This is a genomic window from Oceanobacillus jordanicus (assembly GCF_022095695.1).
GTDB lineage: Bacteria > Bacillota > Bacilli > Bacillales > Amphibacillaceae > Oceanobacillus_B > Oceanobacillus_B jordanicus.
Map to the genome: position 1 here is coordinate 1 of NZ_JAIFZM010000013.1, position 57,671 is coordinate 57,671.

Sequence of the window (57,671 nt, forward strand, 5' to 3'; positions counted from 1 at the left end):
AAAGAAAAGCCCTCCTATAAGGAGAGCTTTGTACCTTCAAAAAAACTTTATTATCAGCTAAACTTTTGGTTTACCTGATCACACACTGTAGCTGCATTTGTACCCTGTGCATTTATGACAGGCCCAGAAATAGTCGTATCAGCCATTCCCATTACATCCTTATCCTGGCCAGAAATCACACAGCAATCACAATATGCTGCATCCTCTGCTGATTTTAAGTCAACAACTTCATGCCCCATTTCCATGAGGGCCGTTTTAACATCCGATAACGTACTTTCAACACCAATTCGAGCCATTGTACAGCCTCCTATATAGAAAATCTCCTATATAGTTTCTGCATTCAGATTAATGTTATGCATCATTCACTGTTAATTTTGCAATGGTTTGCACCACTGCCTTTACACCAACAGATAAGGCTTCTTCATTTGGATTAAGTTGCGCATGATGGAGCCCATAAGGTGAGGAAACCCCAAGCCAAAACATAAACCCAGGAATCTCTTTTAGCATGTAGCCAAAGTCCTCTCCCGTCATCGCTGCAGGCGCTGTATCAAATTTAATATCGTTTTCTTTCATTACTTTGGAAAAAAGATGTACATAGGAAGCATCATTATATACTTGGTAATAGTTTGCTCCATAATCGACATCTATCTCACACTCATAAGCAAGAGAAAAACCATCCATTAGTTTTTGTAGTTTGTCCTTAATAATTGGCATGGTTTCCGGACTAAGGGTTCGAATTGTACCTTCTAGTCGGGCCGTTTCTGCAATGGCGTTCTGTACATAGCCACTTTCCATTTTGCCTATCGTAATAAGGGCACTCTCCAATGGATCAATTCCTCTGGAAATAATCTGTTGGAGTTGCACAACAAATTGACTTGCCGCAACCGTCATATCCTTGGCTAAGTGGGGATATGCAGCATGGCCGCCTTTCCCTTTAAAATCAATGAACAATTCACTCGTATTAGCGAAAAGTAATCCTTCCTTGCTCGATACGGTTCCTACTGGTAGCTCAGGTGCAATGTGTAGCGCAAAAATGATATCTGGAAACCACGCTTGGAACACATCAGATTGGAGCATGGGCAAAGCGCCACCCGGTCCTTCCTCTGCTGGTTGAAAAACAAATAACAGATTATCTACTGGCGGGTTCTCAACAAAGTAATGGATAGAACCAAGTGCAATTGTCATATGGAAGTCATGTCCACATGCATGCATTCTTCCTGCGTGAGTGGAAGAAAAGGTAAGTCCAGTATCTTCTTTGATAGGAAGCGCATCAATATCAGACCGAAATCCTATTGTTTTTTTTGGATTGGTACCTGCTATACGAACTAGCAAACCAGTCTTCCATTTTTTTACTTGGACCCGTTCTGTCTGCCATTCTGTCAACTTATCCAATAAATACTGCTGGGTTTTTGTTTCCTGAAATCCTAGTTCGGGTATCTGGTGTAATTCTCGCCGTATCGAACGTAGTGTTTCATCACTCATTGTTTCACCCGCTTAATTATCAAGTTTACGAAGTTCTTGCTTGATTTCTGTCTTAGATTTGGTGCTTTCATCAATTTCTTTAAGTACTTTTGCCGGCGTACCAGCAACAAGTGTATTTGGCGCAACATCCTTTGTAACGATAGCTCCAGCAGCGACAATCGCCCCTTTGCCAACAGTTACTCCTTCCAGAACAACTACATTTGCACCTATCACTACATCATCTTCGATAACAACAGGTTTTGCTGAAGGTGGTTCAATAACTCCTGCAAGTACTGTTCCAGCCCCTATGTGGCAATTTTTACCGACTGTCGCTCTTCCACCAAGTACAGCATTCATATCAATCATCGTGCCTGCGCCTATCGCTGACCCAATGTTAATCATAGCCCCCATCATAATGACACAGCCGTCACCAATTTCTACTTGGTCTCTAATCACTGCTCCTGGTTCGATTCTAGCGTTAATTCCCTTTAGATCTAATAACGGGATTGCAGAGTTTCTTCTGTCATTTTCTACAACATAGTCTGATACAACGGCCTTATTTTGTTCCAAGACTGCCTTAATAGCATCCCACTCACCAAATAAAACGCCGCTTTTATTTTCAACAAAGGCCTGGATACTCTCACCAAATTCTAATGCATCCAGATTATCACCTTTTATGTAGACTTTCACTGGGGTACTCTTTTTACTGTTTGAGATAAAACTAATAATTTCATTTGCATCCATCATGTTCAATATCTTTTCCTCCTAATACTATACTATCTTTACTTTAGCAGACGCCTTTTCCTCAAGCAATTATAAACTATTCTGCATTAGAGAAACTCGCATTTGGGCGTCTTTTGTGAATGTGTATGTATTTCTTATACGGGGACTTCCAAATTTCAACCATATCGTTATTGCTTCCTAGCTAACATTTAAGCTTCTGCCCCCGTAAAAAACGGTGACTCATCTCTATGCATCTTGAGAGTCACCGCCTACTATATTATTATTCATATAATGATGTATAGATATCTTTCTTGAGCTTTTTAAGTATTGCTCTTCTCGTTAAGATTCCATCAAAGTACCCTTCCTCGTCTACTACGCAAACGAAAGGGTGATCAATAACTGCATTTAATCCATCCATTATATTATCTTCCTTTTTTAAGCAAGGCAGACCTTCATTCATAATATCTTTAACTTCCATGTGAGCAAGCTTCTCCATCTCAAATCGTTCCAGACCAAGAATTTCATTCAATATTTTCGTCTTACCGACCGTACCTTTTAGTCGATAGGAAGGATCCAAAACCGGGACAGCTGAGTAGCCAGATTTTACTAAGACGAGTAAAGCATGTTCCAACGGATTGTTTACTTGAACATGCGCTACCTTCTCTGAAGAAATCATTAAATCCCCTACTGTACCAGCAGTTAATTGATTAGCTTGAATCATACTCATAGCATGCGCTCCTTTTACATCTATCTTCACAGTTAACAATAATTTTCCGTTTACACGACAAGCGTAAAAATTTCCAGTTACATGTACAGTTTATCATAACTGAACAAATAGAAAAAATATCTTACCACGTGCCTTGATTATTAAAGCGCACTTATATTACAATATGAGCATATGATCATATTGTAAGGGGGAACTGATTTGAACTATACTCCAATTGATGAAGCATTAATAGATAATGTTTCTTTAACTTTTAAAGCCCTAGCTGATCCGACGCGAATAAAAATACTTCATTTATTATTTCAACGGGAATGTTCTGTTAGTGAAATTGCAGAAACATTAGATATGAATCAGTCAGCCATTTCACATCAACTAAAATACTTAAAACAACTACGTCTAGTAAAGAGCCGGCGAGATAAAACAAAGTATTATTATTCTCCAGATGATTACCATGTTATGAACTTGCTTGAACAATCGATTGAACATGCAAAACATATACGTTAAAGGGGGAGATAAAATGGGTCATAGCCATGAACATAATCATAGTCAAGGACATCACCATCATCATACCTCGAATAAGAGGGTACTATTTTGGAGCTTTGTAACCATCTTCACGTTTATGATTGTGGAAGCAATCGGAGGGTACCTAACAAATAGTCTTGCCTTGTTATCAGATGCGGGACATATGCTAAGTGATGCTGCAGCGCTGGGGCTAAGCTTACTTGCCTTTAAAATAGGTGAAAAGCAAGCCACCTCTGATAAAACATATGGGTACAAGAGATTTGAGATTATCGCAGCATTTATAAACGGATTAACTCTCATTGTCATTTCGCTCTATATTTTTTATGAAGCCTATCATCGTTTTCTTGAACCGCCTGAGGTGAGTGCAGGTATGATGTTTATAGCTATTATCGGCTTATTTGTAAATATTTTAGTGGCTTGGATGCTAATGCGTGGGGATTCTCATGATAACTTAAATATTAAAAGTGCACTTTTACATGTTTTCGGAGACCTATTAGGTTCTGTAGGAGCTATCATTGCCGGGATATTAATTATACTTTTCAATTGGAACATCGCTGATCCAATTGCTAGTGTCATCGTATCCGCTTTAATCCTTTTCTCCGGGGTTAGAATTGTAAGGGATTCTCTTCATATATTAATGGAAGGAAAGCCGGCAAACATCGATGTAACAGCTCTTAACGATTCTATTGGAAAACTTGATGGAATCGCTGATGTGCATGATTTACATGTTTGGTCCATTACATCAGAGTTTCCAGCATTAAGTTGCCATGTAGTTGTTAAGAACAACGTTGATAGGGACCAATTGTTAATTAATATAAATAACTTGGCGAAGAATACCTTCCATATTTCTCACTGTACGATCCAAGTTGAAGGAGAAAATACTTCCATTCATTCTAACTGTGATAATTGTGATTAGTTTTGGCTTTTTATTCCAGAACCTCCACGTTACTTTCCTGTGGAGGTTCTTTTGTTTCCCTCACAGCATAGGATAGGTTTTAGAAAGGAAACTTATTCAGCCATTGGCCCCCGTCTAACGTAATTACCTCTCCATTCATATACGCTGCTTTTTCGGACAGCATAAAATGTGCAAGGTCTGCAATTTCTTCTGGCTTACCTAATCTCCTCAGCGGAACAGATTGGATGGTACGCTTAGCCGCCTCCTCTGATTCGAATAATTTATCTGCCCCTCCTGTACGCTCAATTGGGCCTGGAGCAATCGCATTCACCCTTATTCCATATTTAGTCCCCCACTCGACAGCCAATGTTCGCGTCATATTTAACACTCCTGCTTTTGCAGCTGAAGAGTGAACTACACCAGCTCCCGCATTCCAAGCATAAGTTGCTACCATGTTAATAATCGAGCCTTTTATATTATGTTCTATCCAGTACTGCCCCACTTCTTTGCTACAATAAAACGTACCATTTAATACAATATTAATAACAGAATTCCACCCATTAACCGATAACTCTTCTGCTGGGACAATAAAGTTACCAGCTGCATTATTAATGAGATGATTGATAGCCCCAAAATGTTCTACTGATTCCGCTACCACTCTTCTTACAGAATCCGGATCTCTTACATCTAATTGGATAGCATGAATCGAGCCCCCGACTTGTTCAAGCAATTCTTGTTTAACCGCTTTCAATTTATCTTTGTCTCTTCCTGTTATGACTACGTTTAACCCCTCGGCTGCAAATTTCGCAGCCATATGCTTTCCCATACCACTTGTGCTCCCGGTTATGAGAACTGTTTGACCTCGCATTGTCATACCCTTCTCCCCTTCCTACTATTCATACTATTCGGAATCCGATTCAAAGTCAAAGAACAATTAATTTGGTGAAATTTTTTTAAAAACTGTTGTCTTAACATGTTATAATTTACTTTTAACGTATGAAATAGAAAGGTATGACCATATGAATCGACGTTCCTTTTTAAAAAGATCAATTGGCAGCTTACTGGCTCTGATAGGAATAGGTGGAGGTACTTACTATTACGCCAGGGATATCGAACCAAGGATGCTACAAGTTCAGAATGTGAAAATAATGGATGCTACAATCCCTGCATCATTTAATGATTTTAAAGTTGTACAATTCTCAGATACACATATTGGATTTCACTATAGTATAGAACAACTACAAAAGCTTGTTAATAGAATAAATGAAATAAACCCAGATCTAATCGTGTTTACTGGCGATTTGGTAGATGAACCCCATCTATATACATGGAATAATGATTTAATAAATGTTCTTCAATCTCTTGAAGCTCCTCGTGGGAAATTTTGGATTTATGGCAACCATGATCATGGAGGTTACGGAACAGAAAAAGTAAGAGACGTTATGGACGCTTCAGGCTTTACCCTCTTACAGAACGAGCATTCCGTAATCGAACAAAACAATGAGCGAATCATTCTTTCGGGTATTGATGATGTTATGCTTGGTAGCCCTAATCTAAGACAAGCCCTAGAAAATGTGAACCCTGACCTTTTCACGCTATTACTTGCACATGAGCCAGATTTTGTTGATGTAGCAGTAGACTACTCTGTTAACGTACAATTGTCAGGTCATAGCCATGGTGGACAGGTTCGTTTACCATTTATCGGGCATCTTTATACACCTAAGTATGCAGAGAAATATGTAGAAGGAAAATACTTACTAAACGACGGAAACCTACAACTTTTTGTTAATCGTGGTATTGGTACTACCCGTTTGCCATATCGTTTCTTATGTAAACCAGAGCTTCACGTGTACACCTTACACAAGGAATGATATTAACCCATCCTGCAATGCTTGCATAGACTATAAGGAATATAAGAATGAAAGGGAGATCATATTGTATAATCCCCATTATATGCCTTATCGCCAGCACCAGGACCAAGAAGATACACGTTTTTTCCCTGTCCTACCATTTTTGACGGGCCTTGCTTTCGGGCCATTACTATATGGTGCCTTCCAAGGTGGAGGATATCCTCCTTATCCTCCCGCACCTTACTATCACTATCCATATGGATATGGCTACAATCCTGGACCACCGTATTATCAGCCGTATTACAATCCATACTAACGAGCACGCAGTCGATCTATCTAGTCGACTGCTGTTTTCGTTTACATTTTCGACATGGTTTTTTATCCTCCTTCATGCTAAAATTAATGAGATCTTAAAAGAATGGGGGCCATACATATGTCTACAAGGTCTAAATTACTTTTGTTATTTCTAGGATTGATATTACTATTGGCAGCTTGTGGTGAAAAAGATTATAATGGAGACTTTTCATACGAAGTAAGTGATTTCTCATACACTAACCAGAATAATGAACAATTCGACAGTGGCGAATTGGAAGGAAAATTCTGGATTGCTGATTTTATTTTTACTAACTGTGAGACTGTCTGTCCCAACATGACATCTAATATGGTTGATTTGCAAAAAATGCTTAAAGACGAGGGTTTAGAAGATGTAGAGTTCGTATCATTTAGTGTAGATCCTGAACATGACACCCCGGAGAAACTAAAAGAATACGCTGCCTCAAGAGGAGCTTCCTTTGACAATTGGAACCTGTTGACAGGGTATGAATTCCAAGAAATCAAAGAACTCTCTATTAAATCTTTTAAAACAATGTTAGAAGAAGCCCCTGATTCAGACCAAATGATTCATGGAATCAACTTTTTCGTTGTAACTCCAGAAGGAAATGCGATCAAAAAGTTTAATGGGACACAACCAGCAGAGATGGAAAATATCGTACAATATCTAAAAGAAGTTTATTAGTAGATGCGTTATAAAGTATGCAGAAAAGACCTACAATAAATAAATTTCTTCTTTGCATAACGGTCAATTTGCAAAATAAATCTACATAAAAAAACTGAGCGGATTCGGAGTATTTTCGAAAAACCGTTCAGTTTTTGCGTTATATTTACTACAACTATCTCTTTTTAAAATCCCCTTCTTTAAGAATAAAACAGAAACCTCCTTATGCTGGTTGCGGTGTGAGAGACTTTGAGGTAGGATGTAGACAAGCTATATATTAGATCGTTTAACAATTTTGCAACAGAATCAATTTCAATTTAAAGTTCAAAGTAGTAGAAAGGAGAGAGAGCATGCATAACCAACAACTAAGAGATATTGCCAAAGCATTGTACACTGTAAATAGACATGCAAAAACTGCACCTGAACCACAACACCTATACTATATAAAGAAAGAAACTATAAATCGCCTTCTAAATGAAAAGAAAGCGAACAAAGTAGGATTACATTTTTCTGAACATCCAAAGTTTAGTAATCAGCATTCTACACTCCTTGTCAAAGTAGATGATTACTACTTTCATATTCCGCCATCAAAAAAGGATTTTCAACAGTTAAAACATTTGGGAGCACTCGATGAGAACTATCGAAATCCACAATGCAAAATGTCACTTTCTCAAGCTAAAAAAGTAATCTATGAATATATTGACTGGAAACCACAAGCTCCGTCAACTACCACACCCAAAAAATCATCCTACTATACTCCCTCTTCGCTGGGAAAAATGGAATGGCCACCAAGAAGGAAATCACACCGTTAAATAGGCTGTGATGTTTTAAACTTATATAGATAAGGTATACCTTTAGTAAAAGGAGGCCTTCCGTATGACTGAACTGAAAAATTTTATGTATGAACTGCACCGATACGCTGACCAAACCCATACTTTGAAAGATGCCTATGAAAAATTACCTGAAGCAGAAAAACAGAAGGTTATGAAAACAGCACCTGCATCTGTTCGCTCGCCTGAGGAATTCTTTCATCCGGTCTTTTCATGGTTGGAAACAATGCACAGTGAATATGGTGTTGAAAATGAAGAATAATCATCATCAAAGGGTGATAGGAATACAACAAATAAACTCCCAATATTCTGGTGAGCCAACTCATTATAGCCTATAAAAAAATCAATAAAGCCGAGCGATGACAAAATAACATTCGAAATCATATATGGTTTCGAATGTTATTTAATTACTTGGAGGAATTTTTAAGTGGTATACTTTCTAAATGAAGTTAGTTGACAAGTAAAAGGAGAAGCATTTTCCTTGCTAAATGGCTTTGTAACATTGCAAATTCTTGTTCCCTTCTAAATGTGCCTTACTACTCTCTGAGTTTACGAATTTATTTCGGAAAGTTTTCGCGTCACCTCGCAAGTTTAGCACCTCACTTTATACGTTTGCTTTTCTTTCGGTTTCTGTATTAACTATGTTTTATAAATAGTACCCTAATTAGATTCCATATAACTAATCCAGCCCCAAAGTATGCCAATAGCTGGAGTATTACTTTTAGAAAGAGACGGAACAATTCTGGTGAGAGTCCCAGCATAAAATAACTGGCAGATAGCATGATACAGAGAATTAAACTAACCATTATATAACTTAGGAGATCGAACACACGGTTCGTAATAAACCATTTCACAGCCGGTCTTACCAATAGATAGCCGATAGCTAAACCAATTGTTACTAAAATATATAGATAACTCGAATCCTCTAGTTTACTTTCCTGCACATTTGTAATTATATTTAAGAACAATGCTATACTTCCTTCCATACTCTTTTTAGCATTGTCCACTAGTTTACCTAACTTTATACTTCACTTTCTTTAACTCTAGAGGTGAAAAATCCCCATCTTTATTCAGATTGTAAAGTCTTATTCTGGGCTCGTTCCTTCTTCAACATGACACTGTCAGACTGTCTTTTTTCCAAGCGGACTTCGATTTGCGATAACTCCCTTTTATCTTCCATAAGCTCTTGCTTATTTTGTTGAAAAAGTTGTTCGAAATTTAACGTTTTTGGTCGCATATGATACACTCCTTCTAGTATTATATAAAAGTATACCCTATTTTAACTGAAGTAGATCTAAATTTTTTGAACATTTTATAACATTTGAAAAAATGACCATGCAGGAGGCTATAATGGAACATATGTTGAACCAAAAACTTAAACAAATCGAAATATCTGGCATTAGGAAATTTTTTAATATGGTGGCGGATGAAGAGGATGTTATTTCTCTAACAATTGGACAACCTGACTTTCATACACCTGAACATATAAAACAGGCAGCAGTAAACGCATTGTCCTTAAACAAAACAGGTTATACACATAATGCTGGAATCCTTGAATTACGAAAGGCTATCGCTGCATATAATGAAGAGAAATATCATATCAGCTATGATCCTGATAAGGAAATTATCGTTACTACTGGTGCTTCTCAAGCCATTGATATTACTTTTAGGGGGATTTTAAATAGTGGAGATGAAGTAATTTTACCAGGACCTATCTATCCGGGGTACGAGCCACTTATCACCCTAGCCGGGGCGAAAGCAGTTTATGCGGATACCACAAATGATGCATTTAAACTTACAAAAGAGAATCTGGTTCAACATATTACAGATAGAACGAAATGTGTTGTTCTTCCCTACCCTTCCAATCCAACTGGTGCTTCTTTTACCAAAGAGGAACTAAACGAATTGGTGTCCGTATTAAAGGACAAAGATATTTTCATCTTGGCAGATGAAATTTATAGTGAATTAGTGTATGAAAGGCCACATTACTCTATCGCTTCGTTTGAATCAATTAGAGATAAAACAATTGTTATAAACGGCTTATCCAAGTCCCATTCGATGACAGGCTTTCGGATTGGTTATTTACTTGCACCATCATGGCTAGCAAAAGAATTATTAAAAGTACATCAGTACAATGTGTCTTGCGCATCATCCATAAGTCAATATGCTGCTCTTGAAGCATTAACAAATGGTAAAAATGATACGCTAATTATGCAGGAAGCCTATAATGTAAGAAGAGAATATGTATATAAAAGGTTAGTGTCTATGGGGCTGTCTGTTAATAAACCTGAGGGTGCATTTTACTTCTTCCCTAAATTTCCCATGAAAGAAATGGACTCTTTTCAGCTCGGATTGGAGCTTGTTCGTAAAGGAAAGGTTGCTTTAGTGCCAGGTAGTAGCTTTTCAGTGGTTGGAGAAGGATATATGCGCTTATCTTACGCATATGATTTAGAAACAATTAAAAAAGCATTAGATCGATTAGAAGGATTTTTGCAAGTGTAAGGAAAGGGGCATCTAGTCGGCTTTACGAGAACTTTGCTTTTTCATATTGTCATAGAGATTCAGTAGGCGATCAAGTTCTTGACTGATTGCTACTGACTCTAAATTTGTGAAACCTTTTTCCAGAGCGACTTCGGTCATTTTTTTACGCAGAAATTCAATACGTTTTAAGAGTTTGTCTAATGCACACATTATCGTAGTTTGTCTGCCCCCTTCTATGTTAATTTACTTTACTTTAGCATAAATTTACAGATTGTGACAAGTTATTTTATACCACATTGTTTATAGGGTATAATATTTTTCCTTGTCATAAACTACAGCAGTTTTGAAACTCGATAACAATTGCTTACTATGCTACTATTATAGAGAAATGTATTTTGGAAAGGATGTCTTCGGTGACCGAACGAAAAAAGAAAAATGAATGGTTCGAATGGGCCAAAGCCATCATTATAGCTGTTTTAATAGCTCTTTTTTTACGTACTTTCTTATTTGCGACATCCATAGTCGATGGGGAAAGTATGGATCCTACTTTGAAGGATGGGGAAAGAGTAATCTTTAATAAGTTTGTTTACCTCGTTGGTGACCCAGAACGTGGAGATATTGTCATCATCGAAAGGCCCCTAAAAAACTATGTGAAACGAGTTATTGGATTGCCTGGAGATACAATTGAAATAAATGGTAGTAGCCTATATATAAATGGGGAAAAATACGAGCAAACATTTCTTAGTGAAGAAGCAGAAATGCAAACCGGAAGCTATGGACCAATCGAGGTCCCTGAGGACAATTACTTTGTAATGGGAGATAATCGTGCGATCAGTAAAGATAGTAGAAATGGCCTTGGCTTTATTGAGGAAGATAATATTATTGGCAGATCAGAATTAATCATCTTCCCATTCGATGAATGGTCGCTAACTAGGTAAAGCACTGTGGGTTCAGCTACAATAACTTCCCATATTTCTCTAAAAAGACAGACAAGCAGTCTGTCTTTTTTTATCTTTCATTGTCATATAAACAAAATCCAATATTCATTAATAGGATACCAAAACAAACAATCCCAAATACTGCTTCAAGCATGCTTATGCACCCCCTGCCCCAAATCTTCTTTCGATCATATCACCTATTTGTTACCCTTTCATCATATCAATATCTTCTCCCTAAATAAAGCAAAAATGTGATAAAATAAAGTAGTATATTTTCATTTGACAAACTTCGAGAGATTTTGGGAGGCACATAATGCTACACTGCCCTTATTGCGGATCATCTATAAAAAGCGACGAACATTACTGTATTACTTGTGGGGGAAAACTTCCTCTTGATATAAATGAGCGATTTATAACTTCAAAAAAATTCAACAAATTTTGGTTGCTTCCTCTTTCTGTTTTTTTCGTGATACTTCTTTTTTCTGGATTACTCTATCTAATCCTGGAAAATAAGACGAATGAAGCGCAGGCATTATACGCCGAGGGTGAAGAACTTGTATTAAAAGGGGATTACGCAAAAGCTAATGAAACATTTGAAACTGTCCTAGAGTACAAGCCACATTTCACGCAGGCAGAGATTTCACTGAGTTTCTTAAGTAAAGCGATTCAGGCAGAATCTTCCCTAGAAAAGGCTGAAAAGCTGTTAGAAGAAGATAAATACCAAGAGGCCCTTTCTCTTATTAATGATTCAGAGAGCGATCTAAATACCTTTAATGGTCCTGGAATAAATAAATTGATTTCTGACATAGGTGCAACAAGAAATAATATAAAGCTTGAACAAATAAAGAATGTACTGAACAAAGAATCTAACATTGATGAATTAAAAATATTACTGTGGGATGCTGAGGCAATAGATAGTACGGAAGCTAATACTATTACCACAAGCATTCGAGAGCAAATAGTAGATTATACGTATACGAAAGCGAATGAACAATTAAACAGCAAGCAATTTAATGATGCTCAGATTATCGTGGAAGACGGGCTGAAATATGCCCCCGACTCAGAGAAACTTCGGAGTCTTAAGACAACAATAGACAAGGAACAAGTGGCTTTCGAAACGGCCCAAGAGCAAAGAATTGAGCAGGCTATGACAACTGCTGAAGAGGAAAGGCAGTTGAATGAAACGGATGCAATTGAACTGGTTGAAGTTGACCTATCAAAGGACGAACAAGGTAAACTTGTTGTACAAGGTGAAGTAAAAAGCGTCGCAACCATTCCTGTAAATTCCGTTTTAATCAATTATTCTCTTGCAACAAAGGAAGGAAACGAAATACTAACAAACGAAGTGTTTGTCTTTCCGGATAAATTATACCCCGGTGAAACAGGTAAGTTTGAATATACTCATTTCGACATAGATGAAAAAGGAAAAGATCTGAATATTGAGGTTCAGAAAATTACTTGGTACACAGACTGACTTCCCCCAAAAGAGGTGTTTTTATTGCATAAAAAGAAATATCTTCCTATCATCCTTTCCGTGTTGTTACTCACGATAGGAATTGTACTTTGTGTTTTAATGTACAATAGTTGGAATGATGAAGAACTCTCTGTTAACAACCCTACTATTAACAAAGTTAACGTTAATGAAGAAACACTAGATCTTAAATCCATTATTCATGAGGCTGAAAAAAACGTTATTCAAATAGAAGCGCAAAATGACGAAAGTACGCTTACAGGTTCTGGATTCTTATTTAATGAAAAAGGAGATATAATAACGAATGCCCACGTAATTCGTGATGCAGATACCATATATGTTAGAACGGCTAACGCACAAATATATCCTGCTGCTGTTGTTGGCATTGGTGAAAGTCTTGACGTTGCTGTTATCCGGGTACCACAGCTCGCCGGCAAAAATTATTTAGAAGTGGAAAAAGATCTTAATGCGGAGATTGGTGATGAAATTATTGCCCTGGGTAGTCCTCATGGTTTTCAAAATACCGTGACACTTGGAATCATTTCCGGTGCAGAGCGCAATTTCTCAGTTGATGGCTTTGATTACTCTAATGTATATCAAATCTCTGCTCAAATCACCCACGGCAATAGTGGGGGCCCTTTAATTCATAGAAATACAGGAAAAGTAGTTGGAATTAATTCTGTAGGTACAGAGGATGGTACCATCGGATTTAGCATCCCGACAAATGAAGTAATCGGTGACATAGAAAAGTGGTCAAATGAGGCCCAGAATGAGAATTTAGAGTTTACAAGCACAACAGATATTATTGACACAAACACCCCTGAACAATTTATGGAGGATGCAGAGTACCTGATTGACTATTTCCTGGAAAGTATTGATATAAGAGATTATGTTAATGCATATACACTGCTGGGGAGTAATATGCAATCCCAAACCTCTTACCAAGACTTTCGTGAAGAGTACATTCATATCGTAAAGTTAGAGTATAGCGATCTAACTAGCAATGTAACCGAGACGAATACAGTCAAAACAACCGTAGAAGTTGAAATTGAGAGCAAACTAGAAAATAAAGAGAAGACGGAAATGAAGAAACATACTTTTGAATTTATTACGGATTATGAAAATGACCAATTAAAAATTGTAGAAATTATCGATAATACAGATTAATAATTCCTCTCACTAACCTGTTACCTTCCTGTGGTAGCAGGTTTATTTTTTGAACTGGGCATTCGTCTATACAATTCTAAACGATATACATATAGTAAACTGTAAGAACAAGGGGAGGTGAAAAGAATGGGTTACGGCTATGGCGGATTCGGCGGCGCTGGTTGTGGCGGCGGTAGTGGTTATGGAAATAACTTTGCACTAATTGTAGTGCTTTTTATTCTTTTAATCATTGTAGGTGCAGCTTTTTATTGCTAATTAAACAACAAGCTTGCGCTATTTCATTAATAGCGCAAGCTTGTTTTTCTTATCCTGCTGTTAACAATTGAATTAGCTTTGCTGGTGGTAAAGGTTTACTAAAATAATATCCTTGCATTTCATCACATTTTTCTTCCCTGAGAAATTCAATCTGTTCATGTGTTTCTACTCCCTCAGCAATTACTTTCATATTTAAGGAATGTGACATATGTATAATTGATTTTACGATGGCTTTATTTTGCTTTTGTGAAGCATCCATAAACGTCTTATCAATCTTTAACTTCGTAACTGGAAACACACTTAAATATCGTAATGATGAGTAACCTGTTCCAAAATCATCAATGGAGACAAGGACTCCAAGCTCCCTTAATTGCTGTAAAGTGTTAAGAATGTAGTGCTCGTTTGTCATTGCCATACTTTCTGTGATTTCTAGTTCTAAATATTTTGGATCCAGCCCCGTTTCCTTTAAGGTATTCTTTATTTTGGTAACGAGGTTTTTTTGGTGAAACTGTTTCGCTGACAAATTAACACTTACAATAACAGGGTCATACCCTTTTCCCTGTAAAAGTTTATTTTGCCTACAGGCTTCGTACATAACCCAGTCACCAATTTCTATTATCAGCCCTGTTCGTTCGGCAAGCGAAATAAAATCTAATGGTGGAATATACCCTTTTTCTGGATGATTCCAGCGAAGCAATGCTTCCATCCCGACTATTCCCCCTGTAAGCAAATTTTTCTGGGGCTGATAATGTAATTCAAACTGTTCTTTTTGTAGAGCTTTCCGTAAGTCACTTTCCATTGTAAGCATTGATTTAAAGTTCTCAGAAATAGATGTTTCAAACATTTTATAATTATTACGGTGTTTTTCCTTAATTACATGCATCGCAGATTGAGCGTGAGTCAGCAATGCCTCTGGTGATTTTCCGTTATTCGGATAGACGCTGATTCCAATACTAATAGACGTATAAATGTCATGTTCTCCAATTTTGACAGGACTCTCAAATTCCACAATTAGATCTTCAGCAAGTTTTACGGTATGCTCCTTTGCCTTTATCCCATTTTGAAGTAAAAGAAATTCATCCCCGCCTATTCTTGCAATGAACGTATCAGGCCCTAGAAAAGATTTCAATTTATCGCTTATTGCTTTTAATAACTTATCCCCAAAAGAATAACCAAGCGTTTCATTTATCTCTTTGAAATAATCAATATCAAGAAAATACACAGCAAGCTGCTCTTCTCCTAATTTCTTAGACTTATTGATTGCTTCATCAAGTATTTTCATAAAAAAGTTTCGGTTTGGAAGATCTGTCAGCTCATCATAATATGCCATGTATTCGATTCGCTTTTCATTTTTCACCTGGTCTGTAACGTTTTTAATAAGAAAGATCCGGGCGCCCTCTTTGCCGTGATAGCTAGAATAATCTAATACTTGAATATAAACCGGAGAGCCGTTGCTCTTTTTCCCTGCCAGAATCCCGCTCTCGGTTCCCTTCCACCACTCCGCGTCTATTGTTCCTTTATTAAGCTGTAAAAGTTCGCCAAGTCGAATCGATTTAAGTTGGATACGGGAATACTGAAAAATCGTTGCAAACGATTCATTACAATCTATAATTTTGTCGCCGTCGAGGATAAGTAATCCTTCGCTTTCTTTTACTGTATCTTTAATTTGGAACGTTCCTCCACCCGGTAGCTCGAGGGGCTTAAGAACAATTCCATAGGTGTCCTCTTTTAAGGAAACACACTTGGCTTCAAGAAAGGTTGCATGATCTCGTTTAAGTGGCAAAATACAGGTACAATTTACTGCCGCTTTCATTTTTTCGAAATCAAAGTAGTCATTTAGGTTAGCTAAAACGTTGTCTTTATTACAGCCTATTAACTTATATGCCGCGTTGGTCCCTGCCAAAAGCGTGCCACTATGATCAACAAACATTATGGGCTCGTTTAAACTGGATAGCAAATTTTGATTAAATGGAAAAAAAGTGTTTTCCATAGTAATGCTCCCTCCATCTTAGCCAATGATAATTTTCTCTTTAGGATAACGATACTTACCGCTTCTTTTTCTATTTTTAAAAGTAAATAATAATGTAATGATCCCTACGCGCCCTATGAACATTAACAACATCAGAATCACTTTGCTAATTGGCTGCAAATCGCTGGTGATACCTAAAGATAGCCCAACCGTACCAAATGCGGAAGTTACTTCATATAATATTTGGGATAGAGAGAACGGTTCAATGATTGACATGATCATCATGGAAAGGAACACAATAACGATAGCCATTAGTGCTACTGCAACAGCTTTAATTAGGTCTTCATCATACACTTCTCTTTTGAAAATGCGAATACTGCTTCCACCACGGGCGTATGTAATGATAAAAATGACCACAAGAGCAAAGGTTGTTGTCCTGATCCCGCCTCCCGCACTACTAGGAGAAGCACCGATAAACATGAGCAAGGACATAAATAGATGATTGGACTCTGTTAATTGTGTGACATCCATTGTCGCCAATCCCCCACTTCGCGTTGTGACCGACTGAAACAATGCGTAAAAGAAAGACTCGTGCCAAGATTTATCAGCAAAAAAGTGATTAAAATCAAGAATATAGATGAACAAAGCACCGACAACTACGAGTATTGAGAAGGTAAATGTTGTCAGCTTTGTATACAAACTAAACCGTATCCTTTTTCTATTTTCTTCTTTTTCGAACAGATATTCTTTTACCTCGATGAGGACAGGAAAACCAATCGCTCCAAAAATAATGAGAAGAATATTAATGAATTGAACAAAATAGTCATTACGATACGGGATTAGGGATTGACCTGTTATATCAAATCCACCATTGGTAATTGCACTAATTGTCCCAAAAAAGCCTTGTAGGTACGCTTCACTAGGGTTCGGGAAATAACGCAAGAAATATGTACCCAACACCACAAATCCAATTAGTTCAATGGTAAGCAGCACGAAAACAATTTGCTTAATTAAACGGACCATTCCTTCAAAAGTAGTTTGATTTTGATCCGCCATAATAAGCCGTCGCTCTTTCAATCCAATTTTTTTACCTAATAATAGCCAGATAAATGTACCAATAGCCATTACTCCTACTGCACCGAGCTGTAGAATAAAGGCTAAAACAAGAATACCTGGTGTACTCAGCGTGTCTGCTAAGGTAATAGTACTGAGCCCTGTAACACTTAAGGCACTAACTGCAGTAAATAGTATATCAATAAATTCTACTCGTACATTCTCCTGGTATACAAAAGGTAGTGACATGAGAATAGTTGACACAATTACTGCAAAGAAATAAAACACGAGCAACACCTGTACCGGTGATAATTTATTTATCCATTTAAAAAATGGACCCCAATAATTCATACTTCCTAACTCCTAACACTTAACTAATGCTTACTACGCCTTTAAAAGCTGTAATGTCACTAACATTATAACAGGCGGTGGTAAGAATTGCTTGCAATTTCGACAAATTCAGGCATCCACCTAAGTCGGCATCATAATATCCGCTGTTTAAACACTGGTAAAAGCGCATTTCCCCGATATCCTTCATCTATCAGGGTAGAGAGTAATAATTCCACTTTACTCGTTTTTTGATCGACCAGTTTCCCGATGAATAATACGTTCATATTATCACCAATATCATTTACCCCTGTAATGGTTGTAATAAAAATAGCAGGTTCATTGCTCTCTGTTGTTATCTTAGCACGAATAATAATCTCACTCTTTTCTTCATAAAGTCTATGTAAAAAGGATGAGTACGCACGGCTAACATACGCTTCTACAGTCCATCTTAGTTGATCATCTTCTCTGTTTATAATCAACCCGTCCATAAGGTCTAAGGAATGACGTTCTATACCATCGTCGTTTAGTTCTAGTATTTGTAAACTCTTTAATTTAAAAGTCTTCATTGCCTTCCTCCATTCGTCGATGAATTAAAAGGTTTTTCTATTATCATTAAAAGTGTATCAGAAATGCATACGATTGAATATATTTATATGAATTTCTTATTATGTTTGGTCAGCTAAGAGGTCGGGTAACTATTTAATAAATAATAGCTATGAGGAGAGATTAAGATGTCAGAACTGTCATCATATAAAATACAATTAAACCAAAATATCCACACCCAAGACATTGTAAAGATTCATCATTACGCTGTTAAGAACGATGTAAATATGTACCTTTATCGAGATCACCTTATTGCTGATACAAAAAACCTACCAAAACTACTATCCTTTTTCCTTCTTTGCAGAAAAAATCAATCATTGGTTCTTATTATTGATGGACAAGATGCAAAAGAAGTGTACCATACGATTTCACAATTACTTAATAAGTCAATAAAAGTCGAACTTAGAAAAGAAAACATAATGGAAAAAGATAAGACTGTTCTCATTTAAAGTACATTTTAGATTAGATAAAGTGAAACTAACAATCAGTGGGGGTTCTTCCCCCACTGATTGTTAGTTGAACGAATCGGGGTGTTAGCGTCCGTTTTCTCCCACTCAAAACTAGTTTCACCTCATGTTTTGAAGTGGGAGTCTTACGGACGGTTGCACCGAGATAACTTGCATTCGCTTGTCTTTTCTTATACTTGGGTCTACAAATTAAAACTATGTCGTCATTGCATCCTATCCTACAATATGTACTTTCCTTACTTAAAATTAAAAGGAGCCTTGCTATAAAAGCCTGGCTCCTTTTTAATTAAACTCTAACTCTTCAACATGCTCGATCATAATTCTTTCCTCGGTATCGGTAAATAACCTGGCGTTTACATATAATGAGCTACCCTCTATGTTGTCAATCTCCGTTATTACTACTGGGTCCTGTGGGTAGTAAACATTCCCTTTACTCAGTTTTTTTGTCACCATACTCCCTGTAAAAGTGGGTTTCTTATCTTTCAAGGAAACGGAAACCAATGGTGACTGATGTTTAATTTCAACAGGTTCCTCTCCCACATACTGAATGGACTGACGAACCTCTATTCCTTCTTCTACCTGAATTACACTCATATGTAAAATGAAATCTCCTTGCTGTTTTGAAAAAGATTTGTTTTCTGCAAGGATAGTATGTCCTCCAGCAAATTGCTGATAAATAAAAACGAATAAGCAAAGAATAAATAGTACCCCTATAAATATATACCTTCTTTTCATTGTATCTCTCTCCTACTTTTTATAAAGTGAACCTTCAATCAGTGAGGGGTTTTCGTTCTTCCCCCACTGATTGTTAGTTGAACGAATCGGGGTGTTAGCGTCCGTTTTCTCCCACTGAATACTTACGGTTTCACTCCATGTTCTGAAGTGGGAGTCCTACGGACGGTTGCACCGGGGTAAAAATAAGGTCGGCCGTTTTGTTCGCTTGTATTATAAGACGGATTTGGTAGTGGAAATGTTTCAACTTTTTCAATGTTTTTATAAAAAATGGGTATAAAAGGAAATTTATTAACTGTATAAATAATTCTCTTCTTTGTCATTATAAGTAGTGACATTCTTACGAAGGAGGATAAACATGACAGTTGGTAGCCAAGTAAAACAGACCATTGCCGGATTAAAGAGTGCACAGGCAAGCTTCGAGCAGTTTGCCCTACAAACAGAAAACAAACAGGCAAAGAAATTATACGAAGACGCAGCACAGCAAACAATGTCTATTCTGCAATCAGTAGAACCAAGAGTTCAACAAATGGAGAAAGAAGAGCCCCAGTATAAGGGTTTCTAAATATAGATAAGTCAAAGGATTGGTTAGCCAGTCCTTTGATTATTCTTTGAGAAAACGGGTGAGAAAATGTCCATGAAGAGATGGCTGCTTCTTATCGGCCTACTTTGTACACTAAGCAGTTGTGGAAACGAATCAGCACTTGAACCATCCAAAAATAAAAACGAGGCACTTGATTTAACTCATATTTCGACAAAAGATCAAAATACGAGTCAGCAACAGGCAAACCAGGCAAAAGCAGCCTTAAGTAATTATAAGGAAATCACGGCAATTAAAGCTGTTAATACATCGAAGCAATTAATTATAGCCGTACAAGTGGAACAAAACCAACGTTTAAAACTTGCTAAAATACGAAAACAACTTAGTAAAGAAATGAAAGAAATGTTTCCTGATTTAAAGGTGGAACTAACTACAGATAAAAAGATTGCGATTGAGTTAGAGAAACTGGAAGAAAAACTAAAATCAGGTTCGATGTCCAAGAAAAGTATGGAGAAACGTGTAAAGAAAATTGTAGACCTCTCCAAAGAACAGACTTAACGAAATGAGTGAAGCGAAATGGCAGATAAAAAGAAAAAAAAATTACCACCTGAAGCTCAGAACTACCAGGCATTTCAACAAGATCGCGAAGTAAAGCGTCCCGTATTATTAAATTGTCTTAAGGCGTTCCTTGTTGGAGGTTTCATATGCTTTATCGGCCAATTAATTTCAACCTTTTATGTATATTATTTTAATTTCACCGAGCAAACTGCTGGTAATCCGACAACTGCTACGTTAATTTTTATAACTATGCTACTTACAGGGTTTGGCATTTACGATAGAATTGGCCAATTCGCCGGGGCAGGCTCTGCTGTACCTGTTACAGGTTTCGGTAATGCAGTGATCTCGTCCGCGATTGAATACAAAACAGAAGGATTTATTTTAGGTGTGGGTAGTAACATGCTTAAGCTTGCCGGTCCTGTCATTGTATATGGCGTATTTTCTGCTTTCGTTATCGCATTGATAAAGACCCTTTTAATAAAATGGGGGGTAATCTAATGTTACAAGGTCATCAAACTTGGGTTTTTGAGAATAAACCAACCATCATTTCTACTGGTGTTGTGGGAGGGCCATTTGAAGCCAAGGGAAGTATCCCAGAGGACTTTGATATCCTTCATGAAGATATGTGGCTAAAGCAGGATTCTTTTGAAAAAGCACAACAAATGCTTATGGAAGAATCATGTCAAGTAGCGTTGAAAAAAAGCAGTATTGAAAAAGAACAGGTACAGTTTTTTATTAGTGGAGATTTAATTAATCAAATAACACCTACAAGCTTTACTGCAAAAACCATAGGCATCCCCTACCTTGGTATATTCAGTGCCTGTGCAACATCTGCAGAAAGCCTTGCCCTTTCAGCATATCTTATTAATAGTGGTGGTGCTGATTATATACTTAGTGGTACTTCTAGTCACAATGCTACGGCTGAAAAACAATTCCGCTACCCTACTGAATACGGAGGACAAAAGCCCCCTACTTCTCAATGGACTGTGACTGGAGCTGGGTGTGCGCTTGTTGCTAAAGAAGGCTCCGGCCCTGTTGTTACCTCTGCAACAATTGGAAAAATTGTTGATATGGGAATTACAGATCCCTTTAACATGGGAGGAGCTATGGCAGCTGCCGCTGTAAATACGATAGAAACCCATTTTAAGGATAGAAATATTGATCCTTCTTACTATGATCTTATTGTTACAGGCGACCTAGGCCATATTGGAAGAGAGGTTTCGCTAGACCTGCTTAAACAAAGGGGTTTATCGATTAGAGAAGACCAGTATGTGGATTGTGGGTTAACCATCTACAGAGAAGGACAACCAGTTCTGGCTGGAGCTAGTGGACCAGCGTGTTCGGCTGTTGTAACGTATGGGCATTTTTTGAACAAGCTTAAAAGAGGAGAGATTAAACGAATGTTGCTTGTAGCTACAGGGTCCTTACATTCCCCGCTAAGCATTCAACAAAAGGACCCTATACCATGTATTGCACATGCAGTTTCCATTGAGTCAGGAAGTGATGCAACATGATTTTCTTCTGGGCATTTGTTATCGGTGGCGCCATATGTGTAATCGGTCAAATTTTATTTGATGTATTTAAAATGAACCCTGGACAAACGTTAACCATCCTCGTTATAGCTGGAGCAGTTTTGGACGGGATTGGCCTATACGAGCCACTAATTGATTTTGCTGGCGCTGGAGCAACTGTTCCAATTACAAGTTTCGGTAATTCACTGGTACATGGTGCCATGCAAGAAGCAGAAAAACATGGGCTAGTTGGTGTTGTCACAGGAATGTTCGAAGTAACCAGTGCGGGGATTTCTGCTGCTATTGTATTTGGCGTAATTGGGGCCATTATCTTTAAACCAAAGGGATAGGAGGTGTAATCATGACAGTAGGATCCCAGGTTAAAACATGTTTCTCTTCTATAAAGAGTGTTGAAGCATCCTTGCAAATGCTTGCGGAGAAAACATATGAACAAAATTCCTATCAAGCGTTCAAGGATGCAGAAGCCATTATAACCGAAGTAAAAAACGATTTGCAGAAACAGGTCATTATGCTGAGCAAGGAAGAACCACAATACAACTAAGTTAACCGAGGAAGGAAGAAAACGAGATGCCAGATTGGGTCATAGTTATCGGAAAGTCACTTCTTCTCATTACTATTTTATTTTTTCTAACCAAATGGCTCGGAAAAAAACAACTCTCACAGCTTAATATATTTGAGTATATTTCTGGAATCGTGTTGGGTGGCATTGTCGCGATCCATACAATTGAGCCAGATAGTAACATTTTAAATGGTTTAGTCGCCATGGCAGTATGGTTTCTCGTCCCCTATGCAGTAGAGTATATCTCCTTAAAAAGTAAGTCATTCCGTAATTTTACTGAGGGTAAAAGTACTGTTTTTATTCAGGATGGTAAAATAATGGAAGATAACCTCAAGAAGGAAGGTTATTCTACAGACGACCTGCTAGAAAAATTACGTGATAACAATGTATTTCTTGCTTCAGATGTAGAATTTGCTGTTTTAGAACCTTCTGGTACGTTAAGCGTCCTACCTAAAAAGGAAAATCAGCCTCTGACTGCGAAAGACCTTGGTTTGAAGCTAGCTCCACAGAAAGAACCGCAGGCTGTTATTATGGATGGTAAAGTATTATTAGAACCATTGGCAAATCTATCCTTAAACACGAACTGGCTTGAGACAGAGTTAGATAAAATGAGTGTAAGTATTGAAAACGTCTTTCTCGCACAAGCAGATAATGATGGCCAATTGACAGTGGATCTTTATGACGACAAGATTGCAGTCGCTGAGCCTACTGAGAAGCCATTATTATTGGCTACGATGAAAAAGTGTCAGGCCGATTTGGAGCTTTTTTCCTTAGCAACGAAAAATGAAGAGGCAAAAAAAATGTATGAAAAGAACAGCAAAAAACTGCAGGCCGCAATTGACCTTGTCCAATTTCACCTCAAATAGCCTTTTACCAACTCGTCTTTTTCGTGTACAATGAAGAACGGCATTCTTGCAATTACACGAAAAGGACTGAACAGAAATGAAAGAAAAATTAAAAGCATATCGTTTCCCTCTTATTCTCCTTTCTTCAATTATTATTGGCTCCATTATTGGATTGGTCTTTGGGGAAGATGCTACCGTTATTAAACCATTAGGAGACTTATTCATAAATTTACTATTTATGATCGTAATCCCTCTCGTATTCTTTACTATATCCTCCGCCATTGCGAGCATGGATAGTATGAAGCGATTAGGTAAAATCATGAGCTCCATGATGGGCGTGTTTATCGTTACAGGAATTATTGCAGCTGTCTTCATGCTTGTAGCTACCGTGATTTTTGAGCCAGGTCAAGGTGTTGATATTCCTTTAGAAACTCCTGAAAACACAGAGGATTTGACGCTCTCTGAACAACTAGTAAATACATTTACGGTATCTGACTTTGTAGATCTATTCTCGCGTCAAAACATGCTTGCACTTATTATATTCTCTGTTTTAGTAGGTATATCAACCGCATTAACTGGTGAGAAATCAAAAGGGTTTAGCAAATTCTTGACAAGTGGATCTGAAGTATTTATGAAGCTTGTTCAGCTTGTCATGTATTATGCACCAATTGGATTGGGTGCATATTTCGCTTCTTTGATTGGAGAGTTTGGTGCTGATTTAATTGGGGATTACGCAAAAGCAGTGATCGTTTATTATCCAGTGGCAGTACTGTACTTTGCGATTGGCTTTACTCTATACGCATTTATAGCTGGTGGGAAGCTTGGAGTAATCCGTTTTTGGAAAAACATCCTCTCCCCTGCAGCAACGTCTCTAGGAACAGGCAGCAGTATTGCTTCCCTTCCTGTTAACCTACAGGCAGCGAAACGAATTGGTGTACCAAAAGATGTAAGGGAAACGATCTTACCTTTAGGCGCCACCATTCATATGGATGGTTCCTGCCTCTCTGCTATGTTAAAGATTGCTTTTGTATTTGGTGTCTTTAACATGGACTTTAGTGGTTGGGATACATTTATAACGGCGATCGGCATTTGTCTGCTGTCCGGGATCGTAATGAGTGGGATTCCAGGAGGCGGATTTATGGGTGAAATGATGATCATTAGCTTGTACGGATTGCCGTTGGAAGCATTGCCAATTATTTCGGCAATTGGAGTAGTAGTTGACCCACCGGCAACGATGGTAAATGTTACTGGTGATACTGTCTCCAGTATGCTTGTTACAAGGCAGATAGAAGGTAAAGATTGGATAAAACAAGCTGAGGTATAAACAAAAAACAAGACCTATCTTATAACCAAAAAAAGAGAATCATATCGTAGCACTAGTTGGCTACTCATGATTCTCTTTCTTTTTTCATATAATACTTCCTTCTATAGGTTTATGGCTATCTTGCCGAATTGTTTATTAACCTCAAGATATTCAAATGCCTCTTGCATATTGTCTATTGCAAATGTCTTGTCGACGATAGGATGCATATTAAAGTTTTTCATATGATCCAAGAGCGCTCTCAATTCCTGTCTACTTCCCATTGTAGAGCCAAACAGCTGGTATTGCCCATAGAAAAAGGAACGAAGATCGAAGTCGATGGTATCCTCTGTCGTGGCACCAAAAATAACCATGCGTCCACCTTTTTTTAATACATCCAAAGAACGTTTAAAGGTAGCGCGTCCCACACTATCAATCACGAGATCAACTGTTTCGTTCTCTAATTGTTTTGCCCAATCTTCGCTATCAAGCAAGACAACATCTGCTCCTAATGATTTTGCTTTTTCAAGCTTTTCTTCGCTTCTTGACGTAACAATTACCCGTGCTCCAACGTTTTTAGCGAATGAAATAAGATAAGTAGACACACCACTTCCAGCACCTGGAATGAATACAGTTTCCCCTTCTTTAATCTGACCTTTTGTAAACAATGCTCTATATCCTGTAAGGGCTGATAAAGCGAGAACTCCTGCTTCCTCCCAAGATAAATGAGATGGTTTTTGTTCCACTTGTTCACTGGATATAACCATTTTTTCGGCGAAGGTTCCATGGTCAGGCATACCTAAGATATCAAATTCTGCTGGTGGAGCATCACTATTCTCATACCAACGCAAACCAGGGTTGATGATAATTTCGTCACCTTCTTTAACATTTTGAACTCCTTTGCCAATTGATTCGATTATACCCGCTCCATCTGAGCCAAGAATCAATGCTTCTTTATCCTCTCCGCGCCGATTTGGAATGTAAAGATCACGTCTGTTTAAACCAGCCACTTTTAGGGCCACCAAAACCTGTCCTTCCCCTGCGGTTGGTGTTTCCATATCCTTCACTTTTAACTCGCCATATTCATGTACAAATGCTTTCAATTGCTTTTTCCCCTTTCCACGTATGTACTAAATTTCGATAATTGTGCCTTCGTAATAATATCCTCTGTAAACAATGGGACAAACATAAGGTGTTGTCTCTGAAATTCCTGCTTTATTTTTGAAATGTATTGTTTCTCATGTTTCCTGCGTTTTTCATAAAACGTCCCTTCCACTTCGTTAGGTAATAGTTTATTTACCACTAAAGTATTCACAGAGAGTTGATACTTTTCTAGTAACTCTATCGCCTTTTTCGTTTCAAGTATAGGAAGTTTTTCTGGATTTAATACAAAAATGAATTCCGTCTTTCTTGGGTTAAGCAATATTTCCCTTGCCTGATAGAACCGCTCCTGCCTGGCTTTAAGCACCTCGTATATAGGATCATCTACCGGTTCACCGTCATGTAATAATCTGGAATAATTTTCATTCGTTTTTTGTCTCTTTTGTAGCAGACCATCAATCCATACACCCATCAACTCAGGAAGAGAAAGCAGGCGAATGGTATGTCCTGTTGGAGCAGTATCAAAAACTATTTTATCAAAATTCACCCTCTCTTCCAAAATAATTGAAATTAATTTTTCAAATAAGGCTGCTTCCTCCGCTCCTGGTGAAGCCTTAGCGGTATCAAGCTGACGATTCACCTCATCTATCATTCCTACATGTACGATACCCTTAATCGTTGATTTCACACGTTGAATGTAAGAGGATGCCTCATAATCAGGGTCAATTTCGATTGCTGTTAAGAATTTGGAAAGGCGTTTCATGGCTCCACCTATTTTCTGATCAAATATATCACCTGTATTATGGGCCGGGTCTGTTGATACAAGTAATGTTTTGATACCTTTTTCAGCAAAACTCCAAGCTAAGGCAGCAGCTGTCGTGGACTTCCCCACTCCTCCTTTTCCACCAATAAAGATGATCTCCTTTTCTGTGTTCATATAGCACCTCCTATTCTATTTTAACAACAACGAATCCCTGATAAGGGGGAGTTTTCCATGCCCATGCGCAAGTGCCAATCATGAAACTTCTCTATTATGTGTGGATAAAGTTCTAGCGTATAGTAAAATACTGGGTTAGGGATGCCAATCATTTCAGAGTATAGTAGTAGCAGAAAAAGATCTTCTTCCTTTCTTAGTTCTCTGGCAATTTCCTGCCGATGCGGTGTACTAAGCACTTCCTCATAAAATGCAATTGCTTTCTTTAGCTTGTCTAGCATTCTATCCCCTCCCTTTAGTATGAAGTTCTATGCTTAATTGCTATGGTGAAATACAAAAAGGAGCTAACTAGCTCCTTTTTGTCATCACACTCAGTTGCTAATTATTCATCTTCTGTTGAATTGATAATCGGTTTTGTTAACACATTAAAGGCCGTTAGGATAATCCAGACAGCAAACACAAAAATAATAGCGCCGAGTACGAACAATAGTGTGTTTGCGTCATTCCCTGCCCATGACCATTCAAACACCACCTGCTGGAACATTGCGTATAGCGTCATAAACATAAGGAAAATCATAGGTATTAACACCACTGCATAGTTTCTCCCTTGCCTCCTGAGCCATACGGCAATTAACATTAAGCTGATACCTGCCAGTAACTGGTTAGCCGTACCGAATAAAGGCCATAGCTGATAACCACCAGACCCAAACCCTTTCGGCCCTTCTGGCAATAGTACAAGAGCAGCACTAGACACAACAGCTACCGTTGTAGCAACATGCTTTTTGGTTAACGCTGGAACTTTGTATTCTACACCAAGCTCAGAAATAATGTAGCGCATTAATCGTACAGAAGTATCGAGCGTGGTTGCAGCAAAGCTTACAACAATGATCGATACAATGGTTGTAGCAATATCTGCCGGTAACCCGACTCCCGAGGCTAAGTTTGCGGCGCCTTCAATAAACACTCCCAATCCTGCACCATTTGCATCTGTAAAACTGGCATAAGTAGCAAAGAAATCATCTTTATTCGCAAAAAATGTAGCCACCGCAATAATCGAAATAAGTGCAAGAATTCCTTCTCCAACTGCACCAAAATAGCCAACAAAGCGTGCATCTGTTTCTTTATTTAATTGTTTAGAAGAAGTGCCAGAGGAAACCAATCCATGAAAACCAGAGATCGCACCACAGGCTATTGTAATAAATAATAATGGAAGCAATGATTTGTCAGGATTTGCGTTTGTGACAGGAGCCGTCATTTCTGGATTCAAAAATATTAATCCAAGATATAAGATTCCAAGACCTACAACAAGCTGGTGTGAATTAATAAAGTCTCTTGGTTGCAAGAGTTTCCAAACCGGTAGTGTTGAGGCAATGTATACATAGACCATTAAGATGACAATCCAGATGAGAAATGCTGAAGAAGTGGCACCAAGTCCAAACAGTCCACTTGCCCCCTCTCCGCCAAAGTATTTAACCAAGTCAATTTGTAAGAAACCTACTTTGCTAGCCAAAATAGCCGTGGCATACATAACACCAAGCGCCAAAAGAGATGGAATGAGCATCCGTTTATTCCGTTTGAATACTGCATATCCAATCCAAATAGCTAATGGAATTTGAATAAACACTGGTAGAACACTAGCCGGATAGGAGATAAATAGATTTGAAATCACCCAGGCAAAAACTGCGTTTACCATTAATACTAGAATTAATATGATAAACAAAAATAATATCTTGGCACGCTGTCCAACTAGTCTGTGTGCTAATGTTCCAACAGACTGGCCCTTATTCCGCACAGAGAGAACTAATGTACCGAAGTCATGGACCCCTGCAGCAAAAACGGTCCCTAGTATCACCCATAAAAACGCTGGAAGCCAGCCCCAATAGACGGCGATTGCTGGTCCTAGTATGGGAGCAGCCCCCGCAACAGAGGTGAAATGATGCCCCCATAAGACGAACTTATTTGTAGGAACAAAATCCACCCCGTCCTTATAACGGTGTGCAGGTGTTACATAATTCGGATCGAGCCTGAAGATTTTTTCTGCTACAAACTTGGAATAATATCTGTAGCCAAGAGCAAAAATGACCATACCAATAAGTGCAACTAAAATACCTGACATACCTTATTCCTCCTATACTAAGTAGTTAACACACCTTCGAAAAGAATATATGGACGTGTTTCTTTAATCCATATGTGAAAGCGCTTTGATTTAGTATGGTTTTATATGGCTTTTTAGAATATTTCAGTGCTCAAATGGTAGTTTATGGGATTTGCAAAACGTAGAAGATTTATCTGTTGTTAATGCAGATTACAAATCTATTGTCGTAGGGTTAAAAGTAGACAACAAAGAAATTTTTACTTCTATGACATTCCGAAAATGAGGAAAGAAGAATTTTAAACAAAAAAGCCGGACAATAACTTGAATTATCTACGATAAAATTCGAGTCTGTCCGGCGATTACATTTTTATAGATATCCGAAACACCATTCAGCGGAAGAAAATACTTCCATTTGACATAGCGTTCTTTGCTAATGAGAACATATGGCCCAGCGTAATAACTTTAGTAAAGCTTTCCTTGTTTAAATAAGATTGTGGAGAGTTTCATTACAGAGTGGATGTAACAATTTTGCCTTAGTGGAAACGCGTCTCCAAAATACTGCGGATACACTGTTTCAAAGGTGTGTTGCATTTTATAATATAATTTCTCGTAAACTTGCTCTTCACTATAAAATTGCGTTTCTCTCCCTTGTAGCCACTCAAAATAGGAAACGATAACACCACCAGCATTTGCCAAAATATCCGGGATAACAACTACCCCTTTTTCACTGAGATAGCTGTCGGCTTCCCCTGTAATTGGCGCATTCGCTCCCTCAACAATAATCTTTGCTTTCATTTGCTTCATATTTTCCTGGTGGATTTGCCCACCAAGTGCAGCCAATACTAATATGTCTGTATCCATTGTAAGCAAGTCGTCCCTATCGCAAATAGTGGCTTTCACATTGGCCTCTTCCAGGCTTTCTTCATCTATTGGAAGATCACCATTATTCGATTTTGTATACTTTATCAATTCTGGAATGTCTAGCCCATCAGCATTATGCAATGTCACGTTTCTATCACTGACAGCTACTACTTTATTGTTCAAAAAGTTACACTTATTTGCTTCAGCTGCTACGACAGATCCAACATTTCCGAAACCTTGTATAGCAATTTTAAGGGACTTGTCTTTATGATCAATGACAGTTTTAGCAAAAATATTGTCCCGTTCGTTTAACCATTTATACTTATCATTTGTAAAATCATGTAGCATATAGCGAAGGGAGAAATAGACTCCCTTTCCCGTCGCCTGTCTTCTCCCCAAAGAGCCACCGTTTACAACACTTTTACCAGTAAAACTACCTCTATACTTCATACCTGGATGGATGCTCTTGTATTCTCCCATCATCCAGTCCATTTCCCGTTCTCCTGATCCGACGTCAGGCGCCGGTATATCCTTTTCCGGCCCAATGATCTGACTGAAATATTGGACATATTTTCTACAGATTTGATTTAGTTCTTTCACCTTAAATTTTCTTGGATCAATTACCACTCCGCCCTTCCCTCCTCCAAAAGGAACTTCATGCAAGGCGTTTTTTAACGTCATTAAGGCAGCAAGGTTACTTACTTCTTCTTCCTCAACAGACTCATGAAAACGAATACCTCCTTTATAAGGTCCTATAATATTATTATGTTGGACACGAAATGCCGGTATCCGAGTCACTTTGCCATCCTCTAACGCGATTCTAAGGAATGATTTATGAATATGATTAGGGGTGGACAAGATAGAGGTGAGAGAAGTAAAAGCTTTTTTTCTTGTTTCACCAGAAAGTTCGGGTAAAAATGATTGATCATCAAGCAATGCATCAAGAGATTGTTCGATGATAGTAGAAGTATTGCTTCCCATTTTAGTTCCTCCTGACTAAGATTTGCCAAACGAGGTATAGATCAGCCACCTGCAGGGGGCATGCCAGAAACCGATAGCAGTGCTGCCTTTTGGTTTATGCTCCTTTACCTAAGTAATTGGCGACTGATACAAGCCCCACTTTTTTACGATTCTAACAAATCCAGCCTCAAAGGACCATGAAAACGGTTTATCACCAAAGAAAAATAGCGAAAAGTGTTGCTGCTAGAAGACCAATTATGACTGGAATAAAATTTTTGCGAACGAGCTCCATTACAGAAATACCACAAAAACCTGCGATTGCAATAAGCGATGACCAGGCTACAATTGTTCCTCCCCCCGTCCAAATAGACCCCATTTGCCCAATAGCTGCTAATGTAGCAGCATCAATTGAACCGTTTTCCAACGATGCAGCTAAGGCGCCTGTGAGCGGTAGACCGGAGAATCCCGAACCATCCAAACCTGTAATAATCCCAATGATTAAGATACTTAGCGCAGCAAGAAGGGCATTTTCAGGTAAAAAAGTCTGGCTAGTTTGCACAAGGTCAAACAGAAACGCTGGTTGACTCTCCTCCATTCCTAAAATACTTCCTGAGAAGTCCGAGCTTCCTAGAAAAAAGAAACCAGCAATTGGTATAACTGGGCCCATTGCCTTAAAGGCAAACACAAAACCATCCGTTATATGTGTTGTTATATAATCAAGGGAATGCTGTTTACCAAAGGCTACAGTTGAGAGTAGTAAAAGAATGACTGCTACTCCACCGACAAAGGCAGCTCCATCTCCCCCTTCAAGTCCACTCATTCTTCCAGATAGCAGTTTTTCATATACCATATAAATAACAACACCTAACAGTGTTAGTGGTACAACCACTGCAAATATTTTACTCCACGCGGTTAAATTTTTCGTATGTGCCTTATTCGTCGTCTCTTTTACGGATTGCATTTGCTCCAATTCTAATTCAATTAATGGATCATTTCTATGACGTATTGTTTTCCGGTACAACAAGTAAGCTAACGCAATGGCGATGACACCAGCAATGACAGACAATACAAGGGCACGATCAGCCACTATAGCTGTCTCAATCCCGGCCGCTGTAGCTGATAAGCTTGGTGCTACCTGTACAATATAATCCGACGATAATGCCATTCCTTGACCAGCAAGCGCAATGGCAACTGCTGCCATCATAACCGGCAAACCCGCTCTAATAGCCGCTGGTACTAGCAATGCGCAAATTAATGGGACAGCAGGAGTTGGCCAGAAAAATAATGATATGACATACGTGATAACTGCTAGGACAAAAAAGGAAATATGCCCATTTATCATCATTTTTTGGATGGGTTGGATCATTCGTTTATCTGCACCTAAATCACGTAATGAATGTAAAAGCGCAAGCATGAATGTGATGATTAGGAAAATACTAAACAGTTCCTGTGCAGCAATTAGGTTCGCATTAAAGATGGCTTTAAAGCCTGCTACAAGGTTTCCATTGTACACCCACGCTACAATGAACGTTCCGAGTAATGTTGGTAATACAACCCCTTTTCGAAAAATCATCGTTCCAATAATCAATAAAGTAAACAGTCCATATATCCAATGAGAAATGGTAAGTTCCATCCTACATCTTCCTCTCAATAATGGTTGTATAGCCTATGCATTAAGGGAATGTTTAGTTCTTTGGTTACCGGGAATATAAAAACCATAGAACATTATTAGGAGGTAGAAAAAGATGAAACCATTTATCAAAGAATATACAAATGACGAAGTACTAAAAACAGATGTGAGTATTTTAAAAGACAAAGGAATTAACAAAGATGATGTTTATGTATTGTCCCACGATGATGACCGTACGAAACGAATTGCTGGAAGTGTTGATGCCAACACAATCGGCATAAAGGAAATGGATTTTGGGAACGCAGTCGGAAACTTATTTAATAGTAAAGGTGACGAGTTGCGCTCGAAACTTCAGGAAGTAGGTTTCTCTCAAGCAGAAGCTGAAAACTATGAAGAGGATATGGACGAAGGAAAAGTATTACTAATTGTAACAAACAACGAAAATGCAGCTAGCTACTTAATGTAGTCTTATTACAAAGTCGTTTGTCTTAAGGCTAAAAAAACGAGCATGTCAACTAGATTATTGGTTGGCATGCTCGTTTTGTATGTAGTAAAGAAGGTGGTCTCCCTTAACAAGAGAGACCCCCACATGTGAGCGGAAAAACTTTTTTAATTTGTATTCATTAATGTCCTTGGCTGTTTATGAAATAAGAAAAAGACAAGTATAGCACTAAGCAGGAAAGCAGGCAGCATGTAAGAGCCATTATATAATAAGGAATACAGCCATACTGGTTGCCCTTCTATTGCTGACTCAAAAAATGTAACTCCTGCAATATAATGTGCACCAAAGCGTAGGATTGATCCTAGAAACACTCCTGCCACTATATATCCCAAATACTTCTTAGTTTGCCCTTTTTGCAGAGCTTGTTGAATTTTTTTAGAAAACATACCTGCAAACCCTAATACAGTAAATGCTACAGCATAGTCAAAAAATCCTTGAAGTGGGTATAATACATAAGCAGTACCTACGGCAATTTGTAACATGCCCCAAAGAAAGCCTGCCAATAAGCCTCCCTTAACTCCCCAACGAAAAGCCACAATAAAAATAGGAATCATAGCAAAGGATATTGATCCTCCTTGGGCCCATATCTTAAATGATAAAAATGGAATAATATCCAACAAAAGTGCAAAGGCAGCAAATATGGCTACCTCAACTAAAAATAATGTGCGTTTTCTATTCATTTCTCTCTCCCCTTTTTAAAGCGAATTTTAAACAAACAAAAAAAGCAATGCCAAGGGGAAGACTTCCTGATGGGAATCCGCTACATTGCTTTTATTCCATCAAAAAAGCCACCATCCCTACGTTAGTACTAACTAACAGGTTCAAAGGGTAAGAACATCTCTGTTCACTCTCAGCCATTGGCTCCCCCTGTAGGCTTTTCAAACTATGCTTTTTTTATTAATTTCATTGTAACCCACATTCTGTAGGCTTACAACTATTGTGTAAACTCGATAAATTCCTCAACATCCTTCACACATAATTGAATAGCATCTTCCCAGAAATCAGGTTTCGTTAAGTCGACATTCATATGCTTCATGGCAAGATCCTCTACATTCATTCTACCAGTGTCACGTAGCAATTCAATGTATGCATCCTCAAAGTTTTCCCCTTGTTCTTTGGCGGCAGCATAAATTCCAAGGCTGAATAAATACCCAAAGGTGTACGGGAAGTTATAAAATGGAACACCCGTAATATGGAAATGTAGTTTAGAAGACCAGAAATTAGGATCATATTCATCCAGTGCATCCTGATAAGCTTCCTTCTGGGCCTCTACCATGATCTCATTCAGGCGGTTAACCGATACAAGCCCTTCTTTTCTTTCTTCATAAAAACGGTTCTCAAAGATAAAACGTGCATGTATATTCATGAAGAATGCTACACTACGTTGAATTTTATCTTCAAGCAGTCCGATTTTCTCTTCTTTATTTTGTGCATTTTTAACCGAAGCATCTGCTACAATCATTTCAGCGAACGTGGAAGCTGTCTCCGCAACATTCATCGCATAACGCTGATTTAACCCATTCACATCATTCATAACATGCTGGTGATAGGCATGGCCTAGTTCATGAGCCAAAGTAGCAATATTTGAAGACGTCCCAGAGAATGTCATAAAGATTCTAGTTTGCTCACTATCAGGGAAGCTTGTACAGAACCCACCAGGTCGCTTGCCAGCACGGTCTTCTGCCTCAATCCAGCGTTTGTCAAAGGCCATTTGAGCAAAGTCGGCCATTTTGGGACTGAATTTACCGAAATGGTCTACAATAAACTTACTTGCCTCAGTATAGCTCGATTTTTTCACAGTATTTGTTAATGGTGCTCCAATATCATACATGCTCATTTTTTCTAGCCCAAGAAGGTCTGCTTTTTTCTCTAAATATTTAACAAAGTGCTTTTTATTATTCGAAATAGCTGTCCACATTGCGTCAAGTGTTTCCTGCTTCATTCGGTTAATTGCAAGTGGCTCCTTAAGAACACTCTTCCAATTACGATGCTTATAAGTTTGCAGTCGGAATCCAGCTAAATGGTTTAATGTCTGACCAAAAAGGGCGGATTGTTCCTTCCATGCCTCCCCCAGCTTATCAAAAACAGCCTTTCTTACTTTACGATCTGGATGACCTAATTTATTAGATGCCTGCCCGACAGATAGAGACTTCACTTTATTATCTTCTTCTACTTCCACTGTCATTTTTCCAACGATTGTATCATACATTTGACTCCAGCCGTGATAACCATCAACTCCAAGATCATTGATTAGCACTTCCTGTTCAACAGATAGAAGCTCCTTTGCCTGTTCTCTGTATTCGTTAAGGACAAAGGAAAGCTCCGCTAAACCATCATGCTGAAGTAATGTAACCCATGTGGTATCTTCTATGGCAACTAGCTTTTGTACGAACTTCGACATGATGGCATCTAATTCTGCCCGCAATTCGCTACGTTTACCAACTAGAAGACTTGCTTTCTCGTCCGTTACATCCTGTGCGCTTAGACAACTGATAAACGCGGAAGCTTCTCTTAACTTTTTCATTACACTCTCAAGCTCGTTTACTACACCAGTTAACTGTTCTGCTTCCACATTACCATCTTCTGGAGTAAATGCCTCTACTTCAGCTGAGAATGTTTCTTTATCCTTTTGAATGTCTTTAAGATATGTACGAAATGCTTCTGAATCGCTTCCCCCTGGAAAAATCACATCTAAATCCCATGTTGGGTTATACGTTTGTTGCATAAAATATCTCCTCATTCCATCATTTATATTTGTTTCATTTTACCCTATCTTTTTATTATAACGAAAAATGAAATAATTTTCATCTTGAAGAATTTTCTTTTTTCAAGAAATTTAGCAAATTTCGATTTAGGGTGTTCAAAAATAGCGCTCATTATCTTGAAAGATAACAAAGGCTCCCCAAGCGGGTGCTCAGGGAGTAATGATTATTTCGTTTTCTTTGTTAGCTTCGTTAACCCATTATTCTCAAGCGTTTTCCTTTGTTGCTTACCTTTTTCTGTAATGTAATTATTTTTAAACCACGCAATGAGTGAAGATACCATCGTAAACGTTACTGCAACAAACTGCTCTACTAATTCACTATCAATTGGTAAAGGGGATTTGCCAAATATGACGAGCGTTTGATTAATAAGGGCAACGAATAAAACAAATGATCGAATTAGAGTACCTCTGTCCACTTATTTCCCCTCCTGTCTTTACTCCATACTACGATTTCGCTTAGCAATTGGAACGGCAAACTATTGGGTAAAAGAAAAATAGGGAGGATTTTTATTACTTGACAATACAAGTTTATCATTCTATACTAAGTAACATAAAGTAACTTACGTATTAATAACTTACCTTTGGAGGGATTTTTAAGATGACAAGAACAGTATGGAATGTAGACGTAGTACACAGTGAAATTGGCTTCTCCGTAAAACACATGATGATTTCTAAAGCAAAAGGAGTTTTCAAAGAGTTTGATGCTGTTATCGAAGCAGATGTTGAGGACCTTACAGATTCTAAAGTAGAAGTAACGATTGATGTTAATAGCATCGAAACACGTAATAAAGATCGTGACGATCATTTGCGCTCAGGTGATTTCTTCGATGTAGAAAATCATCCTAAAATTACATTTGTTGCAACAGATATTAAGAAAAAATCTGACAGTGAATATGATGTTACTGGCGATTTAACAATTCGCGGAACTACAAAGCCTGTTACGGTTGATGTAGAATTCGAAGGACAAAGTAAAGACCCAATGAGCGGAAATATTGTTGCTGGATTCAGTGGGAAAACAAAAGTAAACCGTAAAGAGTTTGGACTTACATGGAATGCAGCTGTTGAAACAGGTGGCGTTCTAATCGGTGAAGATGTTACAATCAATTTTGAAATTGAAGCACATAAAGCAGAATAATTTAACTTAGAATACAGCAGGTTCCTATAAGGAAGCCTGCTGTTTTGTTCTACTATAGTAGTTATTTAGGAAGATTCACCCGTAAAATGGTCCACAGAGTCTGATGAAAGGATTCTAACAACCATTCTCCCGTCAGTAGCATGTGCTCTGATTAATAATGGTTGATTATATCTGTTTTTAAATACAAAGTCCGGGCCCCACCAGCTTACGGTCGCATCTCTTCCATCAGGTACGTAGGGAACACTTCTACTATGGGCGTATCGCTCCAAGATTTGTATACCTTTCAAATCCACAGCATTAAAAAGGGTGGAGGAAACCTGGCAAATGCCTCCGCCAATATCTTCAGCAAGCTCTCCTTTCACAATGACAGGAGCACGTTTATAACCTCTTTGTGCTGTTCTCTCCCCTACTACATCATTAAAAGAAAAAGATTCACCTGGAAAAACGACGTGACTATCAATTGCTGCCGTTGCTAATGCAATGTTATCCGCCCTCTCTTTATTCCCCTTTTTATAAAAAGTGGTATAGCTTCCCAGTTCTTTTGTCTGTATTTCTTTGAGCAATGATTGATCAACTTTGGGGTATACCGGCATAGTTGGGACCGTAATACGCTTCATATCTTGCTCATAATAAGCACTTCGAAATAATACTTGAAAGGCTTCTTTATCCAACATCCTGCCAGGTACCTCTGTAATGAGTTCATTATTCTCTGACCAATGGGCATTTTTCGGTTCAATGGCAACCTTCTTTTCTAATTCACTTATCAATGCCTGCAATTTAACTTCATCAATAAATGGCGTTTCTTGAAAGGGATAGAGTCCATATTGGCTGATTTCTACCTTATCAAGTTTCACGCTACCTATAGCAAACACATTTGAAGCCATACAACTTAATAAAAATACAAGAAGTAAAAGAATACGCATATCGCCAACCTCCTTCACTTAGTATGAGGAAAGAGGTTGTAATACATTCCTTTATTTAAAAAAGGTAAATAAAAAAAGCGAGCAGTGCAAGCGTAATCGTTATCGTGTAGATCCAGATTTGGGTACGTACATTTGATTTCAAAGAGGTAGATTCATATTCTAAAGAACGGGACAATTGGTCTTCAATCGTGTCCCCTTCTTCTTCATACTTTTTCATTTTTCGCTCCTCTTGCTTTAGTGCAAAGAACGTTCCCAATATTGCAAGTATAAACAGGAAAATTAAAAATACAATTAAGCCGTTATGCACCTGACTTCCCTCCATAGTAAAAAGCCACCCAGCTAAACTGGATGGCCTTGTATTTATCTAAAATCCCTTGAATCTTCCATGTAGTCACTGAGTAATCTAAACCCTACCAACGAAGCAAGTACAAGTAAAAACCCACATAATGTTTTATTCTTCATTCATTACTACCTCCTCGTAATTATCTCGTTCAATTATGACTATTTTTTTAATTTAGAATGGACGGAACTTACCTTTTTTAAGAACCAGCTTCGCTCCACCAAGTAAGAATAGGGAACGGTTATCTACAACTTTCTTCATAGCTGCAGCTGATTTACCAGAAAGCTTATATCCTGACATAACATTACCAATACCATCAGAATGTCCAAGTGAAGCTACAGTACCTTTATCACTAAATACAAACTCCTCTACTGGCTGATTTGTGATTAGTGCTTTTAGATTTGCTGCAACAACGTCTGCTTCCTGCATTGCCAATTGGGCAGTTGATGGATAAGGACGATCTGCTTCTTTGTTCCATACCCATGAGCAGTCTCCAATAACAAACATGTCCTCTACGCCTTCTGGACGAAGATCACTATTCACGTTAACTTTTCCTTTTACTAGTTCAAAACCAGATTCACCAAGAACAGAGCTAGCTTTTACGCCACCAGTCCAAACGATTGTTCCAGCTTTGATTAATTCTTTGTCATCACCAACAATGAATCCTTCAGATGTAGCTTCAGAAATTGCGGCACCGATTTTAAGCTCAACTCCACGATCTTCTAAAGATTTTTTAGCATAATCAACTAGTTCTTTATCGAACATTGGAAGAATAGAAGGTGCTGCCTCTACGTTAATAATACGGACCTTACTACGGTCAATGTCGTATTTTTTGCATAGCTCTGGTACTTTTTGAGCTAGTTCACCAACAAACTCAATTCCAGTGAAGCCTGCTCCACCAACAAGAATGTTTAAGCTTTCTTCACTTACATTCTCTTCATTATTATATTTGGCGAATTGATATTCAATGTGCTCACTAATTAGACGGCTTGAATCGATGTCTTCAATAGCGAAAGCATGCTCAGCCATCCCTTTAATTCCAAAATCATTGGATTCAAACCCTAGAGCAACGACTAGATAATCGTATTCAATTTCGCTGTTTTCTAGAACAACGCGCTTTTCATCTTTGTTAATTTTAACTACAGAATCGTATACGAGTCTAACGCGATTTGGGCTCACCACATCGCTGATCATCACACGCGCCTGATTCGGGTTAATTGTTCCCGCAGCTACTTCATGCAGCCAAGTTGTTTCATAGTGGTAGTTATGTTTGTTTACCAGTACGATCTCTGCCTGTTCTGCTGTTAATTGTTTTGTTAGTCGTTTTGCTGTAGTAAGACCTGCGTAACCAGCTCCTAGTACAACTATTTTTGGAATGCTTGTACTCATTAAAACTTCCACCTTTCTTGAATATACTCTATAATACAAAAGTTAAAGCGTTCAGAATAATAGATAATATACTTGAATCCTATTCAAGCTCGCTAAAAACTTTTTTTATAATACCTTTATAATAGCAAAGATTTATTAAATAGGCTAATAATCAGTTGTATCTATTAGATAACAAAACGTTTTAATAAGGGTTTATATTAAATCTATTAGCCCTTAAATTACTGATTTTCTTTAGCTTTATTGTCTTGTTGAGAATTTGCTTTTTCACCTGGTTTTTCCTCTTTAGGTTCATCATCTTCCTTATCAGAACCTTCCTCTTTTTCGTCATCTGTTGCAGGAGGGTTTTTCACTGGATCATCCTTGTTATCAGAATCTGTTGGCTTCGTATCTTCAACAGGTTTTTCTTCTTTTTCGTCTTCCTCTACTGATTCACTAGGAGATTCCCCTTCTCCCCCTTTATCTTGCTCTGTTTCTTGATCAGTGCCACTATTTGTATTGCCACTATCACTTGATGATTTTTCAGTCTTTTTATCAGTAGTGTTTTCATTTTTGTTACTCTTGTTTCCTTGATTTGTAGAGGAAGATTTCTGGTTATGTGTAGACACATTTGGGTAAGTAGAAACTGTAGTGCTAGCTTCTGCGTCATCTTCTTCTATAGAAAGTTCTTCCGATTCATCGTCAACCTGTTCATCCTCTGTCTTTTCTGCCAACAAGCTTGCTTCTTTCATTGCCTCGACAAACAGGGAACTTTTTTGACGCATTAGCTCCCCTGCAGCCGTGGTTTTTTCTACTGCCGGTTCATCAAATTCATCATTTTCTACGGGGGTAATGATAAGGGCTTCTTCCGCGCCCTTCTCCTCTTCTTTGTCAACTTCTTCGACCTTTTCTTCTTTACCATATTTATCTTGATTTAGCTCAGATTGGTAAATTCCAGTTATCACAACAGCTACAAATGCTGTTAAGGTGAGCAAATTAATGACAAGTAATTTTTTATTTTTCACAACACCGCTCCCTCACTATATGTATAAAGATGTCAAATTAACACGAACGCTAGTATCTCTTATTATTGTAAGCATATTTGCCTATTATTTACAATGGTTTATACTAATAAAGTGGAAGAATTTTCTGTTTCATACCATTCTTTTATTTTGTTGGGCAATAAAAATATACTACCCCACTTTTAGTAGTGTTGCGTACTATTTATCAGTTTCGATAATAGAGAAAAGGATTGACAGCTAACTATTTATGCGTAATAATAAATAGAATAAATTTTACGGTTACCTTTAATCCAGTCCTGTGAGGCTGGCAAGGTGGAACAGATTAGGTCTGTTAAAAGGATGACCTTTGGGAACAGTTACCCAGTGGCTCTATTCTTTCGATGCAAACACCTTGCCCATCTTAAGGCAAGGTGTTTTTTTCTTGGTTCCAAGGTAACCCGTTAATTCAAGGGGGAAATAAAGATGGCAACATATCGTGAAATTAAGGTGGATGAACGCCTACCAATACTAAAGAGCTTACCGCTTAGTTTTCAGCACTTATTTGCAATGTTTGGGTCCACCGTACTGGTTCCTGTTCTGTTTGGAATAAATCCTGCTACCATTTTGTTAATGAACGGAATTGGTACATTAATTTACTTATTTATAACAAAAGGAAAAATTCCAGCCTATCTGGGATCGAGCTTTGCCTTCCTTTCACCTGTAGCAGTGGTATTAGGTAATTATGCTGGAGGTGAGGGATATAGCTACGTTCTTGGTGGTTTTCTGGCAGTAGGGATTGTATTAACCCTTGTTGCCTTTATAGTGAAAATGGTCGGTACAAGTTGGATTGACGTTATTTTCCCACCAGCTGCAATGGGGGCAATCGTAGCAGTTATCGGACTTGAGCTTGTACCAACAGCTGCCGAGATGGCAGGTTGGATTGCCCCAGCCGATGCAGGAACTAACTGGGTGATGGATACGGATGTAGCAATTGTTGCGTTATTAACCCTTGCAATTACAATTGTTTGCTGGGTTACCTTGCGGGGGTTTTTAAAAATCATACCTATCTTAATTGGAATTATTGCTGGTTATATTATTGCTTATTTCTTCGGGTTAGTAGATTTTACACCTGTGAAGGAAGCGGCTTGGATTTCTCTACCTGAATTTTATCAAATGAAATTTGACTGGTCTGCAATCGTCGTGATCCTCCCAGCAGCGCTAGTTCTTATTCCAGAGCATATTGGACACTTATTTGTAACTGGGAACATAGTGAAAAAGGATCTTGCAAAAGACCCTGGTCTTGACCGCTCATTAGCCGGAAATGGTATTTCTACAATAATTTCCAGCCTTTTTGGGTCTACACCGAATACGACCTATGGAGAAAATATTGGAGTACTTGCGATAACACGTGTTTATTCAACTTGGATCATTGGTATAGCAGCCGTTATTGCAGTGGTTCTTTCTTTTATCGGGAAGCTGGCAGCTCTTATATCTTCTATCCCTGCGGCTGTAATGGGAGGAATCTCACTCCTATTATTTGGTATTATAGCAGCAAGCGGAATCCGGATGCTTGTCGAAGCAAAAGTAGATTACAACCGTTCCACCAACTTAATCCTTACATGTGTTGTGCTTGTCATTGGAATTAGTGGTGTTACCATCCAAATTGGCGAAGTTGCTTTAAAAGGGATGGGACTGGCAACTATCGTAGCAATAGTCTTAGGAATATTCTTCAAATTGCTAGATACTTTTAAACTGTCAAATGAAGAATAATAGATAAAGCAGTACAAAGTGGCTGGGACATAACGTCCCAGCCCTTTTTAGTTTCTTGGATCTGACGTATAAGTGGCTTATTTAAAGTCCATTTTCCAGCTGTAATAGCCTTTTTCAGCATTTTTCTCATAGGTTAAATAGGCGTTGAATTTCTTTCCTTTTTTACTAGTGAGTCCTTTTACAAAAGCCTGCTTCTTAGTCAACAGATTTTTCACTAATGTTTTCGTAGGTTTCTTTCGCATTGCAGCTAAATACTTGTCATTTTTCCAAATGATAAAATTGCAGCCTTTTTTCCACTTACTACAGGCAAAACCCATATAAACTTCCGTGACAGTTTCTCCACATTCCGGGCATTTCCCTAGTGGTTCATTGGAAATTTTGGCAGGAGTGATTTCATTAATAATCTCACTTTCATCCGCCTTTATCTGATTAACAGAGCTTGTAGTAAACTGTGAAATTACTTCAAGAAATTCTTGCTTACTCCCATCCCCTTTTTGAATATCTGCCAGTGACTTTTCCAGGCGACCTGTAAACTCTAAGTCAAACAGTTGCTTTACTGGGAACGTTTCTACAAGGGTCTTTCCTAGCTTTGTACAAGTAAGGTTTTTCTGTTGTGCAGTTATATATCCTACATCTTTCAGTTTTTTAATAGTTTCAGCCCGTGTGGCTGCTGTACCAATACTAAAACCCCCTAAGACTGCCTCCACATCTGCTTCGCCATCAGACTCTTCCTTTAAGTGCTTGCCACATGTCTCCATCACTCGTAGCAATGTCCGCTCTGTATGCTGTTTTGGTGGCTTCGTTACATGCTTAGTGACTTCCGATTTAATCACTGAAACGGAAGCTCCCTGCTCGACCGGAGGCAATAAAGTGTCCTTGGAAGCTATCTTTTCAACCTTTTTCCAGCCTTCAATCAGCTGTACTTTTCCTTTTGTATGAAACATGCCTTCTACGTCAGCAACAGTCGTTACCAGCTTCGTCTCTTCATACACAGCAATTGGCATGAACTGCATGATAAAGCGGTTTTTTATTGCCATATAAACAACCCGCTCATCTGCGGTCAGCCTTTTAGGAAGCAGGTATGTAGGTGTGATAGCACTATGACTTTCCACCTTTGCGTTATTAAATACACGCTTTGTCTTTTGGAACTTTACCTCATCCTTATAAGGAAGATCTTGTATATGATTATCCAATACTTTTTTCATTTTTCCTGTAAGGCTTTCTTCTAAGGCAATACTGGAGGTTCGTGGATACGTAATATACTTTTTCTCATACAACGATTGCGCTACCTTTAGAACCTTATCCGATGTCCATCCATTAAACTTATTGGTGATGTACCCTTGCAAGCTTGATAGATTAAATAAAAAAGGAGGGAATTCCTTTTTCTTTTCCACTTGCTTATCTGTTACATTTCCTTCTTTTCCTTCTAAAACACGTTGGAATTCATCGAGTGCACTTCGTTCCTTAAACTTCTCCTGTTTTCCTTTTTTATATGTTCCTGTGTATTCTTTTCCGTCTTTTGTATAGAATGTCGCATGCAGCCTAAAGTAATCTTCCGCAACAAAGGATTCTATTTCTTTATCACGGTCGTAAATAATTTTTAAAGTAGGCAAAAGAACTCGTCCTATATTAAGGGCCTTCCCTTTCCCTTTTTGATACTTTAATGTTGCCACAGAAGTGAGATTAATTCCGATCATCCAGTCTGCCCATTGTCTACTAATCCCTGCATCTCTTAATGGTTTCATCACATCATTTTGCTTCACTTCTTTTAATCCCTTAATAACTTCTGCAGGTGTCCACTCGTTTAAAAGCAGACGGTAAACGGTTTTATTCGGTTTACTACCTCTATAAATAATACTGTCACCAATCAATTGACCTTCCCGATCATAATCACAGGCCGAAATTATGGCTTCAACATCGTTTCGTTTCATCAGTTTATGTATAGTTTTGAGCTGTTTAGCAGCACCTCCGTCTGTCTGGCTCCTATTACGAGGGTTGCTTTTCACTTTGTACTTTAATTGAGGAGGAATAAAGGGGAAGTTGTCCATTTTCCAACGAGCCATTTTGCTATCATAATCTTTCGCATCGTAGAGCTCTACTAAATGGCCGAACGCCCAGGTAATGATGTAGTCAGCACCTTCAAAGTAACCATCTTTCTTTGTTTTCACTTTAAGCGCATCTGCTATGTTTTTTGCAACAGATGGTTTTTCAGTAAGTATTAACTTCAAAATAAATCACCTTTTTTCATTTATTGGGATGGTAATCAGGAGAGTGTGAGTGGGGATTAGCCTATTATACTACATATCTACTATTAAGAAAAACAAAGAAAAAAAGCAACTTTACGAGAAAGCTGCTTTTTAGAACTTCTGATTTTACTTGCTCAATTTCTTGGTAAGTGGGTAAACCCCGACGCTTTGGATAACGAGAGAGAGCATAATTGCTGCAAAGGTTAGGGAAATCAGCATGCTACTTCCGTTGTTTTCTGCTTCTAACCCCATTAATAATGCCACTGACATGGTTCCCTTGATTCCTGTCCATGCTATTAATGTAACATCCTTAACAGAAAAACTTCTTCTCCATTTCGGGATTCCTTTTAATGTGGTAAGTAGAACTACATAGCGAGCAAGCACTGAAGCGATGAAAATGAGTAAGGAAAGCATCCATTCACTAAACTGAAGATAACCAGCCGATTGTACGCCGATCATTAAAAATAGAATAGCAAGAACGCTTGGCTCCACAATATCCCAAAATCCATTTAAAGAACTTCTGAAATGTGCTTCCTTAATATTTTTACCAAACTCATAGGATAGCATTAACCCTGCTGTAACGGTAGATAATACTCCTGAGACCCCAATTCCTTCTCCAATGTAAAAGCTCCCATATGCCACAATAATACTTAGCATTACCTGATATTCCCTATGATGTGTAAAATGCACTAGCTTGCTCATCAACCAACCAAAAATTGCACCTAATGCGACGCCTCCCAATGCTACAAAAAGAAATTCAGTGACAAATGATCCAATAGCAAAACTAGTATGGTGAAGATACATTTCCAAAAACACTGTAAATAAAACGATACTTGTCCCATCATTCATGAGGGACTCTCCCTCCACTATATCGGCAATCCGCTCATCACTGGATGAATTTTTAAGAATTGAAACCACTGATACGGGATCTGTTGGCGCTAAAATGGACGCTACAAGCAAGGAGGCTGTCAACGAGAGCGAGATAAATACATTACCTATTAAAAAGATAGTTACACCAAGTACAGCTACCGTTAAAAGTAAACCTACTGTTCCTAGGCTCCCAATAACCCATTTGTTTTTGCGTAAGTATTTTATAGGAAACCGGTATGCGGACGTAAATAGTAGTGCTGGCAAGAACACCATAAAGATTAGTTCCTTTGATATGGTGACACTACTGAAAAACGGTATAAAGGAAAGGCCAATCCCTATTAATACTAAAACGATAGGAACTGGAAAAAAATTTTGTTTCTTGTCAATAGAGTAAACGATATAGCCAATTACTAATAAGATTAAGAGTTGATGTGTGTTCATACTACTTTTCTCCTTTATTTTTTACCAAAATAGAATAAACCTACCACTGCTCCAAGCAGGCACATAACTAATGATACGATTAAAAATGGAACGGGCCCAAATTGAAAGATAAGAGGTACAGACAAAGCAGTCACTAGCCCCCCACCAAGGAATGGTTCGTAAACAAGCTGCTTATAGCCAAACCCTTCAAAAGCAGGTGACTTTCCGTCAGGATCTGCCACACGCATTAAAAGCAGACCTGTTGCTGTGATACCCATGGATTGTCCAAAATCACCAATTCCACGCTCAAACCAGTAAGAAGGTATGATTCTCGGTGCTAAAATAATAAACCCGAGCACGTTCCAAGCAATACCTGCTCCTGCCATTAATAAAAATGGAACAAGGTACTCGCCTATAACATCAAGAGAAACTGTCCCGATTGCAGCTAGAATTAATATATCGAGAGAGAATCCCTGAATTCGATTAACCATTCTACGATCTAAAATCTCAGTCTGGTCAAATTTGTTGAAGATAACTTGAATGATGATTCCACCAATCATCGCTAACGGGAATAACGGGATATAGGTCATGAATTCTGAATCTGTAGCGGCACCCCATGTTACACTTTCTAATCCAATTAGACCTTGTAAAATTAACCAACCAACTAGTATAGCTAAGCCGACCATCGCAAAATGTAACGAAAGTGGTTCGATAGACTCTGGCCTAACTGTCATATTTGCAGCAGGTTCTCTATTTTGAAATTCCATTACTCCCTTTTTGCGTAATTCGGAGAAATTTTCTACATTTTTTACGATCCTCGTTTTCTTTTTTCGTACTGCCCAATTAATAAGTATAATCCCAATAATCACACCAGAAAGTACCCCAACTGTCGCCAAGCCTATTGCAAGGTCATAGGCCTCTGAAAAGCCGAGATCTCCAAAAGTTCCAGCCATCCCAGCTGCAGTTCCGTGTCCTCCTTCAAACGCTACTTCAATTAATGCTCCTGCCATTGGAGGAATATCAAAGAAGGGAGTTAAAACCAGCATAGTAAGTAAAATACCAATCACATATTGCCCCCAACCGATTGTCCAACCGAATGCAAGCTGTGGTCCCCCGTAACTCCAGACCTTTGAGAGAGTGGGAATGGTCGCACCAAGAAACAATGTTGCAAACACGATATTTATCATTAATCCTGGTAAGGCACTCCAAACTTCCATTACTTCTTCCGTCATGATGCCGTTCACCCAAAATGAGTTTTCTCCTGTGAAGTTTCCCAGAATTCTCCCTAACACTTCGGGACCAAGTAATAATGCTAGAAAACCGCCTATAATAGATGAAGGTAAAAATAAATTTTGCAGCCATTTCACACGCATCCGGATCCATTTACCAACGAGCAGAAAGAATGCAAGATATAATAATGTAAAACCAATTTGGCCTGGTGTCATGAATACTACCCCTTTATTTTGCTTAGTTAATGGTTTCTTCCCGCCTTAAAATTATCTCAAACACAGCACAGAACATAAAAAAACCCCCTGCCGTTTACAGAGAGTTTTCATTATCGTTCTATTTTGTATCAGGGTCTGGCAGATCATCTGACTTGCGCATTGCCCAAGCTGGTGTATCAAAAATATAAGGAGGAGCGGGTGGGAGGTGTGGTGCTGGAGCAAATGCAACAGGTCTATCAACATAATTAAAAGTACCACAGCCATCCATACTCGGGCCATGTGCCCATCTACCTTCAGCACTTGCGTCTCCTTGAGAGAAATTAAATAATGTATAGGCAACCTGCTGTTTTTCCAGTTCTCGAGGAAATGTACTTGGAACAACAATATTTTCTTTTTCTTCTAGTTCTCTAATCGCAGCATACCACTGGTTTTGGTGGGCCGTATCTCGTGCAATTAACCATGACAGCATATCTTTTACGCCTCTGTCATTTGTCATTTCGTACAATCGACAAACCTGTAATCTGCCTTGGGACTCAGCGTTTAAATTCGCACGGAAATCTGCAAGTAAATTACCGCTCGCAATAATATAATCGGCAGTCCATCGATTACCAACACTGTCAGCCGGCATCGATCCTAGCCCTGAGACGATCACATGCTGGGGATTCATGCCACCAAGAACTGCTGCTACGACGGGATCTTTAACCGCATCTTCTAATTCCACATCCGGTGCGTTATCTAGCAGTCGTGCAATCATTGTTGCAAGCATTTCCACATGAGCAATTTCCTCTGTTCCAATATCCATTAATAAATCCTTGTATTTCCCATTACCCCGAACATTCCATCCTTGAAATAAGTACTGTAGCATTACTGAAATTTCGCCAAACTGTCCACCCAATACCTCTTGTAACTTTTTCGCATAAACAGGATCTGGACGATCAGGCTTGGCATGATACTGTAAATCCTTTACGTGATAAAACAATCCACTCACATCCTTTTTAGTTTGACAATAGGCGAATATCCGCCCCTTTTAGATGGTATGCAGATAGCTAGGCCATTGTTCCACAAAATTTACGCAGGATTTGGAGTGTTTGTTAATGTTTATGTAGTCAATTCAAAAGACGAGGAGGGCTTTTATATGTCACGCTTGCAGATTTATTGGTCGTGGCCACTCTCTGTTCAAAAAATAAAGCTAAAAATTAAAATACTCCCACCTTTTTGGGTAAAAGTGGGAGTATCTAACTTGGATTAAGATAGGATGGTAGGATACTTGGAATTTAGTTTCTTCCCTAAATACTTCGCTACCTCCAGCATGCCGTAGGTGCCATAATCGGCTTCGGCTTCGGAATTATAATTTGTATTTGTATTAATGTCATACGTATAAATGCTCCCGGCCTCATCTTCAATAAATTCAATACCAGCGATTTGGATGTCATTCCCTTTAAGCACTTGTTGATATTTTTCTAATACTGGGTGGTCAAAGCCTTTCCTAACTTGGAATTTCGCAGGGGCTTCTTGTTCTTCAGCAGGACAGAATAAATCCTCAATGGTACATGCATCTGCCGGGCAAAGCTCAAATCCTTCTGATGTATCTACTCTTACTGCATAAACAAATTCCCCGCCGACAAACTCACACCTCGTAATATAGGATTCTGGTGACTGAATATATTCCTGTATTAAGGTGACACCATCAACAGGCTCTTCGAAATCCCCACCTTCTACATATTCCTTCAAGGCTTTAACTGAATGAAACAATTGGACACCAAGTCCCTTCCCTGCACGATTATGCTTTGTAATGAAAGGTTTCCCTGCAAAGCTTTCGGCTACTTCAATTAATTCTTCTTTCCCAACAGCAGCCGTTGTCTTTGGTGTATGGACTCCGTATTTTTCCAGTTCCAAATATTGCTTCACTTTGCTGAGCTCTAGATCAAGCGCCCTGCTCCCATTCACAACCGTTCTACCGTGATGTTCAAGCCAGGATAACACGGCACTTGTCAGCTCTGGAGAAAAACGGTTCCCCCTTGTGTGGGATGATGCACTCATTCGATTATAAAAAACCCCCTCTGGCGGGACGGCAGTCAAATCAACCTTCCCGCTCGTTAGAAGCCAATCCTCATAAGGAATCGTTAATTCATCCAGTCGCTTAAATAAATGTGTCGTCCATTCTTCATTTTCATGAATGATATATAATTTCGTCATGATGACATCTCCTATCCATTATTTAGTAAAGCATTTTTCCATTCATCGACCTTTGGCATAACATTTTTGGCGAAGTTTTCTAGCTCCTCCAATTGCGGAGAGCATTGTAGCAATAGTAAATCGACTCCAGCTTCTTCATATGCTATAATTTGCTCGGCTATTTGTTGCGGTGTGCCCACAAGATTTGGCCGTAGGCCCCTGTTCGATACGGAATAATCCTGCAGTTTTACCTGCTGTTCCAGTTGTGACATTGTTGTAAAGTCCTGAAACCCAGCGTACGCATCGGACTCTTTTACAGTTGTAATTCTCTCAAGCTCTCGTAATGCCTCTTCCTCTGTTTCACGGCAAATAACATAGGCAGCCATACCAAACGACTGTAACGGCTCCTTCCCTGCATGCTTTCTCCGTTCTTTCATATCGTTTATTTTTTGTCTCGCTTCTTCTACTGTATGTCCATGCATCACATAGGCATCACAATAGGTGGAAATAACCTCTTTTCCTTTGTCACTTTCACCGCCAGCATACAACACTGGGTTTGGTCGTTGTACGGGTTTTGGTGAAAGCTTTGTATTTTCAATTTGATAAAATTTTCCGTTGTAGGAGAATGACTCTTCCGTCCACAAACCTTTTAACACCTCAAGAAACTCTTCTGTTCGCTCATAACGGGCATCATGCTCTGTAAATTCTGCTCCATATTGCTTCGCTTCCTCTGCCCACCAGCCGGATACGACATTTAATGTAAAACGCCCATTGCTAATATGATCAATGTTGGCCGCCATTTTAGCTGTAACAGCGGGATTGTGAAAGACAGGACGAACGGCCGTCATAATCTCTATTTTTTCGGTTACAGCAGCTAGTGCTGCAGCAGTTGACCATGCTTCAATTGAATCTTCATTTGTCCCTTTAATATCATTTAAATAGAGTTCAGCAATCAATGTCGTGTCATAGCCCCATTTTTCTGCTGACTGAATTACTTGCTTTGCATAATTAAAAGTAGGTGGCATTTTCTCATCTTCTACATTACGTAGCCAACCTCCAAAAATCGGTAACCAAAATCCATATCTCATCTTCCCCACTCCTATTCTACAAATTGAAAATTAGAAAAACTCGCATTCTCTCGCTTTTTTGCGAATGTTTATGTTTTTCTTATACTTTGGACTTCAAAATTTTTACTACGTCGTTATTGCTTCCTAGTTGAAATTTTATACCTTCCTAACGTGCAAAAAAACTCTTTCCCGAAGAAAAGAGTTTAAAATTCTAATAGAACTTCATCCTCTTATCTTCCAAGCAATTGCTTGATGGAATTGGCACAGTATCTAACTAAACAGACCTGTTGCCGAGGCTTCAAAGGGCCATATCCCTCCACCTCTCTAGATAAGAAACATTATTATTTAATTGGTACTTAAAAGATTAGCGCAAAATGTTCGAACTGTCAATTAATTAAATTTTCCTAGTAAAAGCAAGGCTAAGGTCTTTCCGCAATAATACGAACAAGTCTATCTTCCACGTCTTTAGCAGCTTCTTCATCAAGCACATTATTAATCATAATAGAAAAAATATAATTCTCTCCTGACAGGGTCTGTAAATAACCAGATAGTGTAGTTACTCCAAAGATTGTTCCTGTTTTCGCTTCAACCTGGACGTCTCCCAACCGATTCCTTAGTGTTCCACCAACCATCTTGCCTGTCTCTCCTGCTACTGGGAGTGCGTTCTTGAAGGCAGGAAACCATGGCTTATCCTGTGCGATAAAAAGTAGTTTACTAAGTTCGTTTGCTGGAATGAGATTGACATGGGAAATACCCGAACCATCTCTAATCAATAACGTACTGCGATTTAACCCAAGTTTTTCTAGCTCCTCCTGCATAACCTCAAGTCCTTTTTCCCAGCTTCCTTCCTTTTGTACATGCTTTCCTATTTCCTTTATGAGCACTTCCCCGTGCACATTGTTGCTCAGCTTCATAAACGGTACAAGCAATTCTTTTAATGGTATAGAACTGTGTTGAAAAAGCAAGGAACTTTCATTAGGTGCTTTGCCAAGCATCACTTCCCCAGACCAAGTGATCCCTTTTGCTTTAAGTGCATCCTGAAAAAGGGCCATCGCATAGCTTGTCGGATCCCATACGGCCATATATTCTTTCACCGTTTCTGCCCCAGCTGGAACGGTGCCCGTAAGCGTGATTTCGTTTGACCCATGTTCTCGCTCCACTGTTAAATCCTCTTCCACTTTTTTGGAACTTGTCTCGGCTCGATTATGTATTGTTACATAGTTTGTGTTAGGTGACACGGTTATGATTGGCTTCTCCCCTGGCTCTGCACCGGCTGTTATGTGAAGCGTTACACTTCCCGCATCATAGTCCTCGTCAGGTGAGACAGTCAACGCCGAAATTTGTGCCCCGTAATGAAATGATTCGTCACTCCAAATTAAGTCAGGGGAAAGGCGTACGTTATCATACCAAGTATCATCTCCAATAAGATCTCCCTTGATATGCGTCACTCCAAGTCCTTGAAGCTGCTCTGCAAAACGGGTAAAATCTTTAGGTGTCAATGTCGGATCTCCTTTTCCTATAAGGTAAAGGTTTCCTTCTAGCTTGGCTCCTTTTTTAGCTCCATCTGTTTTTATTTCGGTAGAAAAGGTGTAGTCTTCTCCAAGAACCTCTAAGGCTGCAGCTGCTGTTAAAAGTTTCATATTGGATGCAGGACGAAGCCTTGTATCTCCAAGGTTTTCATATAGAAGCTCGCCAGATTTTGCATCCCGCACACTCATTCCAACTAATGCACCATTAAACATTGGTTCTGTTTCTAATTCGTTATCCAAACGCTGTTTCATTGTCCCCCGCTCCTCTATCGCATGTACTCTCATTTCTTCGGGCACTGAAGCAGCTAAGCAAAAGATGAGCAAGAGCATCCATACACGGCTGACATTTCTTTTTAACGTCATGTAAGCACCTCTTACATTTTATTGATCAGGCCCTATTCAGTATTTCCACAAAATAAGAAGGAAATCCTTGTTATTAGAAAAACTCGCATTCGCTCGTCTATTAACGAACGCGTACGTTTTTCTTATACTTGGCACTTCAAAATTTTAACTACGTGGTGATTGCTTTCTAGCTGAAATTTTATAATTTCCTAACGTACGAATAAAATGTTTATCCTTTATTCTTATGAACAATCCGGTAGTTGATGGTTAAAAAAGGTATCGAGAAAATGCGCATCTTATGTGTCGCTCTCAAACTCCCTTCCTGTTCTTCACCTACCACAAATGTTTCCTCTAGAGGAAGCGTTAGTACCTGCCTGCCAACAGCCAAATAGATCCCTGCTTGTTGCGCGTTTTCTTGTTGTTTACTTGTTAATTGCAGGTTTCCGTGCTTATTCTGCAATGCAAGGGTGCCAATCATAGTAGAGCCTGGAAGGGGTAGTGCAATATCCATGTAGGTTCTGTCCTCCCCTTCATGAAAAGAATAAATCGCGACAAATATTGTTTCCTCGTTCACCTTTCGCAGCCAGACACGTGGTTTTGTTCGTCCATCAACTGTTTCGCTAATCCCGATAATCCTCCCCGTCATCTCTACTTCCTTAGAAGAGAAAGGAAGATTAAGCTGCCCAATCCGCTTACTAATATGTTGATAGATCCAAGCAAAGGGCTTAAACCATCCGTGCCATTTCACTTGCGAAAAAAGCCTGTAATCATTGGTGTTTTCATAGAAATCAATCACCGATTTTGATAGACTCTCTCTTTCAATTTGCGGCTCGTAGATGTGCATGGAATCAACTAGCCCATTGTATGTATGCTCTACTTGTATAGTAGCTAGCACTTTTTCTCCGATAACCCGCTTTCCTCTTATGCGACTGACAGGGAATGATCGGTGCATCGCTTTTGGGCGAGGGCAGTTTATCATCCAGCCAATTAGCCCAACCATAGCAAATACGACTCCATTCATTACACCATGGAACCTGAGCATAAAGTCAATGCTTACATAAAACACACCTGTCATATTACCAAAGGCGTAGCATAGGGAGAACAAAATGGATATTCCCAACGCAGAAAAGGACAGCCGAATGAGCCATGCTTGTATCGAGCGGGAAAAGCTAGTTTTCCATGCTAAGGTGATCAAGCTGTAGATCCCTATCATATAAAGCATTACACCAAGTAACTCTAGTACAACCGCATACGAAATACCAACTGCTACAAGAATGGGTGCCAATAAGATAGCTATACCAGCCATTTTATAAAAACGGTTTTGGTTTAGTCTTCCTAAAAACCCTGCAAAAACCGGTAACAAGAAGGAAGCATAATGAAAATGGATGCCTGTTAACCAGGTTAAAATAGGAGAAAACCCAGTATCTAGCTGTACGACACTAGCGAAATACCAAGCCCCTCCAATTGCAAGGTACATGCAACCTATATCAATCATAAATTCTTCAAACCTGGCAAACCCACGCTGTAATAGTCGCTTTGCCCCAAAGCAAGTCACAAGTATCGTAAAAGCTAGATAAAAAAGCGCAAGGACGATATCCCAAGGTGTGCGCTGTGTCATTTCAAGCAAGAAAACAGCAGTTAGTCCAAGAAGAGCTGCATACGGCAGGATACGAAAAAACCGTTGCTCCGCTTTACCTAACAAGTGGAGAGTTAGTGGCACAAATACTAATTGGGCAATACTTAGCAATAAATAATACCATGGCCCAGTACCGAATAAAGTAAGAATTAAAAATAACCCAATCATGCCTATTGCTACTTTATTAAATGTCATAATGGCGAAACGCTCCCTCATAGGCGAAAATGATCCCAATTAGCGGGTTTTTCACTTGTACGCTAATCGTGTACGCCTCCTTTTCTTCTATGTATGCTTCTTTAACAGTTGCTTTCCCTTGAAAGATGCTTGGCAATGGAATCTCAACTGGACCAAGCAGCAAGTGCTGTCGCTTGGAAGTGATGGTGAGTGCTCCATGATCGACCGCCAGTTCCAGATCCGAATAAACAATGGGCGGTTCTCCCAGATAATCCTCGATAATAGCCTCCTTTGCATTAAAACGCATTAAGGCATTGAAATAGCGTTGTTTTTCACCAAAGTAAAAAATACGCTCCCAGTGCACTTGGGCCTCCCCATCTCTTCCGGTGCCCGGTGTGTTTTTTAACGTAAAAGGTACCCCTTTTCCTCTCTCTGGAAAAAGTAATTTTCTTTTTACACCAAACAAACCAAGCGGCAGTAAGCCTTTTGGCACACCTTTTATTCGTTTCATGACACCTCTTGCTTCAAATGGACGGTCTTGTAAATATGTATAGCGTTGTTGTAGTTTTGGGTGTAATTGGTAAAACGCTTGGCCTAATATTTGTTCGTAAATCGAGACGGTCATGTTAAGCTCCTTGCTTTCTTTTACAGTTTTTTGCAGTTGGTACCCCTCGACTTGCCATCCAGCCGACCCAGGTTAAAACAAGCAATGCCACGTTAAAGGTGAGGGCATTGAATGGCGCGGTAAGCTGCTCTGGAGCAGCAAAAATTGCTCCTACTGTTAGGAGTGGAAAAGCGATAAACTGCAGTCTGTACAGCTGACGTTTCCTTCGGTAGAATAGCCAGCCTACCCCGAATAATACTTCCAATATCCCAATTATTATCACGAGTATGATCGCTGGTTGTGTATCTACTGGAGCCACCTTTTGTAGCATGGACAGTTCTGCTGGATGCTGGTTTATGATCTTTGGCACTAAACCATGATAAATCCAGACAAAAGCGAAGAGAATAGTAGTGATCCAGTGGGTAAAAAACCGTGTATACTGTGCCCATGGTTGTTCCCCTTTTTCGAGCCACCGCTTTACAACATCAAAACTAAGCGCTGTAGCCCAGCCGATTAACGGGCGAAATAGCAGGTTATCAAAAAGACCTCCAAGTTTTCCATACCGTGTTTCATAATTGTATTGGGTGAGGAAGATGACGGTGTTATCACTTTCTGGCTTGTACTTCCAATACCCTCTTCCTTCTCGAATGAGAGAGATTTTCTGATCCGTGCCAAAATGCAGTGAAGACGTTCTTGCATCGTCCTCTGCTTGATAGCTTCCCACACTTTCGCCCCAGCCTTTAATACGTAATCCAAACCCAATTTTGGTTTGATACGAAAATCGCTGAGGATTTCCTTCCTTTTTTGGTAAATATGTAATGGAGGAAAATCGCAGGTCCCATTTTTCATGGAGGTCAGGGCGCTGGGTTGCCTCCCATAAAGATTCCATGTCTGTATGTATTGGTAATTCCACATAGATTGGTTTTGGCTTCATTATACCTCCCCTTAGAAATATGTTTATTTCAAATATAACATAGATTCCGTTATCTTTTTTCCTGTTTTCAAAGCTGGCGGAATAAGTAAGGTTCCCACCACATGTTAGGGTACAAATCGAAGCTTTCATAAATTACCATTGCTAAAACTAGGTCGATTGGCATATACTATTAGAACAAACGTTCTGTAAGAGGTGAAAGAAATGGACTACTCCAAATATGCTCGCAATGATGTGCTCTGTATTGATATGTTCTGTTATTATTATATAAACGATATATTAATAGTTTACAAATGTCAGCTAAAGATAGAGGTAGTAAGGTTGATGAGTATAGTGACAAGATTTGTTTTTGTAAACTATTTACTTTCATCAATAAGGGGTGGATTTATTGAAAAAAAATCAACATCGTTATGGTCTTTATGTAGAGATTGCCAAAGATAAAAATGAGTTAAGATACATGATCACTGATAATGGTATCCCTGTACAAGATGCCTGTCTTTGGTTGGACTTGATAAGTATTAATAGTTATTTAACGGGTGAGCGTTATGCCTACATTCTACTACGCTATTTTCGCTTTTTAAGAGCTAACAGAATGAATTACCGAGAAGTGGTTAATAAGAGGGTGGTAGAAGAATATATTAAAGATCTCCTCGGAATAGGTGAAAAGATTATTAATATAGAAGGACAGTTAACTTTTACTGCTTTAAGTACACATATCACAGTATTAAAGGCTTTTTACCACTGGTTAGAAGATGAACAAAAAGTATCAACAAATCCAGTATTATTAGGAAGTAAAAGAGTTAAACAGGTTCCTTTAGTGAATACAAAGTTACTCTATGGCCAGATATGGCAATTTGATATTGAGGAAACCATTCTTTCACGGGTTACATACAGAAGAAAAAGAAACCATCTTAAGTGGTACTCTGAAAAAGAAATATCAGCAATTCGAGATGAATTACCTACTTTAAGAGATGAAATCATATTTGCCATCAGTGTAGAGACCGGTATGCGTATCGGAGAAATTCTAGGCCTAAAGCTTGATCATTTTGACCCTTTTGAACAAACACTAGTAATAGTTAAACAAACAAACATTGAAAATCGTGCTCAAGCAAAAACAAATGAACGCACTCTACATATATACCAGTCGTTATCTGAAATGATCCAGGCCTATATTAGCACCGATAGACAAACAGCAGACTTATTTTATTCAAAATATTTGTTTTTAAATTCACAGGGACCACATAAAGGGCAGCCGCTTCGATCAAGAAATTTTTTGCGCATTTTAAAAAACGCAGGCTATAGGGCTGGGTTGAAGAAAGAAGAATTACGAACTCACAGTGGACGAAGTACACGTGCACAACAGCTAGTAGAATTAATGAGGGAAAAACCTGAATTAGGTATTACAAAGACATTTATTGAAGAAGAACTAGGATGGAAAAGTGTGAAGAGCATTAAAACCTATGAAAAAGGTTATTCCTCGCGACAAAAAAGAAAAATTTTGGAGAGAATCTACCCCATTATTCTGGAGGGAAAAAACCATTCCCTAGAGGAAGGAGAAAACTAGAGTGATGATAGAACTCGTTAAAGAGGGATCTTTACGTTGCACAATTTTGCTTAATAATACTGAGATATCACTCCATTGGAAAAAGGGATTTCAGTTGCTGAAACAATATATTTCAGCCTTGGATGAAGCTCTAAGTATACAAGATATAGAAATCATATCTAGATTACCAGAAAAATTTGGTGAGAACACACCTCGAGTATTATATAAAATTTCAGAACATTCATATTTTAATGATCGATTTGTAAATCTCTTCGTAAAGGTTGGTGAGAAATTCTTAGAAGAAGGAACTCATTTCACAAAAAGTGCTTTTTGCAAATTTTTAAGCCCATACAGTAAAGAAACTAACTACTTGGGAGTATTACTTAGAGACAGTTCACCCTTTAATGATGGTATGAATCAGTTTAATAATGTTGTTAAATCAGTATTGACAAATGCACTAAATAAACGGTCTAGTAAAAAAATATATAAAATTTATAAAACCATTAAA

General features: G+C 38.6%; 60 protein-coding genes, 1 pseudogene and 2 riboswitches (1 of these 63 running past the window's edge). Of the genes and pseudogenes, 26 read left to right on the forward strand and 35 right to left on the reverse strand.

Annotated features, from left to right (window positions below; all coding sequences use genetic code 11):
• Nucleotides 1-53 precede the first annotated feature (53 nt).
• From K3T81_RS14415 to cbpB, 4 genes are all read right to left on the reverse strand, one after another.
• Entirely contained in the window at nucleotides 54-296 is a 243-nt protein-coding gene (locus K3T81_RS14415; protein WP_238020706.1) for a YkuS family protein, read from the reverse strand.
• Between the two features lie 55 nt (nucleotides 297-351).
• On the reverse strand, nucleotides 352-1,482 hold the full coding sequence (locus tag K3T81_RS14420; RefSeq protein ID WP_238020707.1) for an N-acetyldiaminopimelate deacetylase: 1,131 nt from the start codon (nucleotides 1,480-1,482) through the stop codon (nucleotides 352-354).
• Nucleotides 1,483-1,494: 12 nt separating this feature from the next.
• A complete protein-coding gene (dapD, locus tag K3T81_RS14425) occupies nucleotides 1,495-2,214 on the reverse strand; it encodes a 2,3,4,5-tetrahydropyridine-2,6-dicarboxylate N-acetyltransferase (RefSeq protein WP_036573391.1) in 720 nt (239 codons plus the stop codon).
• A gap of 250 nt (nucleotides 2,215-2,464) precedes the next feature.
• Nucleotides 2,465-2,911 (reverse strand): cyclic-di-AMP-binding protein CbpB, encoded by a 447-nt coding sequence (gene cbpB / locus K3T81_RS14430; protein WP_036573394.1) that lies wholly within the window; start codon nucleotides 2,909-2,911, stop codon nucleotides 2,465-2,467.
• 198 nt (nucleotides 2,912-3,109) lie between these two features.
• On the opposite strand from cbpB, the gene K3T81_RS14435 reads away from it, so the two are divergent.
• Together K3T81_RS14435 and K3T81_RS14440 are read left to right on the forward strand one after the other, a co-directional pair.
• Nucleotides 3,110-3,412, forward strand: coding sequence for an ArsR/SmtB family transcription factor (locus K3T81_RS14435; protein ID WP_106896525.1), 303 nt, complete (start codon nucleotides 3,110-3,112; stop codon nucleotides 3,410-3,412).
• Nucleotides 3,413-3,425: 13 nt separating this feature from the next.
• A complete protein-coding gene (locus K3T81_RS14440) occupies nucleotides 3,426-4,346 on the forward strand; it encodes a cation diffusion facilitator family transporter (RefSeq protein WP_106896524.1) in 921 nt (306 codons plus the stop codon).
• Between the two features lie 79 nt (nucleotides 4,347-4,425).
• On the opposite strand, the gene fadH is transcribed toward K3T81_RS14440, so the two are convergent.
• A complete protein-coding gene (gene fadH / locus K3T81_RS14445; RefSeq protein WP_238020815.1) occupies nucleotides 4,426-5,193 on the reverse strand; it encodes a 2,4-dienoyl-CoA reductase in 768 nt (255 codons plus the stop codon).
• A 151-nt stretch (nucleotides 5,194-5,344) separates the two neighbouring features.
• Between fadH and K3T81_RS14450 the strand changes: the two genes are divergently transcribed.
• The 5 genes from K3T81_RS14450 (at nucleotide 5,345) to K3T81_RS14470 (ending at nucleotide 8,261) form a co-directional block, all read left to right on the forward strand.
• Nucleotides 5,345-6,196, forward strand: coding sequence for a metallophosphoesterase (locus K3T81_RS14450; protein ID WP_106896523.1), 852 nt, complete (start codon nucleotides 5,345-5,347; stop codon nucleotides 6,194-6,196).
• A gap of 64 nt (nucleotides 6,197-6,260) precedes the next feature.
• On the forward strand, nucleotides 6,261-6,491 hold the full coding sequence (locus K3T81_RS14455; RefSeq protein ID WP_238020708.1) for a penicillin-binding protein: 231 nt from the start codon (nucleotides 6,261-6,263) through the stop codon (nucleotides 6,489-6,491).
• Between the two features lie 117 nt (nucleotides 6,492-6,608).
• Nucleotides 6,609-7,190 carry an SCO family protein gene (locus K3T81_RS14460; protein ID WP_106896522.1) on the forward strand — a complete coding sequence of 194 codons (582 nt, stop codon included), beginning with the start codon at nucleotides 6,609-6,611 and terminating at the stop codon, nucleotides 7,188-7,190.
• Between the two features lie 329 nt (nucleotides 7,191-7,519).
• Entirely contained in the window at nucleotides 7,520-7,981 is a 462-nt protein-coding gene (locus tag K3T81_RS14465) for a YkyB family protein (protein WP_238020709.1), read from the forward strand.
• A 64-nt stretch (nucleotides 7,982-8,045) separates the two neighbouring features.
• A complete protein-coding gene (locus K3T81_RS14470) occupies nucleotides 8,046-8,261 on the forward strand; it encodes a hypothetical protein (RefSeq protein WP_106896520.1) in 216 nt (71 codons plus the stop codon).
• 373 nt (nucleotides 8,262-8,634) lie between these two features.
• On the opposite strand, the gene K3T81_RS14475 is transcribed toward K3T81_RS14470, so the two are convergent.
• Nucleotides 8,635-8,967: a hypothetical protein gene (locus tag K3T81_RS14475; protein ID WP_238020710.1), complete on the reverse strand. Its 333-nt coding sequence runs from the start codon at nucleotides 8,965-8,967 to the stop codon at nucleotides 8,635-8,637.
• A gap of 98 nt (nucleotides 8,968-9,065) precedes the next feature.
• Entirely contained in the window at nucleotides 9,066-9,236 is a 171-nt protein-coding gene (locus K3T81_RS14480) for an FbpB family small basic protein (protein ID WP_106896518.1), read from the reverse strand.
• A gap of 113 nt (nucleotides 9,237-9,349) precedes the next feature.
• On the opposite strand from K3T81_RS14480, the gene K3T81_RS14485 reads away from it, so the two are divergent.
• Nucleotides 9,350-10,501, forward strand: a complete 1,152-nt coding sequence (locus K3T81_RS14485) for an aminotransferase A (protein WP_238020711.1) — start codon at nucleotides 9,350-9,352, stop codon at nucleotides 10,499-10,501.
• Nucleotides 10,502-10,513: 12 nt separating this feature from the next.
• Here the strand turns inward: K3T81_RS14485 and K3T81_RS14490 are convergent, their stop codons facing one another.
• A complete protein-coding gene (locus K3T81_RS14490; RefSeq protein WP_106896516.1) occupies nucleotides 10,514-10,690 on the reverse strand; it encodes an aspartyl-phosphate phosphatase Spo0E family protein in 177 nt (58 codons plus the stop codon).
• 203 nt (nucleotides 10,691-10,893) lie between these two features.
• Between K3T81_RS14490 and lepB the strand changes: the two genes are divergently transcribed.
• The 4 genes and pseudogenes from lepB to K3T81_RS14510 all read left to right on the forward strand — a co-directional run.
• Entirely contained in the window at nucleotides 10,894-11,418 is a 525-nt protein-coding gene (gene lepB / locus K3T81_RS14495) for a signal peptidase I (protein WP_036573417.1), read from the forward strand.
• Nucleotides 11,419-11,731: 313 nt separating this feature from the next.
• Nucleotides 11,732-12,892 carry a zinc ribbon domain-containing protein gene (locus K3T81_RS14500; RefSeq protein ID WP_238020713.1) on the forward strand — a complete coding sequence of 387 codons (1,161 nt, stop codon included), beginning with the start codon at nucleotides 11,732-11,734 and terminating at the stop codon, nucleotides 12,890-12,892.
• 15 nt (nucleotides 12,893-12,907) lie between these two features.
• Entirely contained in the window at nucleotides 12,908-14,056 is a 1,149-nt protein-coding gene (locus K3T81_RS14505) for a S1C family serine protease (RefSeq protein ID WP_238020714.1), read from the forward strand.
• A gap of 177 nt (nucleotides 14,057-14,233) precedes the next feature.
• Nucleotides 14,234-14,311: pseudogene (locus K3T81_RS14510) on the forward strand (YjcZ family sporulation protein); the annotation flags it as partial.
• Between the two features lie 49 nt (nucleotides 14,312-14,360).
• On the opposite strand, the gene K3T81_RS14515 reads toward K3T81_RS14510, so the two are convergent.
• The 3 genes from K3T81_RS14515 to K3T81_RS14525 form a co-directional block, all read right to left on the reverse strand.
• On the reverse strand, nucleotides 14,361-16,301 hold the full coding sequence (locus tag K3T81_RS14515; RefSeq protein ID WP_238020717.1) for a putative bifunctional diguanylate cyclase/phosphodiesterase: 1,941 nt from the start codon (nucleotides 16,299-16,301) through the stop codon (nucleotides 14,361-14,363).
• Between the two features lie 18 nt (nucleotides 16,302-16,319).
• Complete coding sequence (locus K3T81_RS14520) at nucleotides 16,320-17,684, reverse strand: TrkH family potassium uptake protein (protein WP_238020718.1); 1,365 nt, start codon at nucleotides 17,682-17,684, stop codon at nucleotides 16,320-16,322.
• A gap of 131 nt (nucleotides 17,685-17,815) precedes the next feature.
• Nucleotides 17,816-18,229: a YwpF-like family protein gene (locus tag K3T81_RS14525; protein WP_238020719.1), complete on the reverse strand. Its 414-nt coding sequence runs from the start codon at nucleotides 18,227-18,229 to the stop codon at nucleotides 17,816-17,818.
• A gap of 165 nt (nucleotides 18,230-18,394) precedes the next feature.
• Here K3T81_RS14525 and K3T81_RS14530 point away from each other — a divergent pair, with 165 nt between their 5' ends.
• Nucleotides 18,395-18,715: a hypothetical protein gene (locus tag K3T81_RS14530; RefSeq protein ID WP_238020720.1), complete on the forward strand. Its 321-nt coding sequence runs from the start codon at nucleotides 18,395-18,397 to the stop codon at nucleotides 18,713-18,715.
• 300 nt (nucleotides 18,716-19,015) lie between these two features.
• Here the strand turns inward: K3T81_RS14530 and K3T81_RS14535 are convergent, their stop codons facing one another.
• Nucleotides 19,016-19,468, reverse strand: a complete 453-nt coding sequence (locus tag K3T81_RS14535) for a hypothetical protein (RefSeq protein WP_106896510.1) — start codon at nucleotides 19,466-19,468, stop codon at nucleotides 19,016-19,018.
• 355 nt (nucleotides 19,469-19,823) lie between these two features.
• Here K3T81_RS14535 and K3T81_RS14540 point away from each other — a divergent pair, with 355 nt between their 5' ends.
• The 8 genes from K3T81_RS14540 (at nucleotide 19,824) to K3T81_RS14575 (ending at nucleotide 24,824) form a co-directional block, all read left to right on the forward strand.
• Complete coding sequence (locus K3T81_RS14540; RefSeq protein ID WP_106896509.1) at nucleotides 19,824-20,030, forward strand: DUF1657 domain-containing protein; 207 nt, start codon at nucleotides 19,824-19,826, stop codon at nucleotides 20,028-20,030.
• A gap of 72 nt (nucleotides 20,031-20,102) precedes the next feature.
• Nucleotides 20,103-20,564 carry a YhcN/YlaJ family sporulation lipoprotein gene (locus tag K3T81_RS14545; RefSeq protein ID WP_238020721.1) on the forward strand — a complete coding sequence of 154 codons (462 nt, stop codon included), beginning with the start codon at nucleotides 20,103-20,105 and terminating at the stop codon, nucleotides 20,562-20,564.
• Between the two features lie 18 nt (nucleotides 20,565-20,582).
• The gene (spoVAC, locus tag K3T81_RS14550) at nucleotides 20,583-21,062 is read left to right on the forward strand and encodes a stage V sporulation protein AC (RefSeq protein ID WP_106896507.1); all 480 of its coding nucleotides are present in this window, start codon (nucleotides 20,583-20,585) and stop codon (nucleotides 21,060-21,062) included.
• Nucleotides 21,062-22,078, forward strand: coding sequence for a stage V sporulation protein AD (spoVAD, locus tag K3T81_RS14555; protein WP_106896506.1), 1,017 nt, complete (start codon nucleotides 21,062-21,064; stop codon nucleotides 22,076-22,078). Before spoVAC ends, spoVAD begins: the two co-directional genes overlap by 1 nt.
• Nucleotides 22,075-22,425: a stage V sporulation protein AE gene (spoVAE, locus tag K3T81_RS14560; protein ID WP_036573440.1), complete on the forward strand. Its 351-nt coding sequence runs from the start codon at nucleotides 22,075-22,077 to the stop codon at nucleotides 22,423-22,425. Before spoVAD ends, spoVAE begins: the two co-directional genes overlap by 4 nt.
• 11 nt (nucleotides 22,426-22,436) lie before the next feature.
• Complete coding sequence (locus K3T81_RS14565; protein ID WP_106896505.1) at nucleotides 22,437-22,637, forward strand: DUF1657 domain-containing protein; 201 nt, start codon at nucleotides 22,437-22,439, stop codon at nucleotides 22,635-22,637.
• A gap of 26 nt (nucleotides 22,638-22,663) precedes the next feature.
• A complete protein-coding gene (locus K3T81_RS14570; RefSeq protein WP_106896504.1) occupies nucleotides 22,664-23,521 on the forward strand; it encodes a DUF421 domain-containing protein in 858 nt (285 codons plus the stop codon).
• A 76-nt stretch (nucleotides 23,522-23,597) separates the two neighbouring features.
• Nucleotides 23,598-24,824 carry a dicarboxylate/amino acid:cation symporter gene (locus tag K3T81_RS14575; protein WP_106896503.1) on the forward strand — a complete coding sequence of 409 codons (1,227 nt, stop codon included), beginning with the start codon at nucleotides 23,598-23,600 and terminating at the stop codon, nucleotides 24,822-24,824.
• Nucleotides 24,825-24,925: 101 nt separating this feature from the next.
• On the opposite strand, the gene K3T81_RS14580 is transcribed toward K3T81_RS14575, so the two are convergent.
• The 6 genes from K3T81_RS14580 to K3T81_RS14605 form a co-directional block, all read right to left on the reverse strand.
• The gene (locus K3T81_RS14580; RefSeq protein ID WP_238020722.1) at nucleotides 24,926-25,903 is read right to left on the reverse strand and encodes a zinc-binding dehydrogenase; all 978 of its coding nucleotides are present in this window, start codon (nucleotides 25,901-25,903) and stop codon (nucleotides 24,926-24,928) included.
• Entirely contained in the window at nucleotides 25,900-26,838 is a 939-nt protein-coding gene (locus tag K3T81_RS14585; RefSeq protein WP_238020724.1) for an ArsA family ATPase, read from the reverse strand. Before K3T81_RS14585 ends, K3T81_RS14580 begins: the two co-directional genes overlap by 4 nt.
• Nucleotides 26,839-26,858: 20 nt before the next feature.
• Complete coding sequence (locus K3T81_RS14590) at nucleotides 26,859-27,116, reverse strand: cory-CC-star protein (protein ID WP_238020726.1); 258 nt, start codon at nucleotides 27,114-27,116, stop codon at nucleotides 26,859-26,861.
• A gap of 101 nt (nucleotides 27,117-27,217) precedes the next feature.
• Nucleotides 27,218-28,951 (reverse strand): carbon starvation CstA family protein, encoded by a 1,734-nt coding sequence (locus tag K3T81_RS14595; protein WP_106896499.1) that lies wholly within the window; start codon nucleotides 28,949-28,951, stop codon nucleotides 27,218-27,220.
• Nucleotides 28,952-29,392: 441 nt separating this feature from the next.
• Entirely contained in the window at nucleotides 29,393-30,772 is a 1,380-nt protein-coding gene (locus K3T81_RS14600; protein ID WP_238020728.1) for a Glu/Leu/Phe/Val family dehydrogenase, read from the reverse strand.
• A gap of 190 nt (nucleotides 30,773-30,962) precedes the next feature.
• Complete coding sequence (locus K3T81_RS14605; protein ID WP_106896497.1) at nucleotides 30,963-32,384, reverse strand: hypothetical protein; 1,422 nt, start codon at nucleotides 32,382-32,384, stop codon at nucleotides 30,963-30,965.
• A 112-nt stretch (nucleotides 32,385-32,496) separates the two neighbouring features.
• Here K3T81_RS14605 and K3T81_RS14610 point away from each other — a divergent pair, with 112 nt between their 5' ends.
• A complete protein-coding gene (locus K3T81_RS14610) occupies nucleotides 32,497-32,847 on the forward strand; it encodes a YflT domain-containing protein (protein ID WP_036573464.1) in 351 nt (116 codons plus the stop codon).
• 143 nt (nucleotides 32,848-32,990) lie between these two features.
• Here the strand turns inward: K3T81_RS14610 and thiT are convergent, their stop codons facing one another.
• From thiT to K3T81_RS14625, 3 genes are all read right to left on the reverse strand, one after another.
• Entirely contained in the window at nucleotides 32,991-33,563 is a 573-nt protein-coding gene (gene thiT, locus K3T81_RS14615) for an energy-coupled thiamine transporter ThiT (RefSeq protein WP_106896495.1), read from the reverse strand.
• Between the two features lie 97 nt (nucleotides 33,564-33,660).
• A riboswitch (TPP riboswitch) is annotated at nucleotides 33,661-33,761 on the reverse strand.
• A gap of 56 nt (nucleotides 33,762-33,817) precedes the next feature.
• Complete coding sequence (locus tag K3T81_RS14620; protein WP_238020731.1) at nucleotides 33,818-35,608, reverse strand: M3 family oligoendopeptidase; 1,791 nt, start codon at nucleotides 35,606-35,608, stop codon at nucleotides 33,818-33,820.
• 203 nt (nucleotides 35,609-35,811) lie between these two features.
• Nucleotides 35,812-36,063, reverse strand: a complete 252-nt coding sequence (locus K3T81_RS14625; RefSeq protein WP_106896493.1) for a phage holin — start codon at nucleotides 36,061-36,063, stop codon at nucleotides 35,812-35,814.
• Between the two features lie 182 nt (nucleotides 36,064-36,245).
• Here K3T81_RS14625 and K3T81_RS14630 point away from each other — a divergent pair, with 182 nt between their 5' ends.
• Entirely contained in the window at nucleotides 36,246-36,782 is a 537-nt protein-coding gene (locus tag K3T81_RS14630; RefSeq protein ID WP_106896492.1) for a YceI family protein, read from the forward strand.
• 65 nt (nucleotides 36,783-36,847) lie between these two features.
• On the opposite strand, the gene K3T81_RS14635 is transcribed toward K3T81_RS14630, so the two are convergent.
• From K3T81_RS14635 to K3T81_RS14650, 4 genes are all read right to left on the reverse strand, one after another.
• On the reverse strand, nucleotides 36,848-37,705 hold the full coding sequence (locus tag K3T81_RS14635; protein WP_238020736.1) for a VanW family protein: 858 nt from the start codon (nucleotides 37,703-37,705) through the stop codon (nucleotides 36,848-36,850).
• A 55-nt stretch (nucleotides 37,706-37,760) separates the two neighbouring features.
• Nucleotides 37,761-38,012: a hypothetical protein gene (locus tag K3T81_RS14640; RefSeq protein ID WP_238020738.1), complete on the reverse strand. Its 252-nt coding sequence runs from the start codon at nucleotides 38,010-38,012 to the stop codon at nucleotides 37,761-37,763.
• A 207-nt stretch (nucleotides 38,013-38,219) separates the two neighbouring features.
• Nucleotides 38,220-39,434, reverse strand: coding sequence for an NAD(P)/FAD-dependent oxidoreductase (locus K3T81_RS14645; protein ID WP_238020739.1), 1,215 nt, complete (start codon nucleotides 39,432-39,434; stop codon nucleotides 38,220-38,222).
• Between the two features lie 218 nt (nucleotides 39,435-39,652).
• Nucleotides 39,653-40,435, reverse strand: coding sequence for a hypothetical protein (locus K3T81_RS14650; protein WP_238020741.1), 783 nt, complete (start codon nucleotides 40,433-40,435; stop codon nucleotides 39,653-39,655).
• Nucleotides 40,436-40,894: 459 nt separating this feature from the next.
• On the opposite strand from K3T81_RS14650, the gene uraA reads away from it, so the two are divergent.
• Nucleotides 40,895-42,181 carry a uracil permease gene (gene uraA, locus K3T81_RS14655; RefSeq protein WP_106896487.1) on the forward strand — a complete coding sequence of 429 codons (1,287 nt, stop codon included), beginning with the start codon at nucleotides 40,895-40,897 and terminating at the stop codon, nucleotides 42,179-42,181.
• Nucleotides 42,182-42,258: 77 nt separating this feature from the next.
• On the opposite strand, the gene K3T81_RS14660 is transcribed toward uraA, so the two are convergent.
• The 10 genes from K3T81_RS14660 to K3T81_RS14705 all read right to left on the reverse strand — a co-directional run bounded on the left by K3T81_RS14660 (nucleotide 42,259) and on the right by K3T81_RS14705 (nucleotide 55,623).
• Nucleotides 42,259-44,409 (reverse strand): type IA DNA topoisomerase, encoded by a 2,151-nt coding sequence (locus K3T81_RS14660; RefSeq protein WP_238020743.1) that lies wholly within the window; start codon nucleotides 44,407-44,409, stop codon nucleotides 42,259-42,261.
• 144 nt (nucleotides 44,410-44,553) lie between these two features.
• Nucleotides 44,554-45,738 (reverse strand): cation:proton antiporter, encoded by a 1,185-nt coding sequence (locus K3T81_RS14665; RefSeq protein WP_238020744.1) that lies wholly within the window; start codon nucleotides 45,736-45,738, stop codon nucleotides 44,554-44,556.
• Between the two features lie 14 nt (nucleotides 45,739-45,752).
• Nucleotides 45,753-47,162, reverse strand: coding sequence for a sodium/glutamate symporter (locus tag K3T81_RS14670; RefSeq protein ID WP_238020745.1), 1,410 nt, complete (start codon nucleotides 47,160-47,162; stop codon nucleotides 45,753-45,755).
• Nucleotides 47,163-47,280: 118 nt separating this feature from the next.
• On the reverse strand, nucleotides 47,281-48,141 hold the full coding sequence (locus K3T81_RS14675) for a manganese catalase (protein ID WP_238020747.1): 861 nt from the start codon (nucleotides 48,139-48,141) through the stop codon (nucleotides 47,281-47,283).
• A gap of 266 nt (nucleotides 48,142-48,407) precedes the next feature.
• Nucleotides 48,408-49,358: an ATP-grasp domain-containing protein gene (locus K3T81_RS14680; RefSeq protein ID WP_238020748.1), complete on the reverse strand. Its 951-nt coding sequence runs from the start codon at nucleotides 49,356-49,358 to the stop codon at nucleotides 48,408-48,410.
• An 11-nt stretch (nucleotides 49,359-49,369) separates the two neighbouring features.
• Entirely contained in the window at nucleotides 49,370-50,425 is a 1,056-nt protein-coding gene (locus tag K3T81_RS14685; protein ID WP_238020749.1) for an LLM class flavin-dependent oxidoreductase, read from the reverse strand.
• Between the two features lie 206 nt (nucleotides 50,426-50,631).
• A riboswitch (SAM riboswitch) is annotated at nucleotides 50,632-50,739 on the reverse strand.
• An 84-nt stretch (nucleotides 50,740-50,823) separates the two neighbouring features.
• Nucleotides 50,824-52,296 (reverse strand): D-alanyl-D-alanine carboxypeptidase/D-alanyl-D-alanine endopeptidase, encoded by a 1,473-nt coding sequence (gene dacB / locus K3T81_RS14690; protein WP_238020754.1) that lies wholly within the window; start codon nucleotides 52,294-52,296, stop codon nucleotides 50,824-50,826.
• 208 nt (nucleotides 52,297-52,504) lie between these two features.
• Nucleotides 52,505-54,106 (reverse strand): YndJ family protein, encoded by a 1,602-nt coding sequence (locus K3T81_RS14695; protein ID WP_238020756.1) that lies wholly within the window; start codon nucleotides 54,104-54,106, stop codon nucleotides 52,505-52,507.
• Nucleotides 54,096-54,710: a DUF4166 domain-containing protein gene (locus K3T81_RS14700; RefSeq protein WP_238020758.1), complete on the reverse strand. Its 615-nt coding sequence runs from the start codon at nucleotides 54,708-54,710 to the stop codon at nucleotides 54,096-54,098. The genes K3T81_RS14695 and K3T81_RS14700 overlap by 11 nt, the downstream gene beginning before the upstream one ends.
• A gap of 1 nt (nucleotide 54,711) precedes the next feature.
• The gene (locus tag K3T81_RS14705) at nucleotides 54,712-55,623 is read right to left on the reverse strand and encodes a DoxX-like family protein (RefSeq protein WP_238020759.1); all 912 of its coding nucleotides are present in this window, start codon (nucleotides 55,621-55,623) and stop codon (nucleotides 54,712-54,714) included.
• A gap of 376 nt (nucleotides 55,624-55,999) precedes the next feature.
• On the opposite strand from K3T81_RS14705, the gene K3T81_RS14710 reads away from it, so the two are divergent.
• Both K3T81_RS14710 and K3T81_RS14715 read left to right on the forward strand, forming a co-directional pair.
• Nucleotides 56,000-57,184 carry a tyrosine-type recombinase/integrase gene (locus K3T81_RS14710; protein WP_238020764.1) on the forward strand — a complete coding sequence of 395 codons (1,185 nt, stop codon included), beginning with the start codon at nucleotides 56,000-56,002 and terminating at the stop codon, nucleotides 57,182-57,184.
• Between the two features lie 4 nt (nucleotides 57,185-57,188).
• Nucleotides 57,189-57,671 carry the start of a tyrosine-type recombinase/integrase gene (locus K3T81_RS14715; protein WP_238020817.1) on the forward strand. It continues 1,731 nt past the right edge of the window, so 483 of the gene's 2,214 nt are visible here — the first part of the coding sequence; the start codon lies at nucleotides 57,189-57,191; the stop codon falls past the right edge of the window.

Excerpts from the sequence above, each read along its gene's own strand:
- K3T81_RS14440 (WP_106896524.1), top strand. The coding sequence starts at position 3,426 with ATGGGTCATAGCCATGAACATAATCATAGTCAAGGACATCACCATCAT.
- uraA (WP_106896487.1), top strand. The coding sequence starts at position 40,895 with ATGGCAACATATCGTGAAATTAAGGTGGATGAACGCCTACCAATACTA.
- K3T81_RS14585 (WP_238020724.1), bottom strand. The coding sequence starts at position 26,838 with ATGAACACAGAAAAGGAGATCATCTTTATTGGTGGAAAAGGAGGAGTG.
- K3T81_RS14450 (WP_106896523.1), top strand. The coding sequence starts at position 5,345 with ATGAATCGACGTTCCTTTTTAAAAAGATCAATTGGCAGCTTACTGGCT.
- K3T81_RS14680 (WP_238020748.1), bottom strand. The coding sequence starts at position 49,358 with ATGACGAAATTATATATCATTCATGAAAATGAAGAATGGACGACACAT.
- K3T81_RS14605 (WP_106896497.1), bottom strand. The coding sequence starts at position 32,384 with ATGGAACTTACCATTTCTCATTGGATATATGGACTGTTTACTTTATTG.
- K3T81_RS14415 (WP_238020706.1), bottom strand. The coding sequence starts at position 296 with ATGGCTCGAATTGGTGTTGAAAGTACGTTATCGGATGTTAAAACGGCC.
- K3T81_RS14470 (WP_106896520.1), top strand. The coding sequence starts at position 8,046 with ATGACTGAACTGAAAAATTTTATGTATGAACTGCACCGATACGCTGAC.
- K3T81_RS14545 (WP_238020721.1), top strand. The coding sequence starts at position 20,103 with ATGAAGAGATGGCTGCTTCTTATCGGCCTACTTTGTACACTAAGCAGT.
- K3T81_RS14540 (WP_106896509.1), top strand. The coding sequence starts at position 19,824 with ATGACAGTTGGTAGCCAAGTAAAACAGACCATTGCCGGATTAAAGAGT.
- K3T81_RS14420 (WP_238020707.1), bottom strand. The coding sequence starts at position 1,482 with ATGAGTGATGAAACACTACGTTCGATACGGCGAGAATTACACCAGATA.
- K3T81_RS14485 (WP_238020711.1), top strand. The coding sequence starts at position 9,350 with ATGGAACATATGTTGAACCAAAAACTTAAACAAATCGAAATATCTGGC.
- K3T81_RS14525 (WP_238020719.1), bottom strand. The coding sequence starts at position 18,229 with ATGAAGACTTTTAAATTAAAGAGTTTACAAATACTAGAACTAAACGAC.
- K3T81_RS14480 (WP_106896518.1), bottom strand. The coding sequence starts at position 9,236 with ATGCGACCAAAAACGTTAAATTTCGAACAACTTTTTCAACAAAATAAG.
- spoVAD (WP_106896506.1), top strand. The coding sequence starts at position 21,062 with ATGTTACAAGGTCATCAAACTTGGGTTTTTGAGAATAAACCAACCATC.
- K3T81_RS14645 (WP_238020739.1), bottom strand. The coding sequence starts at position 39,434 with ATGAGTACAAGCATTCCAAAAATAGTTGTACTAGGAGCTGGTTACGCA.
- K3T81_RS14460 (WP_106896522.1), top strand. The coding sequence starts at position 6,609 with ATGTCTACAAGGTCTAAATTACTTTTGTTATTTCTAGGATTGATATTA.
- K3T81_RS14490 (WP_106896516.1), bottom strand. The coding sequence starts at position 10,690 with ATGTGTGCATTAGACAAACTCTTAAAACGTATTGAATTTCTGCGTAAA.
- K3T81_RS14705 (WP_238020759.1), bottom strand. The coding sequence starts at position 55,623 with ATGAAGCCAAAACCAATCTATGTGGAATTACCAATACATACAGACATG.
- K3T81_RS14635 (WP_238020736.1), bottom strand. The coding sequence starts at position 37,705 with ATGCGTATTCTTTTACTTCTTGTATTTTTATTAAGTTGTATGGCTTCA.
- K3T81_RS14565 (WP_106896505.1), top strand. The coding sequence starts at position 22,437 with ATGACAGTAGGATCCCAGGTTAAAACATGTTTCTCTTCTATAAAGAGT.
- K3T81_RS14670 (WP_238020745.1), bottom strand. The coding sequence starts at position 47,162 with ATGACACCAGGCCAAATTGGTTTTACATTATTATATCTTGCATTCTTT.
- fadH (WP_238020815.1), bottom strand. The coding sequence starts at position 5,193 with ATGCGAGGTCAAACAGTTCTCATAACCGGGAGCACAAGTGGTATGGGA.
- K3T81_RS14520 (WP_238020718.1), bottom strand. The coding sequence starts at position 17,684 with ATGAATTATTGGGGTCCATTTTTTAAATGGATAAATAAATTATCACCG.
- K3T81_RS14595 (WP_106896499.1), bottom strand. The coding sequence starts at position 28,951 with ATGTCAGGTATTTTAGTTGCACTTATTGGTATGGTCATTTTTGCTCTT.
- K3T81_RS14610 (WP_036573464.1), top strand. The coding sequence starts at position 32,497 with ATGAAACCATTTATCAAAGAATATACAAATGACGAAGTACTAAAAACA.
- K3T81_RS14695 (WP_238020756.1), bottom strand. The coding sequence starts at position 54,106 with ATGACATTTAATAAAGTAGCAATAGGCATGATTGGGTTATTTTTAATT.
- K3T81_RS14630 (WP_106896492.1), top strand. The coding sequence starts at position 36,246 with ATGACAAGAACAGTATGGAATGTAGACGTAGTACACAGTGAAATTGGC.
- K3T81_RS14515 (WP_238020717.1), bottom strand. The coding sequence starts at position 16,301 with ATGGAAAACACTTTTTTTCCATTTAATCAAAATTTGCTATCCAGTTTA.
- K3T81_RS14570 (WP_106896504.1), top strand. The coding sequence starts at position 22,664 with ATGCCAGATTGGGTCATAGTTATCGGAAAGTCACTTCTTCTCATTACT.
- K3T81_RS14590 (WP_238020726.1), bottom strand. The coding sequence starts at position 27,116 with ATGCTAGACAAGCTAAAGAAAGCAATTGCATTTTATGAGGAAGTGCTT.
- K3T81_RS14700 (WP_238020758.1), bottom strand. The coding sequence starts at position 54,710 with ATGACCGTCTCGATTTACGAACAAATATTAGGCCAAGCGTTTTACCAA.
- thiT (WP_106896495.1), bottom strand. The coding sequence starts at position 33,563 with ATGAATAGAAAACGCACATTATTTTTAGTTGAGGTAGCCATATTTGCT.
- spoVAE (WP_036573440.1), top strand. The coding sequence starts at position 22,075 with ATGATTTTCTTCTGGGCATTTGTTATCGGTGGCGCCATATGTGTAATC.
- K3T81_RS14665 (WP_238020744.1), bottom strand. The coding sequence starts at position 45,738 with ATGAACACACATCAACTCTTAATCTTATTAGTAATTGGCTATATCGTT.
- spoVAC (WP_106896507.1), top strand. The coding sequence starts at position 20,583 with ATGGCAGATAAAAAGAAAAAAAAATTACCACCTGAAGCTCAGAACTAC.
- K3T81_RS14685 (WP_238020749.1), bottom strand. The coding sequence starts at position 50,425 with ATGAGATATGGATTTTGGTTACCGATTTTTGGAGGTTGGCTACGTAAT.
- K3T81_RS14530 (WP_238020720.1), top strand. The coding sequence starts at position 18,395 with ATGTCAGAACTGTCATCATATAAAATACAATTAAACCAAAATATCCAC.
- K3T81_RS14620 (WP_238020731.1), bottom strand. The coding sequence starts at position 35,608 with ATGCAACAAACGTATAACCCAACATGGGATTTAGATGTGATTTTTCCA.
- K3T81_RS14575 (WP_106896503.1), top strand. The coding sequence starts at position 23,598 with ATGAAAGAAAAATTAAAAGCATATCGTTTCCCTCTTATTCTCCTTTCT.
- cbpB (WP_036573394.1), bottom strand. The coding sequence starts at position 2,911 with ATGAGTATGATTCAAGCTAATCAATTAACTGCTGGTACAGTAGGGGAT.
- K3T81_RS14500 (WP_238020713.1), top strand. The coding sequence starts at position 11,732 with ATGCTACACTGCCCTTATTGCGGATCATCTATAAAAAGCGACGAACAT.
- K3T81_RS14600 (WP_238020728.1), bottom strand. The coding sequence starts at position 30,772 with ATGGGAAGCAATACTTCTACTATCATCGAACAATCTCTTGATGCATTG.
- K3T81_RS14535 (WP_106896510.1), bottom strand. The coding sequence starts at position 19,468 with ATGAAAAGAAGGTATATATTTATAGGGGTACTATTTATTCTTTGCTTA.
- K3T81_RS14465 (WP_238020709.1), top strand. The coding sequence starts at position 7,520 with ATGCATAACCAACAACTAAGAGATATTGCCAAAGCATTGTACACTGTA.
- dacB (WP_238020754.1), bottom strand. The coding sequence starts at position 52,296 with ATGACGTTAAAAAGAAATGTCAGCCGTGTATGGATGCTCTTGCTCATC.